Below are 57,671 nucleotides of genomic sequence, written 5' to 3' on the forward strand. Positions count from 1 at the left end.
CACGTTTACAGAACTATGATAAATTATTGAATGAAGACCAAAAGCAATTGGACGAAAATTTAGAAATTTATATTCCAAATGGTCCGCGTTTAGGAACAAATGTAATTGAAGCTAAAAATGTTGCTAAAGGTTTTGGTGATAAATTATTATATGATAATTTAAATTTCACTTTGCCACAAGCGGGAATTGTTGGGATTATTGGACCAAACGGTGCTGGTAAATCAACTATTTTCAAAATGATAATGGGTGAAGAAAAACCAGATTCTGGTGAATTTATGATTGGTGATACTGTTAAAATCGCTTATGTGGATCAAGCACACTCTAATATTAATCCTGACAAATCTATTTGGGAAAACTTTTCTGATGGTCAAGAATTAATTATGATGGGTGGAAAACAAGTGAATTCAAGAGCTTATTTATCTCGTTTTAACTTTGGAGGAGGAGAGCAAAATAAAAAGGTTTCTGCTCTTTCTGGTGGAGAACGCAACCGTTTACACCTTGCGATGACATTAAAAGAAGAAGGAAACGTTTTATTACTGGATGAGCCTACAAATGATTTAGATATTAATACACTTCGTGCACTAGAAGAAGGTTTAGAAAGTTTTGCTGGTTGTGCAGTAGTAATATCGCACGATAGATGGTTCCTAGATAGAATATGTACTCATATTTTAGCTTTTGAGGGAAACTCTGAAGTATATTGTTTTGAAGGTGGATTCTCTGAATATGAAGAGAACAAAAAAAAACGTCTAGGTGGTGATTTAACTCCGAAAAGATTGAAATACAGAAAGTTAATTAGAAGCTAAATCGCTTTCAAATTTTCTAACAGCAAGAGGATGTCCGAAAGGCCATCCTCTTTTTTTTGCTGTTATTTATTTCTTTTTATCTGAATTCATCATAATAAAAACGGCGGCAACTAGTCCTACTATTACCAAACCAAATACGACAACCATTATAAATGTCCCGTTATCCATTGTAAAAAGTGTTGTGTCTTTCATGTTTTATTAAATTTTAAGATTCGTCAAATATATACTTCTTGCAATATAAAAGGTATGATATTTATCATAATTATTTTTATTCCAAAAATTTCGCCTTTAAATGAGTTGAAGGGAGCATGCAGGCATCTTTTTTTCCATACCACTTATAACGATTTTTAGCGATGTAATCATATATAAAATTCGTAAAGGAAGAAGGCAAGATTGAAAAAATTTGAGATAACGAGAAAATTCCTCCGAGATCTTTTGCAATTTCAAAAACAGCTTGTGATTTATGGTAGTAAGCAAAACCAGGCTGATATAAAATTATACTATCCAATTTCTCACTGCTTACTCCAAGGTATGTCGTAATTTCTTTCCCTAAATCTGATTGTAGTGATGCAAATCTAAAAATATCTTTTTTATCGTGTTTGATTATAAACTGAACCGCAGAATCACAAAGATTACAAACGCCATCAAAGAGTATTATTTTTTTATCGTTAGGTAGTTTTTCCATTTTATAGTGATTGCAAGAGATGAAGTAATTTTAATAATTCAGCAAGTTTTATTGTCATTACGAGGAACGAAGTAATCCAATTAAGTTGATCACTTTCATTACTCAACTCGGTTAATTTTAGTGTGGTTGCGTCGTTCCTCGCAATGACTAGTGTTATTAGATAATATTATGTCCAGCATACTTTTATCCTGATGCTAATGCCTCGTTCCTCGCAATGACTTTATTCAGTCATTATGGATTTAATATCCTCAAATAAATCTTTCCATGTGGGATTCAATGAGCGAATCAAATTATTTTTACTTTCTCTCGAACCAGCTTTAATCTGTTTTTCTCTTGTAATTGCATCACCAATCCATTGAAATTGTTCATACTAAACTAATATATTAAGATTATAACGCGCCGAAAATGAATTGGAATATCTTTTTTCTTTGTGCTCCAAAATTCGTTGCGGAAGATTGGAAGTTACTCCAGTATAAACTACAGTTTGGTATTTATTAGTGATTATATAAATAAATCCTGGTTTCATAGTTTTTATTTTATTAATACTGTCATTACGAGGAACGAAGTAATCTTATTAAGTTGATCACTTTCATTACTCAACTCGGTTATTTTTAGTGTGGTTGCGTCGTTCCTCGCAATGACTTGCGTAACCAACTGTATTTAAATTTATTTAACTCTATTATTAAAAGTTTATTTAATTGTGATTGCGAAGTTTATCGTAATGACTGAATAAAAAGTAAAAAAGCCAATTCTGTCAAGAGCTTATATTACTTCTTCACAGCTTCAACTAATTCTAAGTCTTCTAAACTTACTTTAGACATAAAAACACCATAATTCACATTAGCTTTGTTTTTTTCAATGTTTTCTATAGTTCCTACAGCTTTTCCGTCAAGCATGCGAACTCTATCACCAACTTTCAAAATATGTTTAATTTTTTCAATTACAGGTTTTAGTTTCTTTTCTTTCTTCTCTTTTCTGATCTCTTCGACATGAACTGTTACTTCCTCAATAATTTCTTTTTTCTTAGCGACAATTGCTTTCGCTTCTTTAGGAGTTGCTTTTATACGCTTAGAATTTTCTATTTCGATAATTTTCAAAAATTCAGCTATTAGATCTTTTTTATTTTTATTGTTGAAATACTTCTGTGAAATATCTTCAATTTTTTGTCCAATATAAATTGTCTTCTGATTACTATCATATAGTTCTTGATAGCTTTCTAATTTCTGCTTTATCTTGACATTTATATTTTCCATTTTGCGTCCTTCTTCACGCGCTTTCGTTTCTTCCTCTTTTAGTGTTTGTGAAGTTTTTTCCATCTTCGAGCGCTCTTTTTGAAGCGTAGCGATAGTCTTATCAAACCGTACTTTTCCAACTTCAATCTTCTTTTTAGCTCTATTGATTAGTCCGTACGGTATTCCATTTTTGAGTGCTACTTCAAAAGTAAAGGAACTTCCTGCTTGTCCCAAAGCTAGTTTATACATTGGTTCTAATGATTTCTCATCAAAAAGCATATTGGCATTCGTCGCAAACGGCAATTCATTTGCAAGAATCTTTAAGTTGGAATAATGTGTTGTGATAATTCCGAAAGCTTCTCTATGATAAAATTCTTCTAAGAAAATCTCCGCTAATGCGCCACCTAATTCCGGATCTGAACCCGTACCGAATTCATCAATCAAAAACATAGTTTTTCTATTACATTTCTTGAGAAAGTAATTCATGTTTTTTAATCGGTAACTATAAGTACTCAAATGATTTTCAATAGATTGATTGTCTCCAATATCCGTTAATATACGATCAAATAAGAAAGTTTCACTTCTTTCGTGAACTGGAATTAGCATTCCAGATTGCAGCATTAATTGCAGTAGACCAACAGTTTTTAAGGATATTGTTTTTCCACCAGCGTTAGGTCCAGAAATAACTATTATTCTATTTTCTTGCGCTAACTCAATAGTTTGAGGATGCGTAATTTCATTTTTTTGTTTGTTATTCAAATACAAAATAGGATGGAAGGCATCTCTAAAATATAGCCTTCTATTTTCAGTAATGGCTGGCATGATACCGTTAATTCGATTAGCATACTTGGCTTTAGCAGCAATCACATCAATGTCACTTAAGAAATCTTGATATTGAATTAATAAAGGTAAAAAAGGTCTAATTTGATTGGTAAGCTGTTTTAAAATTCTATTAATTTCTTCCTTTTCTTCGTATTCTAAGTTGCTCAGTTCTCTCGAATAATTTAAAGTTGCTTCAGGCTCAATATAAGCTATACTTCCTGTTTTTGAACTTCCTAATATTGATCCTTTCACTTTGCGACGATACATAGACAATACCGCTAAAACTCTACGATTCTGAACGAAACTTTCTTTGATATCATCTAAATAACCTAAAGCATTGTATTGCGTTAAAGCAGTTCCAAAACTTTGATTCACTTTTCCTCTTACTGTATTCATATTTCTACGAGTATTTAGTAAGTCTGGAGAAGCATTATCTTTAATTTCTCCGTATTTATCTACAATTTCGTCTACCATTGCAATAATATCCTTTGTAAATTCGACTGCTAGAGCTCTCGAATTTAAATTAGGATAATAGTCATCAAACTTTTTAAAATAGGTAAGTAAAAAGTTTACAGAGGAGGATATAGTAGCAATTTTGCGAAAACTTCCAACCTCTAGTAAGCTATCTTCTATTGCAAGAAATCTAATTTCGTGCGTGATCGCGTCAAAACCATGGTTTGGAATTGCATTATTATTTTGGAAAGACGAGACATACTCTGATGTTTGCATTAATGCTTTCATCAACGTTTCCTTATCTTTAAAAGGAGTTATTTCTAATGCTTTTTGTTTTCCTATATCAGTATTACAAATTTCCGAAATCGTCTCTAAAACGGTTGGAAATTGTAAATCTTGTAATGTTTTTTCGGTGATGGATATCATTTATGGCTCTGGTTCTTTTCAGTACAAAAATAGTTAATAGTTAAGACTATTTAACAGTCATTCACAAAGAATTAAAGATTGTTTACTTTCGCTTTTATTACGTTTTTAATGAAGAATTTTATGCAACTACAATTACACTATGTATCTTTGAAAATTAAATATTAGAGATGAAAATTAATCTTAATGCGGATTGGCAAAATATTTTATCAGAGGAAATCCAAAAGCCCTATTTTGAAGAATTATTAGAAATAGTTGATCGAGAATACAATGAGCAAATTTGTCATCCTCCGAAAGATCTAATTTTTTCAGCTTTTAATTATTGCAGTCTCAACGATTTAAAAGTAGTAATAATTGGCCAAGATCCATATCATGGTCGTGGAGAAGCCAACGGTTTATCATTTTCAGTTAATGATGGCGTGAGAATTCCTCCTTCACTACGAAATATTTATCGGGAATTAAATGATGATATAGGAACTATTTTTTTACCAACTTCTGGAAATCTAGAAAAATGGGCTAAACAAGGAGTTTTACTTTTGAACGCTTCATTGACAGTAAGAGAAGACACACCAAATAGTCACAAACATTTAAAATGGAATCTTTTTACCGATGCTGTAATTCAAAAAATTTCAAACGACAGAGAAAATATTGTCTTTTTACTTTGGGGCGCTTTTGCACAAAAAAAAGGTCTCAAAATTGATCGTAGTAAACATTTAGTTTTAGAATCAGGACATCCTTCGCCAATGAGTGCGAATCAAGGAAAATGGTTTGGAAATAAACATTTTAGTAAAACTAATGATTACTTAAAAAGTAAAGGTATTGCACCTATAGAATGGATTACTGGTGAATAAATTTACTTTTAAAATCTAGGACTGTATTTCATTTTAGTTTGCGTGAGGGATTGAAGCTAGCTACCGAAGTAGCGCGGAAAGCCCGACAGCATAAAAGAAGAAGGGCTCATCACAGTAATGTAATGAGCCCTTCTTGTTTTATGGTGGCACGCTCAAATCAATGAACAAACCTATATTTTACTCTTTTTTTACTTTTATTATATCGTCTAAAACCGCTCTATTTTCGTAGTTAATTACTTGTAAAATGATTTCTTGATTTTTTAAAGTTTTACCTTCAATTACGTAAAGCTTTCCTTTTTTAACAACAACATTACTTTTATCAAAAACTACGTCTCCAAATTGTAAAGTGTTTTTAACATCTGAAGTATCAATCCATGATTCAGCTAATATTTGAGATGCTTTTTCAGAATAATGAAAAGGTTTGTTTCTTAAATCATTTAAAACTCTAGCATTAGGAAAATAATTACAACGGGTGTCTTTACCGCTAAAAACCAAAGAGACAAAAAACACTCCCATTACCAAACCCACTAAATAATAAGCGAAACGATGTATAAATTTCATGATTAATTTTTGTGCAAAGGTAGAAGAAAGTTTCCTTAAAAAACAATTAAATTGATGTCGTTGTTAGGCAAATTAAACCAATCTCCAATGGCACTGCTGGTGAGAATTCCGTGGTACATATATACTCCATTTTTTAATCCTGTATCAAAACGAATGGCCGTTTCAATACCGCCATCGTCCGCAATTTGTAACAGATATGGAGAAATAATATTACTTATGGAAAGTGAAGCCGTTTTTGAATATCTAGACGGAATATTAGGAACACAATAATGCAATACATTACTTTTAATAAATGTGGGTTTCTCATGCGTAGTAACTTCTGAAGTTTCAAAACAACCGCCAGTATCAATACTTACATCAACGATTACTGCACCTTTTTTCATGTGTTCGACCATTGTTTCTGTAACAATTACTGGACAGCGTTCAATTCCTCGCATCGCTCCAATGGCTACATCACATCGTCTTAATGCTTTTAGCAAAGCTTTTGGTTGAATGGTTGAAGTGAATATTCGCTGGTTCAAATTATTTTGTAATCGACGTAACTTAGTAATTGAATTATCAAAAACTTTTACCGTCGCACCTAATCCTATAGCTGTTTTTGCAGCAAATTCTCCCACAGTTCCTGCTCCTAGAATAACGACATCAGTAGGAGGTACGCCAGTAATATTCCCAAATAATAATCCTTTTCCAAACTCGTTTGTAATCATTAATTCGGCCGCGATAAGTACCGAAGCAGTTCCAGCAATTTCACTCAATGACTTCACCGCTGGATAGGAGCCATCTTCATCCTTAATATATTCAAAAGCGAGTGCGGTTATTTTCTTTTTGGACAATGCCTCAAAATAGCATTTTTTACGTGTTTTAATCTGGATCGCAGAAATTAGAATTGTTTTAGGATTCATCATTTCTATCTCTGCAGTGGTTGCAGGTTCGACCTTTAAAATCATTGGACAACCAAAAACTTTTTTAGTATCACAAGTTACTTCAGCACCAGCATCCGAATATTCTTTATCAGTATAACTTGAACTCTCGCCAGCACCAGTTTCAATCATCACTCGATGACCGTGAAATGTCAATGAATTCACAGCGTCAGGAGTAAGACAAATACGTCGCTCTTGATGACTATTTTCTTTTGGTATACCAATAAAAAGTTCGCTTTTCTGTCTTCCCACTTCAAGTTTTTCTTCTTGAGGTAAAAGCTGCTGCTTTGTGAAAGGTGTGTTGGTAATTGGCATTGGTTGTTATTTTAAAAGTCCGATTACTATCAAATTTTTAATAGAAAAAGTACAATAGTTTAGTGTTTAATGAGATAAAGATAAGCAGAAATTTTAAACAATAATTCGTTCCATTTTTATATCTGCTCTTTCATAATTTCCAGTTTCTAATTCGATTTCTTCAAATCCAAATTTACGATATAAATGTAAGGCTGTAAGCAGCTTTCTATTAGAGTACAAAATTAATTTTTCAATCTTATTTTCCTTAGCGAAAGATAAGCAATGATCAATTAATTTCTTTCCAATTCCCAATCCCTGAATTTTGCTGGTTACTGCCATTTTGCTTAATTCAAAAGTTGAATCATCTATTTTCAGAAGAGAAACGGTTCCAATAATTTCACCATTATATCTGGCATAAAATATAAATCCTCCTTTATCAATAATTTCCCCTTGTGGATTTGAAAGTACAAGTTGATCCTTTGGTTCCACTTTAAAATATTTTATAAGCCATTCGAAATTTAATATTTTGATATGATCTTTTAGATCTGTTGTAAAAGGGATTATTTCTAAAGTGTTTTCTAGACTCATTTTTTGTTCTAACTTAATATTAATTCTCGTTTTCCATCAGGAAGCAAAGAAATTGTAATGACTGAATGTGCCTCCGGAATTAAATTAGGGATCTTTTCAGCCCATTCAACAAAACACCAATTTCCAGAATATAAATAATCATCGATTCCCATATCTAGCGCTTCGGTTTCCTTGTTTAATCTATAAAAATCAAAATGGTAAACGATTTGATTGTCAGCTGCTTTATATTCATTAACTAAAGAAAAGGTTGGGCTGTTTGTAGCACCTTGAACTCCTAAATATTTACATAATTGCTTAATAAGTGTTGTTTTTCCAACGCCCATTTCTCCATGAAAAAGAATTACTTTATTTGGATTTTCTGCTATTATTTTTTGAGCAACTTGCTCTATTTGCTCTAATGAAAAGTTGATTTCCATGATCGTTTTAGTTGGCTTATTCAGATTGTAAAAATAAAGTAAATCTCGTAAAATAAGTACTATTGAGATAGTGCATTATTATTACGAGATTTATATTTAAAGGTTATTTCGGACTAAATATTAAACATGGAATTATCATTTCTTCTAGAGAAATTCCTCCGTGTTGATAGGTATTTTTGTAGTAACTGACATAGTGATTATAATTATTTACGTAAGCTAAAAACAAATCATTTTTCGCAAAAATATATGAACTACTCATGTTAATCGCTGGTAAACCAATGTTTTTTGGTTCCTTAACAGCATACACATCCTTATTTTCATAAGTTAAACTTCGTCCAGTTTTATAACGTAAATTTAAGCTGGTGTTTTTATCTCCTATTACTTTTGAAGGATTTTTTACATTAATCGTACCGTGGTCGGTTGTTAAAATTAATTTGAATCCCATTTTTTGAGCTTGTTGAATTATTTCTAACAGAGGGGAGTTTTTAAACCAACTCAAAGTTAGTGACCTGTACGCTTTATCATCTGAAGCAAGTTCTTTTACTACGTCCATTTCTGTTTTAGCGTGAGAAAGCATGTCTACAAAATTATAGACAACTGTAACTAAATCATTATTCTTTAAAGATTTGAATCCTTCAACTAATTTTTTTCCACCCGCAAGGTTGGTTATTTTGAAGTAGTCTTCCTTGATATTCAATCCTATTCTTTTTAATTGCGCTGTTAAAAATTCAGCTTCGTACAAATTTTTTCCACCTTCTTCAGGATCATTTTTCCAATACTGCGGAAACTGTTTCTCCATCTCAATTGGCATTAAGCCAGAAAATATTGCGTTTCTTGCATATTGTGTAGCGGTAGGTAAAATAGAATAATATGCAACTTCTTTCTCTAATTTATAGTAATTTCCCACAACGCTTTCAAATGCTTTCCACTGGTCGTAGCGAAGATTATCAATTACTACAAACAAGATTGGCTTATCTTTTTTCTTTAGTTCTGGTAGTACTAACTCTTTGAATAATGTATGTGATTGAACAGGTTTATCCGCTTTTGGTGCAAACCAATCTTCATAATTACGCTCAATAAATTTTCCAAATTGAGAATTAGCTTCTGCTTTTTGAGATTCCAGAATTTCAATCATTCCTTGGTCATCGATATTCTCCAACTCTAATTCCCAAAAGATAAGTTTTTTATACATTTCGACCCAATCTTCATAGGAGTTGACTTGTGCCATTTCCATAGTAATTTTTCGAAATTCTTTCTGATAATCTAAAGTTGTTTTTTGAGAAATCAATCGAGAGTGATCTAAATTTTTCTTTAAACTCAGTAAAATCTGATTTGGATTCACAGGTTTAATAAGATAATCAGCGATTTTAGAACCAATCGCTTCCTCCATTATATATTCTTCCTCACTCTTAGTGATCATAATCATAGGAACTGAAGATTTTTTTTCCTTCATTTCCATTAGTGTTTCAAGTCCGCTAATTCCGGGCATATTTTCATCCAGAAAAACAACATCAAAGTTATTTTCTTCGAAAATTGTAATAGCATCGAGACCGTTATTACAAGTAGTTACTTCGTAATTTTTTTTCTCAAGAAATAGTATATGTGGTTTCAAAAGGTCGATTTCATCATCTACCCAAAGTATTTTTATTTTATCCATAATTTGTATTGCAAGTATTGTATTGTACAAAATCAAAGTGCCAAATTACATTTTTTTGTAGCTTGTATCTGCTAATATTATTATAATTTTTTACCAAGTCAGTTGGTGGTTATCTTAAACTTTTCGACCTAAATTGGAGTTTAACCATTAAAACATAATTATAAAATGTTTAAGTTTTGGATTACAATAAGTGTTAAGATCGAAAATTGAGTAAAGCAAAAAACCACTACCTAATAAATAAGTAGTGGTTTTGAGAAATTAGAATTAATAATTAATGAACTAAGTTGTTCTATTGCCAACCACCGCCTAATGCGCGATATAATTGAATCACTGCTTTATACTGTTGATATTTGTTGTCAATTAAATTAAGTTCCGCATTCAAAGCATTGTCTTTAACAGTTAATACTTCTAAATAATTTGCTAAGCCATACGTTAACAATTCATCTGAATATTCGGTTGCTTTATTTAACGCATTAACTTGTTTCTCTCTCACCGTAAGTTTGTACGTCTCATTGTTGTAATTAGCTAGCGCATCCGAAACTTCTTTTCCTGCTGTTAGTAATGATTGCTCAAATTGGATATAAGCTTTTTCTTGATTTGCCTTTGCAATTTCAAACTTAGTTTTGATTTGCCTTTGATTGAAAATAGGTTGTGTCAAACCCGTTATTACATTTGCAAAAAGTGAATTAGCGCTAAACCATTCTTTTAAATCAATACTTTGCAGTCCACCTGAAGAAGTAACTTTGAATGTTGGATAAAAATTACTTTTAGCAACATTGGTTTGTTCGAAATTAGAAATCAAATTGTATTCTGCAGCAATCACATCTGGTCTATTTCTCAGTAAAGTAGCGGGAACTCCAACAGTAATTTCTGGTTGCATAGTTTGCTTTTCGAATGTGCTACGCTCCATTTTTGTAGAACTTTCGCCCATTAAAATACTCAATGAATTTTCAAGAATTATAATGCTATTTTTTAAATCAGCTATAATTATTTCAGTTGCATATTTTTGAGCTTCAGTTTGCTTAACACCAACTTCAGTAACATTACCAGCATCTTTCAAAGCTATGATTGTCTCAATACTTTTGTCACGATTTACTAACGTTTTTTCTGCTAACTTTATTTGTGCATCCACTGAAAGCAATTGATAATAAGTTGCCGCTATTGTAGCAATTACCTGAGTTTTAACTGCTTGTTGCACTGCTGTAGTTTGGAAATAGCTTGCGTTTGCAGCGCGTTTATTGCTTCTTATTTTTCCCCAGATATCGGCTTCCCAAGAAAGATTTCCTGTTAACTGATATTGATCCGTGCTTCTACTTTGTGATAGCGAACCAAATTGACTGTTTTTAGAAAGTTCTTGATGTGTCCAGTCTGCTCCAGCCGAAAGAGTAGGGATGTAACCTGCTTTTCCTTGCTTCATCATTGCTTCTGCTGCGACAATATTTTGCATCGCAATTTTAACATCTAAGTTGTTTTCTAGGCCTTTCTTAATATAACCTTGTAAAAGCGGGTCAGTAAAAACCTTATCCCAAGCCACATTGGCTAAGGATAAAGTATCATTTGAAACTACTTGATTTCTATATAAATTTTCTGTTTTTAAATCTGGTCGGCTGTACTCTTTAGCAACAAAACAAGATTGCATCACGGTAGCTGTAAGAACAAGCAGCCCTATTTTATGGAACTTATTTTTCATTTTCTTCATTTAAAAGTATAACATCAGATTCAGTAGTAATTACAGGTTTTCCTGAAATTTTTTCTTGCATGCTCTGGAATATGATGAATAGAATTGGAATTACAAAAACTCCTAAAATTGTTCCTACTAACATTCCTCCAACGGCTCCCATACCAATTGAACGGTTACCAACTGCACCAACACCTGAAGCAAAAGCTAGAGGCAACAATCCAAATATAAATGCTAACGAAGTCATTAAAATGGGACGTAAACGTGCTTTAGCACCTTCAATTGCGGCTTGTGTTAAATCCATACCTTGTCGGCGTCGTTGTATTGCAAATTCGACTATCAGAATCGCATTTTTCGCTAGTAATCCTATCAGCATTATCAAGGCGACTTGGAAATAAATATTGTTTTCTAATCCTGCTAATTTCACGAAACCAATGGCTCCAGCAATACCTACAGGTAATGATAGTAAAACAGATAGTGGCACTAAATAACTCTCATACTGTGCACTCAACAAGAAATACACAAAGATTAAACTCAATAAGAAAACCCAAATAGCTTGGCTTCCCGCTAAAATTTCTTCTCTAGTCATTCCAGAGAATTCATAGCTATATGTTTTAGGTAGATGTTGTTCCGCTACTTCTTGAATCGCTTTGATGGCATCACCAGAACTAAATCCAGGATTTGCTTTACCATTCACGTTAACTGCTTTTAACATATTAAAACGAGCAACTGCTTCTGGACCGTAGATTCTTTTTAAACTTATAAATTGACTAATTGCTACTTGTTGACCTGCAGCATTTTTCACATAAATGTTATTTATAGAAGCTTCTGTCGCTCTATCAGAAGGTTTTGCCTGAATCATTACACGATATTGTTTACCAAATTTATTAAAATCAGTAGTGTACAATCCGCCGTAATATCCTTGCATCGTATTAAAAATATCCGAAACTGATACTCCTGCATCTTTAGCTCTTTCTACATTAATGTCCATTTCAAACTGTGGAAACGACGCATTAAAGTTAGTTTGTGCATATTGAATTTCAGGTCTTTTCATTAATTCGCCTAGAAACTCATTACTGACTTTGCTGACTGTAGCCCAATCATCATCCCCTTTATCTTGAATTTTTAATTCGAAACCATCAGCTGAACCAAAACCTTGTACACTTGGAGGTGTAAAAAACAATGCTCGCGCATCTTTAAAATGTGCTGTTTTGCCAAACAACTCTTTTACAACTGCATCAACAGATTGATTGTCTCCTTTTCTATCTTTCCAATCTTTCAATTTAATAATTGTAAAGGCGTACGAACCACCATTTACACTATTCAACAAACTAAAACCGACCACACTCATTCGAGATTCAATAATATCCATTGAGCCTAAAATAGTGTCTAACTCCTTAACTACAATCTGTGTTTTCTCCAATGTTGTTCCTGGAGGAAGCGTCAAATCGGCCATGATTATACCACGATCTTCATTTGGAATAAATCCAGAAGGTGTAGTTTGAAACAATAAGAATGTAATTCCTGAAAATACAATTAATCCGACAACTGTAATCCATCTTTTTTTAGCTAAAAAGCCTAAAGACTTCACGTATTTATTGTTCATTCTATCAAAGCTAGAATTGAAAGCGATGAAAAAACGATCTTTAAAATTGGCATCGTGATGATCTGAATCTTTATGTGGTTTTAGAAATAAAGCACATAAGGCAGGACTCAAAGTCAATGCGTTTACTGCAGAAATTAAAATCGCAATTGCTAAAGTTATCGCAAACTGCTGATAAAATACGCCAGACGGACCATTCAAGAATGAAACTGGGATAAATACAGCGGCCATAACTAATGTGATGGAAATAATCGCACCAGTAATTTCGCTCATCGCTGAAATTGTAGCTTCTTTTCCTGACGTAGCACCTTCATCTAGCTTAGCGTGTACTGCTTCGACGACGACAATGGCATCATCGACGACAATTCCAATTGCAAGAATCATGGCAAATAAAGTTAACATATTTATTGAGAATCCAAACAATTGCAGGAAGAAAAATGTTCCAATAATTGCTACAGGAACCGCAATAGCCGGGATTAGTGTAGATCTAAAATCTTGTAAGAAGATATAAACTACAATAAAAACCAGTATAAATGCTTCTAGTAAAGTCGTTAATACTTTATCGATTGACGCATCAAGGAACGTTTTAGTATTTAGCGGAATTACATAATCAACTCCTTTAGGGAAATCTGGTTTTGTCTCATCTAAGATGGTCATTACTTCAGTAATAATATCTTGTGCATTAGAGCCTGAAGTTTGGAAAACACCAACAGCAACTCCCTGTTTACCCATTGCTATATTCTTAGTTCCATAATTGAAACCTCCTAATTCAACAGTGGCAACATCTTTCAAATGAAGAAAATTTCCATTTCCTGTCGAACGAATTACAATATTTTCGTAATCTGAAATTTCAGATAGTCGTCCCTTATATTTAATAACATATTCGTAAACTCCATCAGCATTTTCTCCAAATTTTCCTGGAGCTGCTTCTACGTTTTGCTCTTGTAGCGCTGCTTGGATTTCTTTTGGTGAAACATTATACGAAGCCATTTTTGCAGGATCGATCCAAATTCTCATCGAATAATCCTTAGCTCCAAAAACATTAACTTGTCCAACACCTTTTACACGTTGTAATTTTGGTACTAAATTTATTTTCGCATAATTCTGAATATACGTTTCATCAAAGTCATCGTTATTCGAATACAAAGCAAAAAACATCAAAGCACTCGTTTGACTTTTTACAGTTGTAACTCCAGTTTGAACAACCGCTTGAGGTAATTTGCTGGTGGCACGAGCAACTCTATTTTGAACGTTTACTGCAGCAATATCTGGATCTACACCTAATTCAAAGTAAACGGATATTTTAGCAGAACCATCATTAGCTGCAGAGGAAGTCATGTAAGTCATTCCTTCAACACCATTAATTTCTTCTTCTAGCGGAATAACAACACTATTAAGTACTGTTTCAGCATTTGCACCGGTATAACTTGCACTAACTTGAACCGTTGGTGGTGCTATTTCTGGATACTGTTCGACCGGTAGCGACATCAATCCTAAAACACCTAAAATGGTAATTAAGATGGAAATTACCGTCGATAGGACTGGTCTTTCTATAAAAGTTTTTAACATTTTGAGTATTATTTTTTAGCTGGAGTAGCGTTTATTTTTAGTGAGTCTTTAGCTATTGGAGCAGCAGTTTCTGTTGAATTAGTTTCTTTTTTTTGCTGCGGAACAATCTCAGTGTCATTTTTCAACTTGGAAGCACCTTCAACTACAACAACATCGCCTTCAGAAAGTCCTTCAGTAACAATAAAGTTTAAATCAGAACTTCCATTTGTAACAATAATTTTTGATTGTACTTTATTACCTTCGCCCACCACAAAAATCATCTGTTTTCCTTGTACTTCAAAAACTGCATTTTGAGGAACTAACATCACATCCTTTTGTAGAATAGGCATGCGAATAATTCCGCTGCTTCCGCTTCTTAAAATACCTTCTGGGTTTTTGAACTCAGCTCTAAATTGTGTTGTTCCTGTTGTAGGATTCACTAAGCCGTTCATTGTAACTACTTTTCCTTTTTGATCATATTCTGAATCATCAACTAATAATAGAGAAACTTCAGGAACTGATTTCAATTTTTCAGCAGTTGAACCTCCTTTAAAAGTCTTGTTGAAAAAAAGTAATTGTTTTTCATTCATAGAAAAATAAGCACGAACTATTTTAGTGTCTGAAACTGTTGTTAAAGGCATTTCACTTACAGAATTCACTAAGCTTCCTTCACGGAAAGGTAAACTTCCTATAACTCCATTCACAGGAGAAACGATTGTTCCAAAACCAATATTTGAAGCAATACTACCATAGGCACTTTTGGCTTGAGCCAACTTTGCTTTTGCAGTTTCCAGCTGAACATTACTTATAATTTTTCGATCTACTAAAGGTTTCAATCGATCTACTTCCACCTGAGCAGCTTGGATCATTGCTTTTGCGGCTGATGCATCTTGATTTAAAGTTTGCGTTTCAAGTTTGAATAGTATTTGTCCTTTGCGAACAACTTGACCTTCATCAACATAAATTTTTTGAATAAACCCATTTACTTTAGGACGAATTTCTACATTTTGCTGACCTTCTAGGTTTGCTGTGTACTCATGATAAACCACTGCATCTTGCAAGGTTACTGTTTGAACAGGAAAAGGAGCTGCAGTAGGAGCAGGCATTTGTTGTTCTTCTTTTTTACCACAAGAAGCTATGATTAGCAAGGCAAATAGAGCAAATATTGAATTTTTTTTCATTTCTATGATTGGGTTAAGTATTTATATTTAAGAATTATTCTTTTCGATTTCTTTAAAATGATCTATGGTTTTTATTAAAAGCTCCTCAACTTCACAAACGTGATTTTTATATGCTTTTACATTCTCCATATTATATTGCTCTTCCGAACAAGAAACTGTTTTTTCTCGATAATCAATTAATCGATCAATTATCTTCTTTTCAAATTCCAGTAATTTGATATAATTTGCTAATCTTTCACTAAAAGGTGAAGGTTTGAAATATTTTTTGCGATCACCAGCTACGGTGTAGTAAGTGATCTTATCCATTTTTAAAAGTAAATTCAAGTTTGTAGAAACAGAGCTTTTACTGGCTTTCATTTTTTCGACTATTGCTTCAAATGTTAACCCTGACTTGCAACCATCAATTATTAATAATCCAAGTATTCGAGAACCAAGTGGTGGCAAATTATATAGCAACTCAAAATGAAGTCCGAACATCTCAATAAGCTCTTCGCGTTCTTTTTGTATTTTTTGCATAATTTTTTTTTGCAAAATTACGTTTAGTTCATAGATTACCGAACTAAACGAACTTAAAATAATGTTAATCTTTTTAACATTTATCCTAGTGTATTAGCTTGCTGCAGATTATGATTATTAAAAAGTAAAAAAAGAAATTAAAAATTCTGCAGTCGTGGATTTAGTACTATTTGGGATTTTATTAATTTTTTTGGTAAAAGTCATTCTGATATTTTTAAAATAGTGCACTTATCGGACTAATCATTTTTTAGCCTTAGACTACGATTTCTGATTTAGAATGTTATTTCCTTATATTTGTTGACCTAAAAAAAACTTATAGTGAGTCAAATCAATAAGCTTAAAATATTTAATGATCCCATTTACGGGTTTATCACAATTCCAAACGCATTAATTTACGATTTAATTCAGCATCCTTATTTTCAAAGATTGCGACGCATCTCTCAAATGGGATTATCGTACTTAGTTTATCCAGGAGCAAATCACACTCGTTTTCATCACGCTTTAGGTTGCATGCATTTAATGCAAAAAGCAGTCGATGTGTTGCGTTTCAAAGGAATTCTTATTTCTCCAGAGGAAGAAAATGCTTTGTATATCGCAATCTTATTGCATGATATAGGACATGGACCTTTTTCGCACGCAATGGAAAAAAGTATAGTGGAAGAAGTGCATCATGAAGAAATTTCATTGCTTTTTATGAACCAACTTAATGTTGAATTTAAAGGCAAACTTGATTTGGCGATTAAAGTTTTTAAAGGGGAGTATCATCGAAAATTTATGCTTCAATTGATTTCGAGCCAGTTAGATATGGATCGAATGGATTATTTGAAACGAGATAGTTATTATTCTGGTGTGGCGGAAGGTAATGTAAATTCAGAACGGTTAATCCAAATGATGAATGTCGATAAGGATTATTTGGTTATTGAAGAAAAAGGAATTTATTCTGTCGAAAAGTTCTTAATGTCGAGACGATTAATGTATTGGCAAGCTTATTTACATAAAACCAGTTTAGTAGCAGAGTTGATTTTGATGCGAATTTTAAAACGAGCTAAGGAATTAACCTTAAAAGGAGTGAAGCTTTCTTGCAGTGAGCCATTACTGTTTTTCATGGAACATAAGGTAACAATGGAAACTTTTGATGCTGACACTTTAGATTTATTTGCTCAATTAGACGACTTCGATATTATTGGTGCTCTAAAAGCTTGGCAAAAAAATGATGACTTTATATTGTCAACTTTAAGTAAAATGATTGTCAACCGCGATTTACTTAAAATAAAGCTGACTAATGAAAAAGTAGATTTAGAGGAATTACAACCTTTGAAAGAGCGCTTCGCTGCAGAAAATAACATTTCTATAGCTGATACCAATTATTTCATTTTTAAGGGAAAAATAAAAAATCAGGCTTACAGTAAAGAAGCGGATCCAATACGAATTTTGAAAAAAGATAGTTCGGTGGAAGACGTAATTGAGTCATCAGACCAACTGAATTTAAAATCATTATCAAAATCGGTAACCAAGTATTACATCTGTTTTCCAAAACAACTGTTATAAAAACACCGTTTAAAATCTATTTTTTTATATTTTTGTCGCAATGAAATTTACAGCAGAACAAATAGCGGGGATTTTAGAAGGAGAAGTAATTGGTAACCCAGCAGCAGAAGTTTTTAGGTTATCAAAAATTGAAGAAGGTACTGAGGGTTCTCTTACTTTCTTATCAAATCCTAAATATCTTAATTTTATATATTCTACAAAAGCCTCTGTTACAATAGTTAATGATACTTTTGTTCCGGAATCAGGTTTGAACACTACACTTATAAAAGTGCCAGATGCATACGCAGCTTTTTCAAAACTACTAGCTTATTATAATGAAGTAAAACAGCATAAAAGTGGGATCGAACAACCTTCTTTTCTTTCGCCTAGTGTAATACATGGAGAAAACCTATATTTGGGCAGTTTTAGTTATGTAGGTGAAAATGTACTGATAGGAGATAATGTGAAAATTTATCCCAATTGCTTTCTTGGAGATAATGTTGTAGTTGGAAATAATGTCACTTTATTTGCAGGTGCAAAAATATATTCAGAGACGATAATTGGAAACAATTGCACGGTGCATTCGGGAGCTATAATTGGATCAGATGGTTTTGGCTTTGCGCCAAATCCAGACGGAACCTACACTAAAATACCTCAGATAGGTAATGTTATTATAGAGGATAATGTAGATATTGGTTCTTGTACAACGATTGATAGGGCTACAATGGGTTCGACAATTATTAGAAAAGGAGTCAAATTAGACAATCAAATTCAGATTGCACATAATGTTGAAATTGGTGAAAACACTGTCATTGCTGCTCAAACAGGAGTTGCAGGTTCTACTAAGATTGGTAGAAACGGAATGATTGGCGGTCAAGTTGGAATTTCTGGTCATTTACACATTGGCGACAATGTTCGAATTCAAGCTCAGGCTGGAATCGGTAAGAATATAAAAGATAATGAAATTTTGCAGGGTAGCCCAGCATTTGGATATAATAGTTTTAGCAAATCATTTGTTCATTTTAAGAACTTGCCTAAAATTGTTGATGAAATTAAAGAATTAAAGAAACAAATATTAAACCAAAAAAATGGAAACAATGGTTAAACAGAAGACCATCAAAACAGAAATCTCGCTAACTGGAGTTGGATTACATACCGGTAAAGAAGTAAAAATGACTTTTAAACCTGCTCCGGTGAATAATGGTTTTACTTTTGTTCGAGTAGATTTAGAAGGACACCCAATAATAGAGGCAGATGCAAATTACGTTGTAAATACACAACGCGGAACTAATTTGGAAAAACTTGGAGTTAAAATTCAAACTCCAGAACATGTTTTGGCTGCTTTAGTAGGATGTGATTTAGACAATGTTATAATTGAATTAAATGCTTCAGAACTGCCTATAATGGATGGTTCGTCTAAATATTTTGTTGAAGCCCTTGAGTCTGTTGGATTTGAAGAGCAAAATGCAAAGAGAAACGTATATGTTGTAAAAGAAGTTATTTCTTTTACTGATGAAGAATCAGGTAGTGAAATTTTAGTGATGCCAAGTGATCATTATTGTGTAACTGCTATGGTTGACTTTGGTACTAAAATTTTAGGCACTCAAAATGCAAACATGAAAAGTATTTCTGATTTTAAAACTGAAATTTCGCAATCTAGAACTTTCAGCTTTTTGCATGAATTGGAATCATTATTAGAAAATGGTTTAATAAAAGGTGGTGATTTAAACAACGCTATTGTTTATGTTGATAAAGAGATCTCTGCATCTACGATGGAGAATTTAAAGCTTGCTTTTGGTAAAGATGAAATTACGGTTAAACCAAACGGAATCTTAGACAATCTTACTTTGCATTATCCTAACGAGGCTGCAAGACATAAATTGTTAGACGTTGTGGGTGATTTAGCTTTAATTGGTACTAGAATACAAGGAAAAGTAATTGCTAATAAACCAGGTCACTTTGTGAATACGCAGTTCGCTAAGAAAATGGCGAAAATTATAAAAATTGAACAAAGAAATTATGTTCCTGTTTATGATTTAAACGCTGAACCTTTGATGGACATTCATAAAATTATGGCGGTTCTTCCTCATAGACCTCCATTTTTATTTATTGATAGAATTATTGAGATGTCTGCAAGTCATGTTGTGGGGATGAAAAATGTTACAATGAATGAAAATTTCTTCGTAGGACATTTTCCAGAAGCTCCAGTAATGCCAGGAGTTATAATTGTGGAAGCTATGGCTCAAACAGGAGGAATACTTGTTTTAAGCACCGTTCCAGATCCTGAAAATTACTTGACTTATTTCATGAAAATTGATAATGTGAAGTTCAAACAGAAAGTACTTCCTGGGGATACTTTAATTTTTAAATGTGATTTAATAACACCTATTAGAAGAGGTATTTGTCACATGCAAGCTAATGCTTACGCCAATGGTAAACTCGTTGCTGAAGCGGAATTAATGGCTCAAATTGCAAAGAAACAATAGATTTAGAAAAGAAAGCAATAAATACTTTAGTAATTACTTTTTGCGTTCTAATTCTAAGAAATTTAAAATATAAATAATAGCTGATGAATCAACCACTAGCGTATGTACATCCTGGCGCCAAAATAGCCAAAAATGTAGTCATTGAGCCATTCACTACTATTCACAACAATGTGATTATTGGAGATGGAACTTGGATTGGGTCGAATGTAACCATAATGGAGGGAGCAAGAATTGGGAAAAATTGTAATATATTCCCCGGTGCAGTAATCTCAGCGGTTCCACAGGATTTAAAATTTGGGGGAGAAGATTCTCTAGCGATAATTGGCGACAATTGTACTATAAGAGAATGTGTAACCATTAATAGAGGAACTATTGCATCAGGTCAAACTACGATTGGAGACAATTGCTTGATTATGGCAACGGCTCACATCGCACATGATTGTCACATTGGTCATAATGTAATTATTGTAAATGGAGTTTTACTTGGCGGACACGTTACAGTAGGAAATCATGCGATAATTGGCGGATTATCAGCAGTCCATCAGTTTATAAGTATTGGAGATCACGCAATGATTTCTGGTGGTTCTCTTTTAAGAAAAGATGTTCCTCCATACACTAAGGCTGCAAAAGAACCTTTGTCGTATGTTGGTATTAATTCAGTTGGATTGAGAAGACGCGGATTTACTTCTGAAAAAATCAGAGAAATTCAAGGTATCTATAGAATTCTTTATCAAAAAAATTACAACACAACTCAAGCTTTAGGAATTATTGAAGCTGAAATGGAAGCAACTCCCGAAAGAGATGAGATAATTGATTTCATTAGAAATTCCTCTCGTGGTGTAATGAAAGGATATTCTGGAAATTACTAATTCAATGCTTTCATTAGCGAGAGCGAATTTAAACTAGAATAAAAAAACACAAAAAGATAAAAATAATAAATAACAAATTTCCAGTTTCAGCTTTTCTTCTTATTGAGAAATGTTGCTGAAGGAATAAAAAAATACATAAATGGCATCTACATCAGATATTAAAAACGGGTTGTGCATTAAGTTTAATAATGACATCTATAAAATCATAGAATTTCTTCACGTTAAACCAGGTAAAGGTCCTGCTTTTGTTAGAACTAAATTAAGAAGTTTAACAACTGGAAGAGTTTTAGACAATACATTTTCTGCAGGTCACAAAATCGAGGAAGTACGAGTAGAAAATCATAAATTTCAATATTTATATCCCGAAGGTGATTTGTTTCACTTTATGAATGTAGAAACGTATGAGCAAATTTCTATGAATAAGAATATCTTAGATTCACCTGATTTATTAAAAGAAGGAGAAAATGTAATGGTAAGTATTAATACTGAAACTGATTTACCTCTTTCAGTAGATATGCCATCATCTGTAGTGCTAGAAGTAACGTATGCAGAGCCAGGAATTAAAGGAAATACTGCTACAAATGCTACAAAATCAGCAACAGTTGAGACTGGTGCAACAGTAAATGTACCGTTATTTATCAATGAAGGTGACAAAATCAAAATTGATACTACTTCTGGAAATTACATGGAACGTGTAAAAGAGTAATCCTAATTAAGATAATTTTTCAATGAGTCAATTAGTTGACTACCGTTTCAATTGACTCATTTTCTAATTGACAATTTTTCTAATTATACATATGAAATTCCCCAAGGTTTATTCTTTAGAAGTAATTGCAACTATTATTGGTTGCGAATTCGTTGGCGATAAGGATTTTTCAGTGATGGGAATGAATGAAATCCACGTTGTTGAATCAGGTGATATCGTATTTGTTGATCATCCAAAATATTACGATAAAGCATTAAATTCTGCGGCAACTATTATTTTAATAAATAAGAATGTTGAATGCCCAACTGGAAAAGCACTGCTAATTTCAGATGATCCTTTTAGAGATTTCAACAAATTGACGAATTACTTTAAGCCTTTTCAATTTTCGAATACCTCTGTCTCTACTTCAGCTAAAATAGGAGAAGGAACTGTAATTCAGCCAAATACATTTATTGGAAATCATGTTGTGATTGGAAAAAATTGCTTAATTCACTCTAATGTTTCGATTTACGATCATACGGTCATTGGTGATAATGTGATGATTCATGCAGGTTCAGTACTTGGTGCAGATGCTTTCTATTATAAAAAGCGAGACGCAGGATTTGACCAATTACTATCTGGAGGTAGAGTTGTAATAAAGGACAATGTTGGAATAGGTGCACTTTGTACAATTGATAAAGGAGTCACTGGTGACACAACAATTGGCGAAGGAACAAAAATTGATAACCAAGTGCATGTTGGTCATGATACAGTTATTGGAAAAAAATGTCTAATTGCTTCCCAAGCAGGAATTGCTGGTTGCGTTATCATCGAAGATGAAGTAACTATTTGGGGCCAAGTAGGAACCACAAGCGGAATTACAATTGGTGCTAAGGCTGTAATACTCGGGCAAACTGGAGTTACAAAATCAGTTGAAGGTGGTAAATCTTACTTTGGAACACCTATAGAAGAATCAAGAGAGAAATTGAAGCAGTTAGCCAATATCAAAAAAATTCCTGAAATTTTAAATAAAATAAAATAATATGTCTGCTAAAGAAATTGTTAAGAAATTTTATAAGTCTGATGCTTTAATTGATAGTGAAGTTTTAAAAGATTTTGTACATCCCGATATTATCGTGGAGTGGAATAGCAGCAAAGGATTTGTTGAATTAAACTACGATGCACTACTAAATCTTTCAGGCGAATTAAGTAAAGCTTATGTTCGTTCGAAAGTTAGAATTAGCCACATTATTGCAGAACAGGATATAGTTTCTGTACGATATTCTCATTTTGTGAAAACGATTGAAAACCCAAGAGAAGAAATGCTATTGGCGCATTTTATTGTTATTTGGGAAATAAAAGACAATAAATTGTATCGAGGATATCAAATGAGTCAATTATCATAATTAAGTACTAAAATACTGAATAGGCGATACCCATTTACTGCTTACAATTTTATACTTTTGCATAACAATTTTAAAAACTACATAAAATAATATATCATGAGTGTTTTAGTTAATAAAGATTCCAAAATAATTGTTCAAGGTTTTACAGGAAGTGAAGGAACTTTCCATGCTTCTCAAATGATTGAGTACGGAACTAACGTTGTCGGTGGTGTAACTCCTGGAAAAGGTGGAACAACTCACTTAGACAGACCTGTTTTCAATACTGTAAAAGATGCTGTTGAACAAGCAGGAGCTGACACAACTATCATTTTTGTACCGCCAGCATTTGCTGCTGATGCAATTATGGAAGCTGCAGATGCAGGTATTAAAGTAATTATTGCAATTACAGAAGGAATTCCTGTTGCTGACATGATTAAAGCAAACAGTTATGTTAAAGAAAGAAATGCAAGATTAATAGGTCCTAACTGTCCTGGAATTATTACTCCTGGTGAAGCTAAAGTTGGCATTATGCCAGGTTTCGTATTCAAAAAAGGAACTATAGGTATTGTTTCTAAATCAGGAACTTTAACGTACGAAGCTGCTGACCAAGTTGTAAAACAAGGTTTAGGAATTACAACTGCTATCGGAATTGGTGGAGATCCAATTATTGGAACTACTACAAAAGAAGCAGTAGAGTTGTTAATGAATGACCCAGAAACAGAATGTATCGTAATGATAGGTGAAATTGGTGGACAATTAGAAGCTGATGCTGCTCATTGGATTAAAGCTGATGGTAATCGTAAACCAGTTGTCGGTTTCATTGCAGGAGTTACTGCTCCAGCAGGACGTACAATGGGACACGCCGGTGCGATTGTTGGTGGATCTGACGATACTGCGGAAGCTAAAAAACAAATCATGAGAGAATGCGGTATTCACGTAGTGGATTCTCCAGCTGAGATTGGTAAAAAAGTAAAAGAAGTTTTAGGATAATCTTTTTCTAAATACAAATATTTTAAAAGCCTCGCATTTTGTGAGGCTTTTTTATTATAAAATGGAATTAAAGAATACCTTTGCACTTTATTAAAAATAGATGATTTATAGTTTTTTTAATAAATAACAAACGTAAACGAATGGTTTAGATACTGCTCAAGATTTTTAGAGCTCTATTTGAGGAAGCCAATTCAAATAAAAATATAATATATGTACAAGGAATTAAAAAAATTCAAAGTTACCAATCAGTTTTCATTTACAGCAGAAGATAGTTTAGCAGAAGTTTGCAATGCATCAGAAGGTTCAGGCGTATTTCTAGTTTATGCTGTTGGAGAAGAGAAAGAGTTAATTATGGTAGGTTCTACTGGAACCGTTCAAAATGACGGAACTTTGAAAATTAAAAATGGTGGTTTAAATGACAAAATTGTTGAAGGACACCAATTTGCAAAAACAGGAAGAAAATATTCTTGGCCAGCGCAAATGAAAAAAGAAGATATTACTACTTTAGAAGTAGTTTGGTACGAAACTTTTAATGATAAAAGTAAAGCAATACCAACTGCAGTGGAAGGTCAAGTATTACAAAATTTCTTAGATGAAAACGGAAGATTACCAAAATGGAATGTAGCTTTTTAAGTTATAACCAATAAATATACTATTATCTCTTAAAGACTTTACTTCGGTAAGGTCTTTTTTGTTTTATAATAATAATAATAAATGCTAATTTTTGTTTGTTTTTATAATGAAATATGAACTACTTTTGCAACCGTTATCACGAATCTCAATTATGAGATAGCAACCTGCAACAACGAGCAAGGTGCTAAAACGATAAGCCAAATCCTTTGGAAAAAATGTTGTTTTTATTCCCATTTAGCTTTTTAGTTTATCGTTGTAGCAATTTTAATTCAAAAATTGATTATGATCCAAAATGCAAAAAATAATGGTAACCCATTCGCACTAATTCCTTTATTTATTTTTATCACTACTTTTCTAGGAGTTGGAATTTTTCTGAATGATTTCTATGCTCTTCCTTCACCGGTTGCTGTATTAGTAGGTATAATAGCAGCATTCTTATTATTTAAAAATTCAACGCAAGAAAAAGTAAATACATTAATTGATGGTTGCGGAGAAAGCAAAATTATGACTATGTGTCTTATTTATCTTTTGGCTGGAGCTTTTGCTGTGGTAAGTAAAGCTACCGGCGGAGTTGACGCAGTTGTAAGTCTAGGTATTAATAATATTGATGTTGCTTATTTCCCACTAGGAATTTTTTTAATAGCAGCCTTTCTTTCTACAGCGACAGGTACTTCTGTAGGTGCTATAGTTGCTATTGGTCCCATTGCTGTTACTTTAGCGACGACAAGCGGTGCATCTTTACCGTTAATTTCTGGTGCATTGCTAGGTGGTTCTATGTTAGGAGACAATCTTTCAATGATTTCAGATACAACAATTGCCGCAACTCAATCATTAGGCTGTAAACTGAAAGATAAATTCAAAATCAATTTATTTATAGCTCTACCCGCAGCTATTGTAACGATTGCATTGTTTTTTTACTTAGGATTAAACTCTGAGATTGTTCCGGTTACCATTCCCGTAAATGACTTTAATTGGCTTACAATTTTACCTTACGTATTAGTCATTGTTCTTGCAGTCATTGGAGTAAACGTTTTTTCTACTTTGATTATAGGAACTTTATTTGCTGGACTGATCGGATATTTTAGTGGTGACTTAACGCTTATGGTTTTTGCTCAAAAGATATATGAAGGATTTACAAGTATGACGGAGATATTCTTGTTATCTATGCTTTCTGGCGGATTAGCTGCAATGGTGGAAAAAGCAGGCGGAATTGATTATGTTTTATTCCAAGTCAAAAAACGAATTAAAAGTAAAAAATCAGCGCAAATGGGAATTGGAACTTTAGTTGGTCTCACTAATCTTGCAATTGCTAACAACACGGTATCCATTGTAATCACAGGAACAATAGCGAAAGAAATTAACGATGAATATCAACTTGATGCGAGAAAAACTGCTACAATTTTAGATATATTCTCTTGCGTAATACAAGGAATTTTACCTTATGGTGCTCAAGTTTTATTAATATTAAGTTTTGCTAATGGTCAGTTAAATTTTTTCGATTTGATTTCTAATGCTTGGTATCATTTACTGTTACTTATTTTTACATTGCTTGCTATTTATATTAATTTCTGGGATAAATGGATTAATCGACTGATTTAAAATTAAAACAAGGCATTTACATTAATGTATATGGATTTCAATTTTTTTTAAAAAAGTAAATATTATATATTTGGCAGATATAAAATAGCCCTGATAGAAGTGAAAATCCTTTTATTTTTGTTGATTGCGCGGAACGAAGCAATGACATAAATAAAAGATTGTAGCGAATAGCAGGAAAAGCTCCAAATAAAAATTAAACTAAGTTTTAGAATATGAAATTACTAGAAGGAAAAGTAGCTATAATTACTGGCGCAAGTCGCGGAATAGGAAAAGGAATTGCTGAAGTTTTTGCTAAGCACGGAGCAAATGTAGCTTTTACATACAGTTCTTCGGTCGAATCAGCTTTAGCCTTAGAAAACGAACTAAATGCTCTTGGAATCAAGGCAAAAGGATATCAATCTGATGCAGCTGATTTCAATCAAGCACAAACTTTTGTAGAGGCTGTTTTAGCAGAATTTGGTACAGTTGATATTTTGATAAACAATGCTGGAATCACTAAAGATAACTTACTAATGCGAATGTCTGAAGAAGATTTTGACAAAGTGATTGATGTGAATTTAAAATCAGTATTTAATATGACAAAAGCCATTCAAAAGACCTTCTTGAAGAAACGTGCTGGTTCGATTATTAATATGAGTTCAGTAGTAGGAGTAAAAGGAAATGCAGGTCAAACGAATTATGCAGCTTCGAAGGCTGGAGTTATTGGATTCTCTAAGTCAGTCGCTTTAGAATTAGGTTCTCGTAATATCCGTTGTAATGTTATTGCTCCTGGGTTTATAGAAACCGAAATGACAGCAAAATTAAATGAGGACGTTGTAAAAGGATGGAGAGATGGCATACCATTGAAACGTGGCGGAACTACTGAAGATGTAGCTAACGCTTGTCTGTTCTTCGCTTCAGATATGAGCGGATATGTAACAGGACAAGTGATGAACGTATGTGGAGGAATGCTTACTTAATACTAAAGTAATCCGTTTTTAAATAAATATTTAAAAACTGAATTCTAATTACCGCTGGAATATGACAACAACGACGCTGCTATTACTACTTCTTTCATTATTAATAGCGGGGAGTTTGTCCTATTTTCAATATATTTTTAAAGTCAAAAACGAATCTAAAGTAAATTTGTTTTTGGCTTTTTTACGTTTTCTAACTATTTTTTCGATTTTAATATTACTTATAAATCCAATAATTACTAAGAATACATTTGAAATTGTTAAAACACCTTTGGCATTACTAGTCGATAATTCGAGCTCAATTTCATTTTTAAATAGTAATGAGAAAACTATTGAAGCGTACAAACAAATAAGTGCCAACAAAGAAATTAAAGATAAATTTGAAGTACAATCGTATGGTTTTTCAGATGAATTTGAACCTTCAGAATTATTTGATTTCGAAGGAACGCAAACTAATATTGCTAAGGCTGGAAAAGATTTAAAAAGTATTTATAAATACACGTTGTATCCTACTGTTTTAATTACTGATGGTAATCAAACATCAGGAAATGATTATCTATACAGTTTTGGAGATGCAAATAAGGTTTATCCAATAATCGTTGGTGACACAACTCGTTTTTTAGATCTGAAAATAAATCAATTAAATGTTAATAAGTACGCTTTTTTAAAGAACAAGTTTCCTGTAGAAGCTTTTTTACAGTACTCTGGTTCGAAAGATCTAACAGCAGACTTTACAGTTTCTCAAGGGAATTCGCTTTTAAGTAAGCAACGTATTTCGTTTTCCGCTAATTCAAAAACTGTCACAGTTAAGGTACTTTTACCTGCAGATAAAATTGGCACACAAATATATAAAGCTAGTATATCATCTGTAGAAAAAGAGAAAAATACTTATAACAACACTAAGAATTTTGTTGTGGAAGTCATTGATCAAAAAACTAATATAGCTATTGTTTCAAGTATTAATCATCCTGATTTAGGTTCATTTAAAAGAGCTATTGAAAGTAATGTTCAACGCAAAGTAACTATTCTTAAACCCAATGAAATCAAATCATTACAAGATTATAATGTTTTGATTTTGTACCAACCCACAACTGAATTTAAATCGCTATTCGAAAGCAATAAAATAGCTAGAATTAATACTTTTATAATTACTGGTAACAGTACCGACTTTACTTTTTTAAACCAACAACAGAATAATTTGAGTTTTAAAATGAGTGCTGGAAAAGAGGACTACTTGGCTGTTTTTAATGGGCAGTTTAATGCTTTTTCAACTGAAAATATTGGTTTTGAAAATTTACCTCCATTACAAAATCCATACGGAACAGTCAGTGTGAATGGATCGGTTTCTGTTTTGCTTTCATCTAAAATTCGAAACATAGATACAAATTTTCCTTTACTTGCCTTTACTGAAAATCAAGGCAGGCGCAGCGCCTATCTTCTTGGTGAAAATACATGGAAATGGAGATTGCAAACTCATGTTGCGAATCAATCTTTTGAAAAATATGATATTTTTATTGATAAAATAATTCAATTTTTATCCACAACTGCAGGAAAGAAATCTTTAGTTGTTGAGCACGAACGATTTTATAACTTTGGTGCGGGAATTGAAATATCAGCTCAGTATTTTAATAAAAATTACGAGTTTGATGAAAAAGCTCGTTTGACAATAGCTGTGACAAATAGCACAACGAAAGAAACTAAAAATTATGACTTGCTAAAAAGTAGTAATTATTACAAAGTTAATCTTGATGGACTTAAAGCTGGTGCATATAATTTCACTTTGAGAGAACTAAATACTAACAATGTATATTCTAGTAATTTTGAGATTCTTGATTTTGATATCGAAAAGCAATTTGTAAATCCAGATGTTGAGAAGTTGACTCAATTAGCAGCTCAAACTAATGCTAAAGCTTATTTTCCAAATCAAATCGACGCTTTAATCAAATCGCTTTTAGAAAATGAAGAATATAAAGCAATCCAGAAAAACATTGTTGTTAAAACTCCATTGGTTGACTTGATCTGGCTATTAGTTTTTATATCAATTTTATTAGCGACGGAATGGTTTGTTCGCAAATACAACGGTCTACTGTAAAAGAATGAAAATACAAAAATTATGGATTTTAGACTAAAAGTTTTTTATACCGTTGCAAAACGGTTAAGTTTTACAAAAGCTGCGACAGAATTGTTTATTACTCAGCCGGCAATTTCTAAACACGTAAGTGAACTAGAAGAACAATATAAAATTAAGCTTTTTGAAAGAAATGGCTCAACAATATCATTGACAACTGCTGGAGAAGTATTACTAAAACATAGTGCGGGTATTTTTGATATTTATCGAGAAATTGATTTTGATATGAGTGCTCTTATAAATGAACGATCAGGAGTATTACGAATAGGCGCAAGCACTACCATTTCGCAATATATCATACCACCAATTCTAGCACGTTTTCATCAGAAAATGGAAAACATTAAAATCAATTTACTAAATGGTAATACGGATCAAATTGAAAGTGCATTATTAAGTAAAGAAATTGAAATTGGAATTGTTGAAGGTGCATCTAAAAATAAGTCTATAAAATACGCACCGTTTCTAAAGGACGAATTAGTATTAGTGTGCAGGAGTTCTAATCCTTTTGCTAGCAAAGAAGAAGTAAATCAAGACGATTTAAAGCAAATGAATTTTCTAATTCGGGAGCAAGGCTCTGGAACACTTGAAGTTATTGAACATGCTTTAAATCCATTTCAACTCAAACTATCAGATTTGAACTTAGAGATGCAATTAGGCAGTACTGAAAGTATAAAATCCTATTTATTAAATTCTGATTGCGTTGCATTTATCTCAATTTACTCGATTGAAAAAGAACTTAAAAATAATGAATTCGCAATATTAGATGTAAAAAATTTAAGTATTGAACGCTATTTCTATATTATCAGTTTGCAAGGTAAAAAAGATTCTCTTTCAGATTTATTTATTAAAACACTAGCCACTTACTATAACTTACCGTTATACTAGAGTTCTTATTGTGATGATGGAATGTTATTTAATCGACTGATCTTTGTAGGGTAATAATTAAATAACTTTGTTTTGAAAAATCAAAATATAATACCTCAGAAAAACACTAGCGCATTCCTTGCTGTAAGTCCTAGTTTTCAAAAAATAATTTTTATTATTTTAACACTTTTGTGTTTAAGTGGTCTAATTTCTCCGCCAGTAGCTTTACTGCTAGGATTAATAGTAGCTAATCTTTCAGGTCATCCCTTCTTACATCTTAATCATAGAGCAACTAGTATTTTACTGCAGATATCTGTAGTTGGATTGGGATTTGGAATGAACGTTAACAGTGCACTGTCAGCGGGAAAAGAAGGATTTATTTTTACCGTAGCTTCGATTTTTTGTACTTTAATTTTAGGACTTTTAATTGGTAAATGGTTAAAAATTGATAAAAAAACATCTCATTTAATTTCTTGCGGTACTGCTATTTGTGGCGGAAGTGCTATTGCTGCCATTGCACCAGTTCTGAAATCAGATGAAAAGCAAACCTCAGTTGCTCTTGGAGTTATATTTATTTTAAATTCTGTTGCTCTATTTTTATTTCCAGCAATCGGACATTGGTTAGATCTTACCCAGCAAGAGTTTGGATTATGGTGTGCTATTGCAATTCACGATACAAGTTCGGTTGTAGGTGCTGCTAATAAATATGGACCTGAAGCACTACAAATCGCGACAACTGTGAAATTAGCTAGAGCATTATGGATAATTCCAGTTGCTTTATTAACATCTGTTATGTTTAAAAATAAATCAAGTAAAGTTAAAATTCCATACTTTATTGGATTGTTTATCATAGCAATGCTGTTAAATACTTATCTTCCTCAAACAGCAATTGTAGCACCTTATTTGGTAGATATTGCAAAAATAGGATTAACAATTACCCTATTTTTAATAGGAGCTGGATTGAATTTCAATGTCCTTAAATCTGTTGGTGTAAAACCGTTGTTTCAAGGAGTTTTACTTTGGATTTTTATAGCAACAGCTGCGCTACTTTCAATCATGTACTTCAACTAGATTTATGTTGCATAGTTTTGCGTTTGATGACATGAAACTGCATTCTGATATAATCATATAAAAGTGCAATTAATAAAAATAATACTGCGACGAAAAGTGTTTTTATCTTTAAAGTGCCAAATAAGAAACCTCCAGAAACGCAACCAATGAAAAAGAAACTTATGATAGAAAGTTTCAAATAAATGTTCGTCTTTAACTTTCTATTTTCTTCTATTTTTTTATAAAAAAACAATTGTGATAATTCGATACCAAGATCAGTAAATAGGCCTGTTAAATGCGTAGTTCTAACTGTTGATTGAGATATTTTAGTTACCAAAGCATTTTGAATTCCCATCGCGAAGAGCATTGCAAAGGCTAACCATTTTCCATCAATGATAATTACATTAGTTTGAGCGCCAAAAATAGCAATCATACATAAAATTAACATTTCTAGAGAGATAGGAATTACGTGTGATAAATTAGGGTACTTTTTAGAAATCAACTCCGCTAAAAAATTAGAGGTAAAAGCGCCCAATAGAAAGAAAATGGCAAATAGTAAAAAAGTAAGTGCTCCTACATAATCTTGTTTCATTACTTCTTCAGCAAAGAATGCAAAATGACCTGTAACATTTGTAGTTAAGGTTTGCAGTGACAAAACTCCAGTAATGTTAACAATTCCTGCAACAAATGACAAAAGGACTGCTAAACGAAGATTGTGAATAAAAGTTCTGTTTTTACCTTGATGACGAAACATAAATATGATTTTCTTTCTAATTAACAGAATCTTAAACGCCAATTATTTCTAATAACGATTTAAAGAAATACATTTGTACTTCTAAAAACTAAATTTAATGAAAAATTTTAAAATTAAGCCTACGCTTATCGCTTTATCTACTCTTGTGGTTGCTTTTTTAGTAATATCTTGGGGAGTTATTGGACATGAAAGAATTAATAGAGGAGCAGTTTTAGCATTGCCAGCTCCATTACAAACTTTCTTTTATAATCACATCGATTATATTACACAAGAATCTAGTGTTCCAGACTTACGACGAAATGTCTTGAATGATAAAGTTGAACCTGCTCGTCATTATTTTGACATGGAAAATTTTGGTGATGTAGCGACATTTCCAAAAACTATGGAAGAGGCAAAAAAGAAATATGATGACAAATTTTTAGATAAAAACGGTATTTTACCATGGCATATTCAAGATATGATGGTAAAATTAACGAAAGCTTTTAAAGACAAAAGAAAAAATGAAATTTTATTTATTGCAGGTGATTTAGGTCATTATATCGCCGATGCGCACATGCCTTTACACACTTCTGACAATCATGATGGTCAAAATACAAACCAAAAAGGAATTCACTCTTTATGGGAAAGTCGTTTGCCGGAATTATTTGTTAAGGATTATAAATTAAATGTTCCAGAAGGAAAGTACTTAGATAATGTTGACGCAGCAATCTGGGAATTAATGTTTGATACGCACAGTTTAGTAGAACCTTTATTAGCTGCGGACAAAAAACTGAGAACAGCAACTCCTGAAAACAAAATGTACGTTACTGATTCCAATGGAGCAGTTGTTAAAAATAAATACGGAGGAATGTTATATTCTGATGAGTATGCTAATAGATTCCACACAGAGTTGAACGGAATGGTTGAAAAGCAAATGAGAAAAGCGATAACGGTGACTTCTAGCTTCTGGTATACTGCTTGGGTTAATGCTGGAAAACCAGATTTGAGTAAATTAGATGCAAAGGAACTTACGAAGCGCAACCGTAAATACTTGAGAAAGGATTTGAAGACTTTTGAACACGGAAGACTTTTTGGTTTGCTAAACGAAAAAGAATAAGCTTTACAAACAATTAGAAAACGGGTGAGGATAATATCTCAGCCGTTTTTTTTTTCTTTTTTATAAAGATTTAGTTCTACTTTATCAGCTGAAAAAGTAATGGTAGAAAGAATTTTATTTTTGCTTGACAGGTAATTTAATTTCTTAACCACCAATTTATCACAAATTGATTTACATCTACTTATCTATTATTTCTAAGTAAAAATTGATTATATCTGAAGGACTCTCGTCTATTTAAGACAAATTAAAAAGGATGAGAATATTGATCTGACCAATTTTAATGATACTTAATTTTCTCGTATTTCTTATTTTTTAAGATATCAGATGCGGTTTGATAATAGGAAATCGTCTCATTGACTAAATCTGCTCTTTCTTTTTTTAATGGTACTTGATCATAGAAAATTTGAAACTCAGTTGCTACTTTTTGATCTGGTCGTAAGGTTAACTGAAACTGCTTCACTTTTTGTTTTGGAGATATTATTGTCAAAATATTATCTTTAATTAATCCTAAATCTTGGTACGTTGCAATTAGAGCTCGAGGCTTATAGTCTGGTTTTAAAACATCTTGACCATAAAACTTAGATTGATAATTAAAGTTTAATAAACCTAAAACTGTTGGCATAACATCTATCTGTGACATTAAATTTGTGTAGTGCTGCGGCTCAACAAAACCAGGGCTGTATATCATCGCTGGAATTCTATATTTATCAGCAGGAAGTTCTGTTTTACCTGCGCTTGAAGCACAGTGATCAGCTACAATAACAAATACCGTATTGTTGAACCAAGGTTGTTTCTTTGCCATTTCAAAGAATTTTTTCATTGCATAATCAGTGTATTTAACACCACCATCACGTGATTTTGCATCGCCGGGAATATCAATTTTCCCATTAGGATACGTGAACGGTCTATGATTACTCACCGTCATGATATGGTTAAAAAACGGCTTGCCTGTTTGCGCTTCTTCATTCATGATTTTGATAGATTTGTTATACATATCTTCATCACAAACTCCCCAAATATTGGCAAAAGTAATCTCACTTGATGAAAAAGTCTTTTTATCCACAATGTCATAACTGTTGCCAGCGAAAAAATCTTCCATATTGTCAAAGAAAGCATCGCCACCGTACATGTATTTTACATCATAACCTTTTGCTTTGAAGATAGATCCAGTTGAGAATTTATCTTTATTGTCTTTTCTTTTTACAACACTTTCACCAGCGGTAGGAGGGAAACAAAGCGTTACAGCTTCAAGACCTCGAACTGTTCTATTTCCCACGGCGTATAAATTAGTAAAAACTAAACTTTTAGTGGCTAAACTATCTAAGAAGGGTGTTATATTTTGCTCATTACCGAACATTTTCATAAATTCAGCACTGTAACTTTCTATTGTAATTAGAACTACATTTTTATGATTTTCTGATGCTTCACTTTTTATATGTCTTAAAGTATTTTCTCCTGTAATAGACGGGATTTGAACTTTTAGTTGGGCAAAAGCTTCAGTATTAGGAACTGTTTTGTAGAATTTATAATAATCTAATTCACTATTCATGAATGCCAAATAGAATTTGTAAATACCATTTGCTTGTAATTCATTGGCAAATATATTTTGGGCATTTTCCTTTTTTGCCAAGGCTGGAATTAAAAATAAAGAGAGGATAATTAGAATTACATAAATTCCAGAAATCTTCAATTTTTCTAGAAATGTTGGAACATTTTCAATATATACTTTTGACTTTTTTACTATAAAACAAGTAACTAGACCAGCAATTATGAATAGTGCAGAAAAAATTGGAATAACAGGATAGGATTCCATGATGTTACCAATAACTTCATTAGTGTAAATCAGATAGTTTACAGCTATAAAATTATATTTAACCCCGAATTCATTCCAAAAAAAGTATTCACTAATTCCATTTTGAAGAATTAATACCACATACAGAAAGATTACAAAAGAGAATAACCAAAAACGAATAGGATTACGATATTTAGGTAAGAAAAGAAGTAATCCAAATAATAAGGTTTTTAATCCTACGAAGATTAAACCTATTTTTGGTAATGCGCCACCGTACTCATTGAGCACTGATTTACCTGATAAAATGTACAAGAATAAAGCGATAAATAATCCAAAAATAATATAACCATACGGTTTGTGATATTTACTATTCGAAATAAAAATAAGATAGAGCCATAGAAATCCGCTCATCAATATAAAAATAAATAAGTCTGAAATAAATCCTAATAAAAACACGGATAATGTATCTACCGTCGAGAAAGTAGCTTGCGTAATAGGATGAAAAAAGAGAATTATTCGCACGATAAAGCTTACAGCTACATAAAACAGTAGTAAGTAATAAAACGGAGAAGCTTTTTTAGATAAATTCATATATTTATATTTTACGCAAAAATATAGTAATTTATGTTACTAAATTTTTAAGAATTGCTTAATGTTTTTTATAAGATTAATATTGGCTTAAGATAGAATCTATCGGCTATTAACTATGAAATTAAAAGAATAAGTTTGAAGGTTGTTTAAACAACACTTTAATAATAAATCCTAATTTTACAGAAAATGGATACTATGCATATTTTAATTGTAGAAGATGAAGCAGGAATTGTACAATTTCTAAAACAAGGATTACAAGAAGAGGGTTATCATGTGTCTAGCGTTTCAGATGGTTTACAAGGACTTGAAATCACACAAAAAGAGCATTTTGATTTAATTTTGTTAGATTGGATGTTGCCAAAAATGACTGGCTTAGAATTGTGTAAAGCAATTAGACTAAAAGATAGTATAACTCCAATTCTATTTTTGACAGCTAAAGATACCGTTCAAGAAACCATTGAAGGACTTAAAGCAGGTGCCAACGATTACATCAAGAAACCATTTAGTTTTGACGAACTTCTAGAACGTATAAAAATTCATTTTAGGAATATAGATAATCAAGAAATTTTGACACTTGGAACTATAGAGATTGACAGTGCTAAACATCTAGTGTCAGTTAATCAAAATGAAGTTGCATTGACACAAAGAGAATTTGAGTTACTTTCTTATTTGGTTAAAAATAAAGGAAAAGTGTGCACTAGAACTCAAATTATTGAAGATGTTTGGGATATTCATTTTGAATACGATACTGGCGTGATTGATGTTTTTATAAATGCAATACGTAAAAAATTAAATTTAAAAATAGAAGAAGACTATATCAAAACCGTCCGCGGTGTGGGTTATATAGCTAACGATTAAAAAAATGCAGAAACTTTCGTTTAAAAATAGAATTGCTTCTTATTACATTATTACTACAGCATTATTAATTTTTGTAGTTTTTTTTGTGATCTATTCGATCGTGAAATTAAGCGTCTACAATCATTTAAATACTGATATTTCTAAAGAAGTTAAAAATCATTTAAACGAAATTGAAATAAAAAACAATTCTTTCTCCCTGATTCATATGGAGGAATGGGAAGAGCGCGAACATAATACGGTTGATGTAAATCCCGTTTTTATTCAGTTTTTAAATAAAGAGGGAACTATTATTGAAAAGTCGCCTAACTTAAAAAATCAAGTTTTGCATTTTAACAAAAAAGTAGCTGACAACGAATTATTTGACACCAAAATATTAGGTAATAAAATTCGGCAGATTCAAGTACCTATTTTTGATGGTTCTACAGCTGTAGGATATATATTAATTGCAATGTCGCTAGAAGGTGCCTCTGTAGTTTTACTTAATTTATCAGAAATACTCAGTATCGCTTATCCATTAATATTGATTTTACTGTTCTTTATTGCTCGTTTTATTGCTGGAAGAAGTATCGCACCTATAAATTCGATAATTACGACTTCGAATATAATTACCAAAGACAACTTAACTTCTCGTATTCCTTTACCGCAAAATAGAGATGAATTATATGTTTTATCTCAAACTATTAACAGTTTATTAGACCGAGTAGAAACCGCAATTGAAAGAGAAAAGCAATTCACATCAGATGCATCGCATGAGTTAAGAACACCGCTAACTGTAATTAAAGGAACGCTTGAAGTTTTAATAAGAAAACCTAGAGATACGGCGGAATATCAAGAAAAAATAAATTTTTGTGTAAACGAAGTAGATCGATTAAATCATTTAGTTGATCAACTTTTATTATTGGCTAGATTCGAAAACCAAAAGCAGACTTTGAATATTGACAATGTATACTTAAATGCAGTATTCTTAGATGCTATTGCGCGCTATTCTTCGAAGATTCAGTCGAAAAACATTACTATCGTAACTGATTTCACAAGAGATTTTTATACTGATACTGATAATTATTTATTTTCAATTATAATTAATAATTTAATATCGAATGCGGTTAAATATTCAAATCAAGAAGATTCCATAACTATTAAAATAATTTCTAGCATTAATAAAATGGAATGCCATATTATAGATTCTGGCATAGGGATACCTACTGACGACTTACAGAAAGTATTTAATCCTTTTTATCGCTCAAAATCAACAGATCATCCTGCAATTAAGGGAACAGGATTAGGACTTTCAATTGTGAATAGATTGTGTGCGTTATTATCAATTGAAATAGGAATTACAAGTGAAGAGGATATTGGAACAAAAGTAATTTTAAGTTTACATGAAGCAGAACTTAAGTAGTTCTTAAGGTTATCCTTATCTTTAAGTATTACTTTTGATGTGTAAATAAAATAAAAATGCTTGAAAAAATAATTGCTTTCAGTTTAAAAAACAAACTCATTGTTTTGCTTTTCACTCTCGGTATTTTTTTATTTGGATTATTCTCTATTTTCCAAATCTCAATTGGCGCCGTTCCTGATGTAACGAACAATCAAGTTCAAGTTATTACTACATCTGGAAATCTTTCTACGCAAGATATTGAACAGTTTATCACGTATCCAGTTGAAATTGAAATGGCAAATTTGCCCGGAGTTGTAGAAATCCGCTCTATTTCTAAATTTGGTTTATCAGTTGTTACTATCGTTTTCGAAGATGGTCTAGGAACTTATCTACCTCGACAATTGATCGCTGAAAAAATAAAAGCAGCATCTGAGAAAATTCCACAAGGTTTTGGAACACCAGAAATGGGCCCAATAACCACAGGACTTGGAGAAATCTATCAATATACATTAGAGGTTAAGCCAGAATTTAAAGATAATTATACAGTTTCTGATTTGCGAACTATTCAAGATTGGGTAGTGAAGCGCCAGCTATCTGGTATAAAAGGCGTTGTAGAAATTAATACTTGGGGTGGTTTTTTGAAACAATATGAAATTGCAATTAATCCATCGAGTTTAAAAGCAATGAACATTACAACAACGGATGTTTTCACAGCATTAGAAAAAAATAATAGTATTGCTGGTGGTGCCTATATTGAAAAGGTAAATCAAAGCTTTTTTATTAGAGGTGAAGGAAAAGTAAATTCCTTGTCTGACATTGGCGATATAGTTATAAAAAATATAAATGGTTTACCAGTTTATGTCAAAAATGTAGCGCAAGTTCGTTTTGGTCATGCTAATCGTTTTGGAGCAATCACAGGAAATGGAGAAGGCGAGAAGGTATTAGGTCAAGTAATGATGCTGAAAGGCGGTAATTCAAAGCAAGTTATTGACGATGTTAAACACCGAGTTGCTGAAATTCAGAAAACACTACCTGATGGCGTTTATATTAATGGTTTCTTAGAGCGTAGTGAGTTAGTTGGAAAAACAACTTTTACTGTTGCTGAGAATTTGATTTTAGGATGCTTAATAGTAATTTTTGTTGTCATCCTTTTATTAGGAAATTGGCGTTCAGGGTTAGTTGTTGCATCTGTTATTCCATTGTGTTTATTGTTTGCTATTTCGTTGATGAATATTTTTGGAATAGATGCAAACTTAATGAGCCTTGGTGCGATTGATTTCGGAATTATAATAGATGGAGCCGTAATTATTGTGGAATTTATTGCGTTCCAAATTGCTAGTAAATCAGCGCATTTAGTAGGAATGCAAAGAGAAGAACGACAATTAGAAATTGACCAAATCACTTACAAGAGCGCTTCTAAAATGATGAATTCGGCTATTTTTGGCCAATTGATTATTTTGATTGTATTTATTCCTATTTTATCGCTTTCAGGAATTGAAGGTAAAATGTTTAGACCTATGGCAATGACTTTTAGTTTTGCTTTAGTTGGAGCCATGATTTTTTGTTTTACTTATGTTCCAGTCGCTTCTTCCTTATTTTTAAAACCAAAAGCAGAGAATCCGAATTCTATTTCGAGTAAATTAATTCGAAAATTAAATTCTTGGTATTTACCTGTAATTACATGGGCGATTGGTAATACTAAAAAAGTATTATACGGAGCATTAGGTTTATTGCTTTTAAGTGGAGCATTATTTACTACAATGGGTGGGGAATTTATTCCAACATTAGATGAAGGTGATTTTGTTATTCAGCCCGTTTTAAAAACAGGAACTTCGCTCACAAAAACTATCGGAATTACCACGAAAATTGAAAAAATTATATTGAAAAATTTTCCAGAAGTAGAGCAAGTCGTAAGCCGCATCGGTGCTGCAGAAGTTCCTACTGACCCAATGTCAATGGAAGAAAGTGATGTCATTGTAAAGTTAAAACCAAAATCGCAATGGACTTCCGCTTCAAATAAAGACGAACTAGCAGATAAAATTAAAGCAGCACTTGAAAATGAAATTCCCAACATGGAAATTGAGTTTACACAACCTATCGAAATGCGTTTTAACGAGTTAATTTCAGGAACTCGTTCTGATGTCGCTGTTAAGATATTTGGCGAGGATTTAAATATTTTAGCAAAAAAAGCACACGAAATTAAAAACGCTATTGCTAAAGTTGAAGGTGCATCAGATATTATTATCGAAAAAACAAAGGGTCTACCTCAAATGTCAGTAGTTTATGATCGTTCTAAAATCGCGCGATATGGCCTTAATATTTCAGATTTAAATGAAATGATTGCCCTTGGCTTTGCCGGAAAAACTGTTGGAAATGTATTTGAAGGTGAAAAAAGATTTGATATGGTTATCCGTCTAGATCAAGAAAACCGCCACGATATAGATGATTTACGTAATTTATATGTTGCAACCGCAACTGGAGACCAAATTCCATTAAGTGAATTAGCTTCAATTGAGTACACAGAAGGTCCAGCTAAAATTTCGAGAGAAAACACAAACAGACTAATTGCTATCGGAATTAATGTTAGAAATCGTGATTTACAAAGTGTAGTTCTAGACATTCAAAAAATTGTAGATAATGATATTAAATTGCCTGCTGGTTATTACATAAAGTATGGCGGACAATTTGAAAATTTACAAAGCGCTAAAACACGATTAATGCTTGCAGTACCTGTCGCTTTATTCTTAATATTTATTTTGTTGTATTTCGCTTTTGGGTCTGTAAAAGAAGCATTAATGGTTTATTCTGCTATTCCGCTTTCAGCTGTAGGTGGTATTTTATTTCTATGGATCCGAGATCTACCATTTAGTATATCAGCTGGAGTTGGATTTATAGCTCTTTTCGGAATCGCAGTATTAAACGGAATTGTTTTAATTGAACATTTTAAAGAACTAAAGCACCAAGGAATGAAAGATATAGACGAATTAATTTTAAAAGGAACTACAGATCGATTACGTCCTGTTTTATTAACTGCTGCTGCTGCTGCTCTAGGTTTTTTACCAATGGCAATTTCATCATCTGCAGGTGCCGAAGTTCAAAGACCTCTTGCAACGGTTGTTATAGGCGGACTTTTCACAGCTACTATTTTAACAATGATTGTACTTCCTATTCTATTTAAAGTTTTTGACAGCAAAGAATTTAAAAAAGCAAAATTTAAAAAGCACCAAAGCGGTATGTACATCATAGCATTCTTTTTATTCACTTCATTCGCTTTTTCTCAAAACTCTAATCCAGAATTAGAAAGCTTGATGGCAAAGGCTATTCAAAATAATAAAGGAATCAAAGCAGCTCAATTGCAAGTTGATAAAACAAAAGCTAATATCAGCAACGCCTACACATTTGAGAAAACTAATGTTTACTATAGTTACGATCAAAATAATTTGACTACGACTAATGAGCCATTAAAAGTGTTTGGAGTACAGCAACGCTTCTCTTTTCCCACTGTTTACGGTGCACAAAAGAAAGTATATACTTCTGAATTTGAAAAAGAAAAAGCAAGTTTTGAAATTGAAAAGAACAAGCTTTCATTAGCGGTTTCTAAATCCTATCAACATATTGTTTACTTACAAAATCAAGAAAAACTGTATCACTATTTGGACAGTCTGTATCAAAATTTTTCAAAAGCAAGTGACAGACGATTCGAATTAGGAGAGACCAATTATTTAGAAAAAATAACTGCTCTAGCTAAGTTCAGACAGATCAGAACAAAACTTTCTCAAATTGAAAATGATAAGAAAGCACAATATGAATTACTGTATTCGATAATACAAAGCGACGAAAAAATAGTAATCGAAAATAAAACTATGGAGCTTTTAAACGCTAATAGTGATGATAAAATTAGATATGCATATAATGTTTATCTAGAAAGTGTTTCTAAAACGTATAAGAATCAATTAGAATTACAAAAACAACACTGGTTACCAGATGTTAACTTAGATTATTTTCAAGGTCGAGACAAAGGTCTTTCGCAATCTTTATATGGATTTCAAGTAGGAGTGGCTATTCCATTATTATTTAATGGCAACGTTTCTAAAACTAAAGTGGCAAAGCTAGAAATGCAAAGCTGGGAACAACAAAAGCAAAATGAAGAGTTTAAAATTCAACAGTATATTAATCAAAAAACAAACGAGTTAGCCAAGTATCAAGAGGCGATAAATTACTACAACATGTACGGAAAAAAATTGTCGGATGAGATTATTAAGGTTGGAAATAATAGCTACAAGCATGGTGAAATAGATTTTTTTCAATACATACAAAGTTTAGAAAATGCTACAACCATACAAGTAGATTATTTAGACACCATTTTACAATACAATCAAACACAATTAGACTTACACTATTTAAATTTTTAAGAAAACTATAATGAAAAAAATACTATATATAACTGCTTTATCTCTTGTTTTGTTTTCTTGTAAGGAAGCTAAAACGGAAGAAGAAGCGCCACAAAATGAGGATTTGATATCAGTGACCAATAATCAATTTAAATCTTCTGGAATGCAAATTGAAAGTCCAGTCGAACAAGATTTTGATGTAACAGTGAAAACATCTGGAAAGATTGACGTTCCACCTCAGAATCGTGCTAAAGTAACTACATTTATGGGAGGTTACGTTAAATCAACTACACTGCTTGTAGGAGATAAAGTTAAAAAAGGTCAGGCTTTATTAGTGCTTCAAAATACTGAATTCTTGGATATTCAAAAAGATTACATGGAGGTTGCAGAACAGCTAAATTTTTTAAAATCAGAATATGACCGACAAAAAACTTTATTTGATGAAAAGATAACTTCTCAAAAAAATTATTTAAAAGCGGAAAGTGAATATAGAAGAGCCAAATCAATGCATCAAAGTTTGCGTGCTAAATTAGTCCTACTTAACATTAATCCTCGAAATGTGGAGAATGGAAACTTAACATCGACAGTTACCGTTTTTTCTCCTATATCTGGCGATATCGTTATTATGAATGCTAATGTGGGAATGTACGTCGCGCCTGCTGATGTGATTTTAGAAATTGTTGACACAGATCACCTTCATCTCGAACTGGCTGTTTTTGAAAAAGACATTTTAAAGGTCAAAATTGGTCAAAAAATAACATTTAAAGTTCCAGAAGCATCTAAAGATATATTTAATGCAGAAGTACATTTAGTTGGAAAATCAATTGAAGGGAACGAGCGGACTATAAATGTCCACGCGCATCTAGATGAAAATATAAAGCAAAAGCTAATTACAGGAATGTTTGTTGAAGCTAACATAGTCACAGATTCTAAAAAAGGTTTAGCAATTCCTGCTGAAGCTTTAATAACTGAAAATGAAAAGCACTATGTGCTCTTGTTAGATAATCAAAAAAACGGTTATTCATTTAAGAAAGTGAATGTTACAATAGGAGAGAAATCAGAAAAATTTGTAGAGATTATTCCAAATACAGCTATTAATTCCTCGTCTAAAATTTTGACAAAAGGTGTTTTTGATTTGGTAAATTAAATAAATACTAACCTTTAAATTACAATATCATGAACGATGCACATTTGCACTTAGTGGTAAATCATTTTCCAATCATTGGAACGATTTTAGCGCTTGGAATTCTAATCACAGGGATGTTTTTAAAAAATAATTCAGTAAAAAATACTGCGTACGTTTTATTTGTTGTGGCAGCAATTTTTGTAGCACTGAGCATGCAAACGGGAGAAGGAGCAGAGGAAATGGTTGAAGATATGCCTTCGATTGGTAAGCAAATTATTCATGAGCATGAGGAAATTGCTGAGAAGTTAGCGTTAGCACTTTATGTCTTAGCTGGAATTTCGATAGCGGGATTATTTTTAAATTTTAAAAATCATTCTAAAGCTAAGTTCGTTTCTATTATTGCGCTCACCGTAGCTGTCGCAACTGTTTACATTGCCCAATTAGTGGGAACATCAGGAGGTGAGATTCGTCATACTGAAATTAGAGCAAAAACGAATAGTTCTGATCTTTTACAAGACACTGAAAACACTATAAAGGTTGATAAAGAGCATAATGAAAAATAAGTTTAACAATTTTCAACTATAAAGTTTAAAAATTAATTGGAATTTAAATAATTTATCTCTTATATTTGCACAACAATTATTCAGAAAAATAAAAATGTTTACAAATCAACTACATCATCATCATTTTCATTATTGCTCTCAAGCGATGCGTTAATGGTATGTTTGTAAATCATCATATTCTAAAAACCCGTTTGAGTACATCAAACGGGTTTTTTATTGCCCATTATTTGTACTCAATCAAAATATTTTAAACAAAAAAAATAAAACAAAATGAGTACATTAAAAATTGCAATTCAAAAATCAGGACGTTTAAACGAAGAAAGCATACAAATCTTAAAGGATGCAGGTATTTCAATCGACAATGGGATTGATCAGTTAAAAGCAGAAGCATCAAATTTCCCTTTAGAAGTTTTATATCTAAGAAACTCAGATATTCCACAGTATCTAATGGACGGCGTAGTCGATATCGCAATTGTTGGAGACAATTTATTGGTTGAAAAAGGCGGAGATATTGAAGTTATTCAGAAATTAGGTTTTTCAAAATGTAAGGTTTCAGTTGCTGTACCAAAAGCATTCGAATACAATTCAGTTAAAGATCTGGACGGTATGCGAATTGCTACTTCTTACCCTAAAACCGTTCTTGATTTCTTTAATTCTAAAGGAGTTTCTGTAGATATTCACCAAATATCTGGCTCGGTTGAAATCGCTCCGAATATTGGATTAGCTGATGCAATTGTAGATATAGTTTCAAGTGGTAGTACATTATTTAAAAATAATTTAAAAGAGGTAGAAGTTATTTTTAAAAGTGAAGCTGTATTAGCGGTTTCACCAAAAGTAAGTCCGGAATCTCAAAAAATAATTAATACCCTAAAATTTAGAATTGAATCAGTTTTAAGAGCACGTAGATCAAAGTATATTTTAATGAATGTACCTAACGATAAAATTGATGAAATAGGTAAGATTTTACCAGTGCTACGAAGCCTTACCGTTCTTCCTTTAGCTCAAGAAGGTTGGAGTAGTGTACACTCTGTAATTGATAAAGATACTTTTTGGGATGTTATTGACCGCCTGAAAGAAGCTGGTGCTGAAGGAATTTTGATTTGTCCAATTGAAAAAATGGTATTGTAAATCATGAAATTCAGGGTACATTATACAAAATGAATTTTCAAAATACAAAAAAGCAATAATAGACTTTGCAAACTTTGCGAAACCATTGTAAATTTTGCGGTTAAACTTTAACAAATGAATAAAATATACAATCCAAAACCAGATACTTGGTCCTCAATATTAGAGCGTCCTACAAAAACTGTCGATGATATCGAGGCGACTGTAAAAGAAATTTTTAAAGAAGTTCAAAAAAAGGGTGATAGCGCTGTTGCAAAATATACATCGCTTTTTGACGGAGCAATTCTTCCAAATATCGAAGTGACCAAGCAAGAAATTGATGAGGCAGTTCTTTCTGTACCTTCTGACTTAAAAGAAGCGATCCAATTAGCAAAGTCGAATATTAAGAAATTCCACACTGCGCAAATAACAGCACAAGTAAATGTAGAAACTGTAGAAGGTGTTAATTGCTGGCAAGAAAAAAGACCAATTCAAAAAATAGGTTTATATATTCCTGGCGGAACTGCACCACTATTTTCGACTGTTCTAATGCTTGCTGTTCCAGCTAAAATCGCTGGATGTAATGAAATTGTTCTTTGTTCACCACCCGATAAAAATGGGAAAATAAATCCTGCCATATTATATGCAGCAAATTTATGTGGCGTAACTAAAGTATTGAAAGTAGGAGGAATTCAGGCGATTGCTGGACTAACTTTTGGTACAGAAACAATTCCGAAAGTCTATAAAATTTTCGGACCTGGAAATCAATATGTAACTGTAGCAAAACAACTAGCAACTCAATTTGGTGTCGCAATCGATATGCCTGCTGGACCATCTGAGCTATTAATTGTTGCTGATGATACTGCAATTCCAGCTTTTGTAGCTTCAGATTTATTGTCTCAAGCGGAACATGGGGCAGATAGCCAAGTAATTTTAGTATCGACTTCAAAAAAATTAATCGATGCTGTTGAATTAGAAATTCAAATCCAACTCGATGTTCTACCAAGAAAAGAAATCGCAGAAAAAGCTATAGCAAATTCAAAATTAATATTTGTTGAAAATGACAAAATTGCTTTAGAATTAATTAATGAGTACGGACCAGAACATTTTATTATCTGTTCAGAGTTTGACGACTTTTATTGCAATGGAATCTACAACGCAGGATCTGTATTTATAGGAAACTATACTCCGGAAAGTGCGGGAGATTATGCTTCAGGAACAAATCACACTTTGCCAACAAACGGTTATGCTAAGAATTACAGTGGCGTCAACTTAGATAGTTTTACTAAAGCGATGACTTTCCAAAAAATTTCGAAAAAGGGACTACAAAATATAGGAAAAGCAATTGAAATCATGGCTGAAGCTGAAGGATTACAAGCACACAAAAATGCAGTTACACTACGATTAAAAGCGATTGAAAATGAAAAATAATTTTAATATCAATGATTTAATTCGGGAAAATGTAAAAGTTTTAAAACCCTATTCTTCTGCACGTGATGAATTTGAAGACTTTGATACAGCCAATATGGTTTTTCTAGATGCAAATGAAAATCCATTTGAAAATGGTGTTAACCGCTATCCTGACCCACAGCAAATGAGTGTAAAGGGGATTTTGGCCAAACAGCGTAATGTAAAAACATCACAAATTTTATTAGGTAATGGAAGTGACGAAGTTTTAGATTTACTATTTAGAGCTTTCTGCGAACCAAAAGTAGACAACGTAATTACTTTGCCACCAACATACGGGATGTACGGAGTTTTAGCTAATATCAATGCCGTTGAAAATAAAGAAGTTCTATTGTCAAATGATTTTCAGCCACAAATTGAAAAAATTATGGCAGCTATAACGGATGCAACTAAAATGATATTTTTGTGTTCGCCAAATAATCCAACAGGAAACACTTTTTCTGATGAAAGTATTGTATATCTCCTTCAGAATTTTAAAGGATTAGTAGTAATTGACGAAGCTTATATTGACTTTTCACAAAAGGAAAGTTGGATCAATGAATTGGATGAATATCCTAATTTAGTTATTACACAAACCTTGTCAAAAGCCTATGGATTAGCAGGTATTAGATTAGGAATTTGTTATGGTTCAAGTGAGGTGATTTCAGTTTTAAATAAAATAAAACCACCGTACAATGTAAATGAATTGAGTCAGAAACGAGCATTATCTCGTTTAGATGATTCGAACCAAATAGGAAAGGAAATCGCCTCAATTATAACACAAAGAGAAGCATTACTTAAAGTTTTACTTGATATTAACTTTGTGGAAAAAATTTATCCAACAGAAGCGAATTTTATTTTAATTAAAGTTGATGATGCTAATAAAAGATATGCTGATTTGATTGCAAAAGGAATTGTTATTCGCAATAGGACTACACAGGCCTTATGTGAAAACACATTACGTTTAACGGTTGGAACTGAAGAAGAAAATAGAAAATTAATAGCTGCTTTAAAAGAAATTTAAATACTTTTCTCCCTTTTTGAATTATAAAAAAAGTGGGTTGGTTGTAAAAAAATATAAAATGAAAAAAATACTTTTTATAGATCGTGATGGAACGATGGTTTTAGAACCAAACGATTATCAATTAGACAGTTTTGAAAAACTAGAATTTTATCCATTTGCATTTCAATATTTGGGTAAAATAGCTCAAGAACTAGATTTTGAATTGGTGATGGTCACAAACCAAGATGGTTTAGGAACTGATTCGCATCCAGAAGCTAACTTTTGGCCCGTACATAATCTATTAATGAAAGCTTTTGAAAATGAAGGGGTTGTTTTTAGCGATGTGTTGATTGATAAAACATTTCCACATGAAAATGTTCCAACACGTAAGCCAGGACTTGGAATGTTGACTAAATACATTAACAATCCAGAATATGACTTAGAAAATTCATTTGTTATCGGTGACAGAATTACTGATGTTGAACTAGCAAAGAATTTAGGTTCGAAAGCAATCTTCATAAATACGGATGAAGCTCTAGGAAGCGGTGAGATTGCTTCTAAAAGAGAAGAATTAGATTCTGTAATTGCATTGCAAACTACGGATTGGAAAACAATCTATGAATTTCTGAAATTAGAAGAACGTTCAGCGTCAATTGAAAGAAAGACAAATGAAACCGATATTTTTATAAAATTAAACCTTGATGGAACTGGAAAAAGCAAAATCGAAACTGGAATAGCTTTTTTCGATCACATGTTGGACCAAATTGCACGTCACGGACAAATGGATTTAGAAATTCTTGTAAAAGGGGATTTGGAAGTTGACGAACACCATACTATTGAAGATACTGCAATTGCGTTGGGAGAAGTCTTTGCAAAAGCGTTAGGAAATAAGTTAGGGATTGAGCGTTATGGTTTTTGTTTGCCAATGGATGATTGTTTAGCCCAAGTAGCTATTGACTTTGGTGGAAGAAACTGGTTAGTTTGGGAAACGGAATTTAAACGTGAGATGGTGGGAAAAATGCCAACAGAAATGTTTTTACACTTTTTCAAATCATTCTCAGATGGGGCAAAAGCTAACATTAACATCAAAGCAGAAGGAATTAATGAGCATCACAAAATTGAAGCTATTTTTAAGGCTTTTGCCAAAGCGATAAAAGTAGCTGTAAAACGCGATACCGAAAAAATGATTTTGCCAAGTACAAAAGGCATGTTGTAAATACTTGTCCTGCAAGGTTTTTTTTAACCTTGTAGGTATTCATAACTAAACCTACAAGGTTTTAAAAACCTTGCAGGAGTAAAAGAAGAAGAATGAAAATAGTTATCATAGATTACGGAGCAGGAAATATACAAAGCATTATGTTTGCTATCGAAAGATTAGGATATAAAGCTGTTTTGAGCAGTAATTCAGAAGAAATAAAAGCGGCAGACAAAGTAATTTTTCCAGGAGTTGGCGAAGCAAGTTCCGCAATGAAAATGCTTGTAGAAAGCGGTTTAGACACTTTAATTCCGACACTAAAACAACCTGTTTTAGGAATATGTTTAGGAATGCAGCTAATGTGTAAATCATCAGAAGAAGGCGATACCAAAGGTTTAGGTATTTTTAATGTTGACGTTGTTAAATTTTCAAATAAAGTGAAAGTGCCACAAATGGGTTGGAACCAAATCTACAATTTGAGTTCACCTTTATTTAGTGGAATAACTGACAATGAGTATATGTATTTAGTTCATAGTTTTTATGCACCACTTTGCAACGAAGCCATTGCTACAACAAATTATGAAGTAGAATATGCTTCCGCTTTACAAAAAGACAATTTTTACGGAACGCAATTTCACCCCGAGAAAAGCGGTGATGTGGGAGAACAAATTTTATCTAATTTCTTAAAAATGTAACTTTAAGACTTTAGACTTTCAAACTTTAAGACTATTAATAAATGAGAATAATACCAGCAATAGATATTATAGACGGAAAATGTGTTCGTTTATCTAAAGGTGACTACAATACCAAAATTATATACAACGAAAATCCGCTAGAAGTAGCAAAAGAGTTTGAAGCGCACGGCATTGAATATCTACATTTAGTAGATTTAGATGGTGCTAAATCAAGCCAAATTGTCAATTATAAAATATTAGAGCAGATTGCAAGTAAAACAAAATTAAAAATTGATTTTGGTGGTGGATTGAAATCGGATGCCGATTTGAAAATTGCATTTGAAAGTGGCGCAAACCAGATTACTGGCGGAAGTATCGCTGTAAAAAACAGAGCTATTTTTGAAAAATGGATTGCTGAATACGGAGCTGACAAAATCATTTTAGGAGCGGACGCAAACAATGAAAAAGTTGCAGTTTCTGGCTGGTTAGAGGAATCTGATGAAGATTTAGTTCCTTTCATTCAAGGGTATCAAGAAAAAGGAATTCAGTACGTTATTTGCACTGATATTGCTAAAGACGGAATGCTCGAGGGACCAAGTTTTGATTTATACGCTAAAATTTTGGCGGAAGCCAAAGGAATAAAATTAATCGCCTCTGGAGGAATTTCTACTTTTGATGAATTACCCAAACTAGCTGAACTAGGGTGTGAAGGAACAATCATTGGAAAAGCAATCTACGAGGGTAGGATTTCAATGAAACAGTTAGAAAACTACATTTTAAATAAATAGATTATTTCGCAAAGCCACGCAAAGAAAACACAAAGATTCACTAAGAATTTTGTGTACTTCTGCGTTAACTTTGTGATTCTCTGTGAAACAAAACAAATATGTTAACAAAAAGAATAATCCCCTGCTTAGATATTAAAAACGGAAGAACCGTAAAAGGTGTAAATTTTGTAGATTTACGAGATGCTGGAGATCCTGTTGAATTAGCTAAAATTTATTCGGACGAAGGTGCAGATGAATTAGTGTTTTTAGATATCTCGGCGACTGAAGAGCGAAGAAAAACATTAGTTGATTTAGTTCGTAAAGTAGCTTCGACGATTAATATTCCTTTTACCGTTGGAGGTGGAATATCTTCTGTTGAAGATGTTGAAGTATTACTGCAAAATGGAGCTGACAAAGTTTCTATCAATTCCTCAGCAGTAAAAAATCCGCAATTAATCAACGATTTAGCACAAAAATTTGGAAGTCAATGTGTTGTTGTCGCCATTGATGCTAAACAAATTGATGGAGAATGGGTCGTGCATTTAGTTGGTGGAAAAGTGCCGACAGAGTGGAGCTTATTTGATTGGGCAAAAGAAGTGGAACAGCGTGGTGCAGGAGAAATCTTATTTACTTCGATGGATAACGACGGAACTAAAAATGGTTTTGCAAATGAGGCTTTAGCTAAATTATCTGAACTAGTAAATATTCCAATCATTGCCTCGGGCGGCGCTGGAACTATTCAACATTTTGTTGACGCCTTTAAAGATGGAAAAGCGGATGCAGCATTAGCAGCAAGTGTTTTTCACTTTAAAGAAATTGAAATAAAAACGCTGAAAAACGAACTTAAAAATAACAACATAGAGGTCAGAATTTAGTCTTTAACACTAAGAATCGTGACTTAACAACTTTAGACTTAAAAAATGAACATAGATTTTTCAAAAAATACAGACGGATTAATTCCTGCAATTATTCAGGATAGCGAAACTAAAAATGTTTTGATGTTGGGTTACATGAATGCAGAAGCTTATCAAAAAACTGTCGCAACAAATAAAGTAACATTTTACAGTAGGAGTAAACAGAGACTTTGGGCAAAAGGTGAAGAAAGTGGAAACTTTTTAAATTTGGTCGAAATTAAAAATGACTGCGATAACGACACCCTATTAATCCAAGTTAAACCAGAAGGACCAACTTGCCATAAAGGAACCGATACGTGTTGGGCTGAAGAAAATAAAACAGATTATGGATTTATCTCTACGCTAGAAAACACTATCACGACTCGTAGAGAAAATGCAGATTCTGAAAAAAGCTACGTTGCATCATTGTTTAAATTAGGAATGAACAAGATTGCTCAAAAAGTAGGTGAGGAAGCAATTGAAGTTGTTATTGAAGCAAAGGATGACAATGATGATTTGTTTTTAAGTGAAAGTGCCGACTTACTTTTTCATTACCTGATTTTACTGCAAGCTAAAGGATTTAAGCTAAATGATGTAGTCGACGTATTAAAAAGTCGTCAGAAGTAAAAAGATAATAAAATAGATTGATTGAAAGACCCAATAGTAAAATGATTTACTGTTGGGTCTTCTTTTTTCTTTTATTTCAATAAACAATCTATTATATTTACTATTTAGATAAAAGTGTAGAACAAAATGCAAGTGATGAATTCAGAAAATAATGCTGCTGTAGCAGAAGAGGAAAATAAAGACAGTAATACAAGTTTATATATCATTCTAAAAACTGATGAAGAGGACGCTCGACCAGTTTACATTTCCGGTAATTTTAATAGTTGGCGCACGCAGGATAAGGAATTTATGATGGAAAAAATAGGATCTAATTCCTATCACTACAAGTTTCCACATGAATTTAATTATCCAGTTGAGCTTTTATATAAATTTACAAAAGGAGATTGGAGTGAAGTAGAAATTGATAGCGAAGGTAATCGTACAGAAAACCGTTCCACAACAATGCATACTGGCGTTAAAGAAGAACATGTGGCACGATGGAGAAAAAACTGGCTTCCTTTTAAGCAATCTTTTTTACCACAAGTGCAATTGATTTCAGATGAGTTTGAAATCCCACAACTTAACAAAACAAGGAAAATATGGGCTTTATTGCCTCATGACTATGACAATTCTGGAGAAAGCTATCCTGTAATGTATTTACAAGATGCGCAAAATCTATTTAATGAAGCGGCAGAATTTGGAAATTGGGAAATTGATAAAAAATTGGCAGTAATGTCAGAGTACAAAATTGGAAAAATAATCGTTATTGCAGTTGAGCATGCCGAGGAAGATAGAATTAAAGAATATAATGTAGGTAAAACGGTCCTTGGAAAAGGACAAGGAAAAAAATATATTCGTTTTGTAACTGATACGTTAAAACCATTTGTTGACCAGCATTTTCGAACAAAACCTGAACGTGAGTTTACTGGAATTGGTGGAAGCTCTTTAGGAGGATTAATAAGCATCTTTAGTGGCTTGAGAAATCCTGAAGTGTACGGAAAATTAATGATTTTCTCACCTTCACTTTGGGTAGTTCCAGAGTTAAAAATCGATTCTAAAAGCGAAGATCTAGAGGATACTAAAATTTATCTCTACGCTGGTGGCGATGAAAGTAAAACTATGATCCAACATATTACAAAATTTCAAAACGATTTAGTATCAAATCATTTTGTTGCTGATAAATCAAATATTAATTTAAGTATAAATAGAGAAGGAAAACATACCGAAACGTTCTGGAGTGATGAGTTCCCCAAGGCGATTGAATGGCTATTTTTTCAAACAAAGTAGGAAGTTAAAACTTTTTAAGTTTTGATTTCCAAACAAAAATTAAACAAAAAACAATGACAATAAATACAGTTCAAAACCTAGATAATTTTTCAGGAATAGTTTTAATTCCAGTTTTCGAAACATACGATAAAAATATAATTCCAATTTCATTTAATGAAGTTGAAGTTTCGTCCAAGCTTTTCTTTGGCAAAAAAGACACACATTATCTAACCGAAAAAAATGATACTACTTATCTGTTTATTGGATTAGGAAAGTCAATTGATTACAAATCTTTCAAGAATATTTTTCGTCGTATTTCAGCTAAACAAAAAGAGCACTTTAGTACAAGTGTTGCATTAGTTATACCAGAGGGATTCGAGGATAATCAAGTTGAAGCCTCTATATCTGGTTTACTTTTAGGAACTTATAATTTAGGACATTTTAAATCAGATAAGAAAGAACATCCTTTTTTAGAGCAAGATTTCACGCTAAACTTGGTTACAACTAATAACCATTTGGCCGCAGCCGAAAAAGCTTTAAAAATTGCAAAAGCACAGCTGAACATTTTTGATTTAGTTGACTTACCACCTAACAAAGTCACTCCAAAATACTTAGCGACATGGTCAAAAGATGCCGGTGAAAAATATGGATTTGAAGTAACAGTTTTAGGATTTGAAGATTCAAAAATTGCTGGTTTAGGTGCATTTTTAGCAGTTGGGAAAGGAAGTGAAAACGAACCTCAGTTTATTATAATGGAGTATACTCCAAAGTTTCCTGCAGCTTCAATGAAACACATTGGATTAGTTGGAAAAGGAATCACATTTGATACAGGAGGCCTTAACATTAAAACCGCAGGAATGCTTCATATGAAGTGTGATATGGCAGGTGGTGGAGCTGTTCTAGGAGCAATGCAGCTAATAGCGGACTTACAATTACCAGTAAAAGTAACTGCAATCGTCCCGTGTGCTGAAAATTCAGTCGATGCGAAATCCTTTTTACCAAGCGACGTAATTACAAGTTACAGCGGGAATTCAATTGAAATTATTGATACAGACGCTGAAGGAAGACTTGTATTAGCTGATGGTTTATCCTATATGATAAAGAATTTTAAGCCAGATTATATGATTGATATTGCAACACTTACAGGAAGTAGTATTGGAACTTTTGGTACAGAATGTGGTGCATTATTTACTAATAACACGGAAATGTCAACTAAGTTGCAGGACACTGGAGATGCAATTGGTGAACGTTTATGGCCATTACCGCTATGGGATGTTTACAAACAAGATATCGAAAGTGATATTGCAGATGTTAAAAATTACAGTGGCAAACCAGTTGCTGGGGCGATTAGCGCGGCAAAATTTTTAGAATATTTTACACAAGAGCATACTGCTTGGGCACATTTGGATGTAGCAGGTGTGACTTTTGGCGATGACGAATTTGCTAAAAGTAAACATGCCACTGCGTTTGGTGTTCATTTATTAACTAAATTCATTGAAAATTTATAAACTATGGAAAACGCTAAAACCTTTCTTTGCATTTCAAATTATTTCAAGGGTGCCGATTTTTTGATTCAATTAAAAAAATTAGGTAACAAAGTTTATTTGGTAACTAGTGACAAACTTAAAGACGAAGCGTGGCCACATCAATATATTGATGAGATTTTTTACATGGAAGGTCGAGATGTAGATTGGAATTTGGAGCATCTATTGCTGGGAGTTGGTAATTTCATGAAATCAACCAACGTTGATGCTATTGTTGCACTCGATGATTATGACGTTGAGAAAGCGACTTATCTTAGAGAAAATCTCCGTATTGGAGGAATGGGACAAACAACAGGACGTTATTTTAGAGACAAACTTGCTATGCGTATGCGTGCTAAGAGCTGCGGAATTCCTATACCCGCATTTTGTTCGTTATTCAATGATCATGACATTGATACTTTTGCAGATACTGTAGCAGCGCCGTGGGTTTTTAAACCACGTTCTGAAGCTTCAGCAAATGGAATTATAAAAGTCTACGACAAAGAAAGCTTATGGATTAAGATTAATGAATTGGGAAATAATAGATTTAAATATTTATTAGAGCAATTTAAGCCAGGCGATGTGTATCACTGTGATAGTTTAATATCAGAAGGTAAAGTTATCTTTAGTCTGACTTCAAAATATTTATCGACACCTATGGACGTTTCTCATAATGGAGGTGTTTTTCGTTCGATGAACATAAAATATGGTTCAGAGGACGATAAAGCGATTAAAAAAATGAACGAGATGGTGATGAAAGGCTTTGGATTGAAACATGGAGCCGCACACACAGAGTTTATAAAAAGCAATGAAAATGGCCAAATCTATTTTCTAGAAACATCTTCTAGAGTAGGAGGAGCTCATATTGCAGAAATGGTAACGGAAGCGTCGAATATCAATTTGTGGAAAGAATGGGCAGCGATCGAAGACTCATTAGTTAAGGAAACAAAATATACTCTGCCTAAGGCGAAAAAAGGATATGCAGGAATTGCAATTACTTTATCAAAAATTCAGCATCCTGATTTATCATCGTTTTCTGATCCTGAAGTATGTTTCAAAGTTCCTTTAGCATACCACGCAGGATTAGTAGTAAAATCAGATAAGCAAGAGCGAGTTCAAACGCTATTAGATGATTATGGTGCGCGTTTAGAGTCTGAATTTACTGCTGTTATAGAGCAAGAAAAAGTAAATAATTTACATTAATTTATTTTAACAAATATAATTAGCGACTAATTTCATTGAATTAGTCGCTTTTTTATTTAGTGCTATTTCTTCTTACCTCATGTAATTTCCTATCTTCGTGTTTTAATAAAATTATCCTTCTTTTATATATCTATTTTCATGAAAAAACTGCTCTATCTCTTTATTCTAATTGCTTTTGTAAGTTGTAAAATTAACTACCAAAAGGAAGTTACTAAAATAAAAAACAAGGATTCCGTTTTCACCATCGCGTTTGGATCATGCGATAATCAAGTAATTAAAAATGAACTTTGGCCATATATCGATAAGAATAATCCTTCTGTTTGGATTTGGGGTGGTGATAATGTTTACTCTGATACGGAAGACATGACAGTGCTTGAAAATAACTACAAAATTCAAAAGCAAGATTCGGAATACCTTTCCTTTATCAAAAATAAAATTGTATTAGGGACTTGGGATGATCATGATTACGGAGCAAACGACGCGGGAGTAGAATATTCTTTTAAAAGACAAAGCCAACAATTACTTCTTAATTTCTTAGATACTCCAACTAATGCTGTAGAGCGCACTAGAGATGGTGTGTACAATTCAAAAACAATCCAATTTAATAAAAACAAAGTAAAAGTTATCGTTCTAGATTCTAGATTCTTTAGAACAGCTTTGACGAAAGCAAAAGGTGCTAAAAAACGTTTTCAACCTAACGTTTATGGCGAAGGTACGATGTTAGGAACAGAACAGTGGAAGTGGCTTGAAAATGAATTAAACACTTCAGATGCACAATTTAATGTCATTGTAAGCAGTGTTCAATTTTTATCAAATAAACATGGTTTTGAAGCATGGGCTAATTTTCCTCACGAAGTAGATAAGCTTGAAAAATTGATTATTTCTTCGAAAGCGAAAGGAACATTTATAATATCTGGTGATCGTCATATTGCTACTTTTTCTTCTAAAAATGTGGATGGATTAGCATATCCTTTAGTTGATTTTACTTCCAGTGGATTAACTCATACATATACTTCTTTTTCTGGTGAAGAAAATCCTTTTGTAAAAGGCGAAGTGGTGAAAGATATTAACTTTGGTTTACTGCAATTTGATTTTAAAAATAACTCAGTACTAATGCAGATTCGAGGAAAAGAAAATAAAATCTTAGGCGAGTTTACTCAAAAATATCCTTCGAATTAAAATCAAAGCAAGCTTACCTCGAGTATCAAAATGTACTTTCGAACAAAATAGATTAAATATGAAAAAACAGTTAGGAATTATTTTTTTCTCTTTACTTGCATTTAATGGAGTAAGTGCGCAAGGATTGTTAACCGCAAAAGAGAATACTTTTACAAGACAAGACACGTTAAGAGGAAGTATAACAAAGGAAAGGGAATGGTGGGATGTAAAAAAATATCACCTTGATATAAAAGTTAATCCTGTAGATAGCACTATTACAGGTTCAAATACTATTGGTTATAAAGTTCTTACAGAGTATAATTTAATGCAAATTGATTTACAAACTCCAATGGAGATTTATAAAGTAATTCAAGATGGAAAAGAATTAAAATATAAAAGAGAAGGGAATGCTTTTTTTATCGAATTAGTGGCAGCACAGAAAGTTGGTGCCATCAAAGAATTGATCGTTTTTTATGGTGGTAAACCAAAAGTAGCCATAAATCCGCCTTGGGATGGGGGAATTACATGGAGAAAAGATAGCAGTGGAAAATCATTTATTGGTTCTTCTTGCCAAGGATTAGGTGCTAGCGTGTGGTGGCCAAATAAAGATCATATGTATGATGAAGTGGATAATATGTTGATTAGTATTAATGCTCCCAAAGATTTAATGGCAGTTTCAAATGGTCGTTTACAAAGTGTAAAACAGATGAAAGACGGAACAAAAACGTACAATTGGTACGTTTCAAACCCAATCAACAATTATGGAGTAAATATTAATATTGGAGATTATGTATCTTTCTCTGAGAAGTTCAAAGGTGAAAAAGGAAATTTAGATTGCACGTATTATGTATTAAGAGAGAATTTGGCTAAAGCCAAAAAGC

50 protein-coding genes and 1 riboswitch (2 of these 51 cut by a window edge) are annotated in these 57,671 nt (G+C 32.6%); of the genes, 35 read left to right on the top strand and 15 right to left on the bottom strand.

What is annotated here, in order from left to right; translation table 11 throughout:
- Nucleotides 1–803 carry the end of an energy-dependent translational throttle protein EttA gene (gene ettA, locus BC961_RS07000; protein ID WP_121925163.1) on the top strand. It extends 892 nt beyond the left edge of the window, so only the last 803 of its 1,695 coding nucleotides appear in the window; the start codon falls outside the window, past its left edge; it ends in the stop codon at nt 801–803.
- Nucleotides 804–869: 66 nt separating this feature from the next.
- Here the strand turns inward: ettA and BC961_RS14905 are convergent, their stop codons facing one another.
- From BC961_RS14905 to BC961_RS07015, 4 genes are all read right to left on the bottom strand, one after another.
- Nucleotides 870–995 carry a hypothetical protein gene (locus BC961_RS14905; protein ID WP_262706557.1) on the bottom strand — a complete coding sequence of 42 codons (126 nt, stop codon included), beginning with the start codon at nt 993–995 and terminating at the stop codon, nt 870–872.
- Nucleotides 996–1,071: 76 nt separating this feature from the next.
- Nucleotides 1,072–1,488, bottom strand: a complete 417-nt coding sequence (locus tag BC961_RS07005) for a thiol-disulfide oxidoreductase DCC family protein (RefSeq protein ID WP_121925164.1) — start codon at nt 1,486–1,488, stop codon at nt 1,072–1,074.
- Between the two features lie 370 nt (nt 1,489–1,858).
- Entirely contained in the window at nt 1,859–2,014 is a 156-nt protein-coding gene (locus BC961_RS14935; protein ID WP_317126961.1) for a GIY-YIG nuclease family protein, read from the bottom strand.
- Between the two features lie 241 nt (nt 2,015–2,255).
- Nucleotides 2,256–4,421: an endonuclease MutS2 gene (locus BC961_RS07015; RefSeq protein ID WP_121925165.1), complete on the bottom strand. Its 2,166-nt coding sequence runs from the start codon at nt 4,419–4,421 to the stop codon at nt 2,256–2,258.
- A gap of 167 nt (nt 4,422–4,588) precedes the next feature.
- On the opposite strand from BC961_RS07015, the gene ung reads away from it, so the two are divergent.
- Nucleotides 4,589–5,269, top strand: a complete 681-nt coding sequence (ung, locus tag BC961_RS07020) for a uracil-DNA glycosylase (protein ID WP_121925166.1) — start codon at nt 4,589–4,591, stop codon at nt 5,267–5,269.
- 177 nt (nt 5,270–5,446) lie between these two features.
- On the opposite strand, the gene BC961_RS07025 is transcribed toward ung, so the two are convergent.
- The 9 genes from BC961_RS07025 to BC961_RS07065 all read right to left on the bottom strand — a co-directional run bounded on the left by BC961_RS07025 (nt 5,447) and on the right by BC961_RS07065 (nt 16,231).
- Nucleotides 5,447–5,830 (bottom strand): DUF4258 domain-containing protein, encoded by a 384-nt coding sequence (locus BC961_RS07025; RefSeq protein ID WP_121925167.1) that lies wholly within the window; start codon nt 5,828–5,830, stop codon nt 5,447–5,449.
- Between the two features lie 35 nt (nt 5,831–5,865).
- On the bottom strand, nt 5,866–7,065 hold the full coding sequence (locus tag BC961_RS07030) for an alanine dehydrogenase (RefSeq protein WP_170151296.1): 1,200 nt from the start codon (nt 7,063–7,065) through the stop codon (nt 5,866–5,868).
- A 93-nt stretch (nt 7,066–7,158) separates the two neighbouring features.
- The gene (locus BC961_RS07035) at nt 7,159–7,632 is read right to left on the bottom strand and encodes a GNAT family N-acetyltransferase (RefSeq protein WP_121925168.1); all 474 of its coding nucleotides are present in this window, start codon (nt 7,630–7,632) and stop codon (nt 7,159–7,161) included.
- An 8-nt stretch (nt 7,633–7,640) separates the two neighbouring features.
- Complete coding sequence (gene tsaE, locus BC961_RS07040) at nt 7,641–8,048, bottom strand: tRNA (adenosine(37)-N6)-threonylcarbamoyltransferase complex ATPase subunit type 1 TsaE (RefSeq protein WP_121925169.1); 408 nt, start codon at nt 8,046–8,048, stop codon at nt 7,641–7,643.
- A 103-nt stretch (nt 8,049–8,151) separates the two neighbouring features.
- Nucleotides 8,152–9,705, bottom strand: a complete 1,554-nt coding sequence (gene porX / locus BC961_RS07045; RefSeq protein ID WP_121925170.1) for a T9SS response regulator signal transducer PorX — start codon at nt 9,703–9,705, stop codon at nt 8,152–8,154.
- Between the two features lie 289 nt (nt 9,706–9,994).
- Nucleotides 9,995–11,395 carry an efflux transporter outer membrane subunit gene (locus BC961_RS07050; protein WP_121925665.1) on the bottom strand — a complete coding sequence of 467 codons (1,401 nt, stop codon included), beginning with the start codon at nt 11,393–11,395 and terminating at the stop codon, nt 9,995–9,997.
- Nucleotides 11,385–14,555: an efflux RND transporter permease subunit gene (locus BC961_RS07055; protein WP_121925171.1), complete on the bottom strand. Its 3,171-nt coding sequence runs from the start codon at nt 14,553–14,555 to the stop codon at nt 11,385–11,387. Before BC961_RS07055 ends, BC961_RS07050 begins: the two co-directional genes overlap by 11 nt.
- An 8-nt stretch (nt 14,556–14,563) precedes the next feature.
- Nucleotides 14,564–15,715: an efflux RND transporter periplasmic adaptor subunit gene (locus tag BC961_RS07060; protein WP_121925172.1), complete on the bottom strand. Its 1,152-nt coding sequence runs from the start codon at nt 15,713–15,715 to the stop codon at nt 14,564–14,566.
- A gap of 27 nt (nt 15,716–15,742) precedes the next feature.
- A complete protein-coding gene (locus BC961_RS07065; protein ID WP_121925173.1) occupies nt 15,743–16,231 on the bottom strand; it encodes a GbsR/MarR family transcriptional regulator in 489 nt (162 codons plus the stop codon).
- Nucleotides 16,232–16,549: 318 nt separating this feature from the next.
- On the opposite strand from BC961_RS07065, the gene BC961_RS07070 reads away from it, so the two are divergent.
- The 14 genes from BC961_RS07070 to BC961_RS07135 all read left to right on the top strand — a co-directional run bounded on the left by BC961_RS07070 (nt 16,550) and on the right by BC961_RS07135 (nt 31,424).
- Nucleotides 16,550–17,779 carry an HD domain-containing protein gene (locus BC961_RS07070; protein WP_121925174.1) on the top strand — a complete coding sequence of 410 codons (1,230 nt, stop codon included), beginning with the start codon at nt 16,550–16,552 and terminating at the stop codon, nt 17,777–17,779.
- A gap of 40 nt (nt 17,780–17,819) precedes the next feature.
- Nucleotides 17,820–18,863: a UDP-3-O-(3-hydroxymyristoyl)glucosamine N-acyltransferase gene (gene lpxD, locus BC961_RS07075; RefSeq protein WP_121925175.1), complete on the top strand. Its 1,044-nt coding sequence runs from the start codon at nt 17,820–17,822 to the stop codon at nt 18,861–18,863.
- Nucleotides 18,856–20,244: a bifunctional UDP-3-O-[3-hydroxymyristoyl] N-acetylglucosamine deacetylase/3-hydroxyacyl-ACP dehydratase gene (locus BC961_RS07080; protein ID WP_121925666.1), complete on the top strand. Its 1,389-nt coding sequence runs from the start codon at nt 18,856–18,858 to the stop codon at nt 20,242–20,244. Before lpxD ends, BC961_RS07080 begins: the two co-directional genes overlap by 8 nt.
- 83 nt (nt 20,245–20,327) lie before the next feature.
- Nucleotides 20,328–21,113 carry an acyl-ACP--UDP-N-acetylglucosamine O-acyltransferase gene (gene lpxA, locus BC961_RS07085; protein WP_121925176.1) on the top strand — a complete coding sequence of 262 codons (786 nt, stop codon included), beginning with the start codon at nt 20,328–20,330 and terminating at the stop codon, nt 21,111–21,113.
- A 139-nt stretch (nt 21,114–21,252) separates the two neighbouring features.
- The gene (gene efp, locus BC961_RS07090) at nt 21,253–21,819 is read left to right on the top strand and encodes an elongation factor P (RefSeq protein WP_121925177.1); all 567 of its coding nucleotides are present in this window, start codon (nt 21,253–21,255) and stop codon (nt 21,817–21,819) included.
- 91 nt (nt 21,820–21,910) lie between these two features.
- A complete protein-coding gene (locus BC961_RS07095) occupies nt 21,911–22,840 on the top strand; it encodes a UDP-3-O-(3-hydroxymyristoyl)glucosamine N-acyltransferase (RefSeq protein WP_121925178.1) in 930 nt (309 codons plus the stop codon).
- Nucleotide 22,841: 1 nt separating this feature from the next.
- Entirely contained in the window at nt 22,842–23,204 is a 363-nt protein-coding gene (locus BC961_RS07100; protein ID WP_121925179.1) for a nuclear transport factor 2 family protein, read from the top strand.
- A gap of 96 nt (nt 23,205–23,300) precedes the next feature.
- Nucleotides 23,301–24,173, top strand: a complete 873-nt coding sequence (gene sucD / locus BC961_RS07105; RefSeq protein ID WP_121925180.1) for a succinate--CoA ligase subunit alpha — start codon at nt 23,301–23,303, stop codon at nt 24,171–24,173.
- A gap of 210 nt (nt 24,174–24,383) precedes the next feature.
- Complete coding sequence (locus tag BC961_RS07110) at nt 24,384–24,806, top strand: hypothetical protein (protein WP_121925181.1); 423 nt, start codon at nt 24,384–24,386, stop codon at nt 24,804–24,806.
- Between the two features lie 128 nt (nt 24,807–24,934).
- Nucleotides 24,935–25,032, top strand: a riboswitch (SAM-I-IV-variant riboswitch).
- A 56-nt stretch (nt 25,033–25,088) separates the two neighbouring features.
- Nucleotides 25,089–26,405, top strand: coding sequence for a Na+/H+ antiporter NhaC family protein (locus BC961_RS07115; protein ID WP_121925182.1), 1,317 nt, complete (start codon nt 25,089–25,091; stop codon nt 26,403–26,405).
- Nucleotides 26,406–26,617: 212 nt separating this feature from the next.
- Nucleotides 26,618–27,364: a 3-oxoacyl-[acyl-carrier-protein] reductase gene (fabG, locus tag BC961_RS07120; protein WP_121925183.1), complete on the top strand. Its 747-nt coding sequence runs from the start codon at nt 26,618–26,620 to the stop codon at nt 27,362–27,364.
- A gap of 61 nt (nt 27,365–27,425) precedes the next feature.
- The gene (locus BC961_RS07125) at nt 27,426–29,453 is read left to right on the top strand and encodes a hypothetical protein (RefSeq protein ID WP_121925184.1); all 2,028 of its coding nucleotides are present in this window, start codon (nt 27,426–27,428) and stop codon (nt 29,451–29,453) included.
- A 21-nt stretch (nt 29,454–29,474) separates the two neighbouring features.
- On the top strand, nt 29,475–30,374 hold the full coding sequence (locus BC961_RS07130) for a LysR family transcriptional regulator (RefSeq protein WP_121925185.1): 900 nt from the start codon (nt 29,475–29,477) through the stop codon (nt 30,372–30,374).
- Between the two features lie 144 nt (nt 30,375–30,518).
- Nucleotides 30,519–31,424 (top strand): YeiH family protein, encoded by a 906-nt coding sequence (locus tag BC961_RS07135; RefSeq protein WP_394345443.1) that lies wholly within the window; start codon nt 30,519–30,521, stop codon nt 31,422–31,424.
- Here BC961_RS07135 and BC961_RS07140 read toward each other — a convergent pair.
- On the bottom strand, nt 31,417–32,157 hold the full coding sequence (locus BC961_RS07140; protein WP_121925186.1) for a YoaK family protein: 741 nt from the start codon (nt 32,155–32,157) through the stop codon (nt 31,417–31,419). The two genes, BC961_RS07135 and BC961_RS07140, sit on opposite strands and share 8 nt — an antisense overlap.
- Before the next feature lie 97 nt (nt 32,158–32,254).
- Between BC961_RS07140 and BC961_RS07145 the strand changes: the two genes are divergently transcribed.
- Nucleotides 32,255–33,253 (top strand): zinc dependent phospholipase C family protein, encoded by a 999-nt coding sequence (locus BC961_RS07145; protein WP_121925187.1) that lies wholly within the window; start codon nt 32,255–32,257, stop codon nt 33,251–33,253.
- 277 nt (nt 33,254–33,530) lie between these two features.
- Here the strand turns inward: BC961_RS07145 and BC961_RS07150 are convergent, their stop codons facing one another.
- On the bottom strand, nt 33,531–35,636 hold the full coding sequence (locus BC961_RS07150) for an LTA synthase family protein (RefSeq protein ID WP_121925188.1): 2,106 nt from the start codon (nt 35,634–35,636) through the stop codon (nt 33,531–33,533).
- Between the two features lie 195 nt (nt 35,637–35,831).
- On the opposite strand from BC961_RS07150, the gene BC961_RS07155 reads away from it, so the two are divergent.
- The 18 genes from BC961_RS07155 to BC961_RS07240 form a co-directional block, all read left to right on the top strand.
- Nucleotides 35,832–36,494: a response regulator transcription factor gene (locus BC961_RS07155; RefSeq protein WP_121925668.1), complete on the top strand. Its 663-nt coding sequence runs from the start codon at nt 35,832–35,834 to the stop codon at nt 36,492–36,494.
- A gap of 4 nt (nt 36,495–36,498) precedes the next feature.
- Nucleotides 36,499–37,893: a sensor histidine kinase gene (locus BC961_RS07160; RefSeq protein WP_121925189.1), complete on the top strand. Its 1,395-nt coding sequence runs from the start codon at nt 36,499–36,501 to the stop codon at nt 37,891–37,893.
- Between the two features lie 56 nt (nt 37,894–37,949).
- The gene (locus BC961_RS07165) at nt 37,950–42,284 is read left to right on the top strand and encodes a CusA/CzcA family heavy metal efflux RND transporter (RefSeq protein ID WP_121925190.1); all 4,335 of its coding nucleotides are present in this window, start codon (nt 37,950–37,952) and stop codon (nt 42,282–42,284) included.
- A gap of 10 nt (nt 42,285–42,294) precedes the next feature.
- Nucleotides 42,295–43,410 (top strand): efflux RND transporter periplasmic adaptor subunit, encoded by a 1,116-nt coding sequence (locus BC961_RS07170; protein ID WP_121925191.1) that lies wholly within the window; start codon nt 42,295–42,297, stop codon nt 43,408–43,410.
- A 29-nt stretch (nt 43,411–43,439) separates the two neighbouring features.
- A complete protein-coding gene (locus tag BC961_RS07175; protein WP_121925192.1) occupies nt 43,440–43,952 on the top strand; it encodes a hypothetical protein in 513 nt (170 codons plus the stop codon).
- Nucleotides 43,953–44,222: 270 nt separating this feature from the next.
- A complete protein-coding gene (gene hisG, locus BC961_RS07180) occupies nt 44,223–45,080 on the top strand; it encodes an ATP phosphoribosyltransferase (protein WP_121925193.1) in 858 nt (285 codons plus the stop codon).
- Between the two features lie 114 nt (nt 45,081–45,194).
- Nucleotides 45,195–46,487, top strand: a complete 1,293-nt coding sequence (hisD, locus tag BC961_RS07185) for a histidinol dehydrogenase (RefSeq protein ID WP_121925194.1) — start codon at nt 45,195–45,197, stop codon at nt 46,485–46,487.
- Nucleotides 46,477–47,526 carry a histidinol-phosphate transaminase gene (gene hisC, locus BC961_RS07190; RefSeq protein ID WP_121925195.1) on the top strand — a complete coding sequence of 350 codons (1,050 nt, stop codon included), beginning with the start codon at nt 46,477–46,479 and terminating at the stop codon, nt 47,524–47,526. The genes hisD and hisC overlap by 11 nt, the downstream gene beginning before the upstream one ends.
- Before the next feature lie 58 nt (nt 47,527–47,584).
- Nucleotides 47,585–48,721, top strand: coding sequence for a bifunctional histidinol-phosphatase/imidazoleglycerol-phosphate dehydratase HisB (gene hisB, locus BC961_RS07195; RefSeq protein ID WP_121925669.1), 1,137 nt, complete (start codon nt 47,585–47,587; stop codon nt 48,719–48,721).
- 92 nt (nt 48,722–48,813) lie between these two features.
- A complete protein-coding gene (hisH, locus tag BC961_RS07200) occupies nt 48,814–49,395 on the top strand; it encodes an imidazole glycerol phosphate synthase subunit HisH (RefSeq protein WP_121925196.1) in 582 nt (193 codons plus the stop codon).
- A 41-nt stretch (nt 49,396–49,436) separates the two neighbouring features.
- Nucleotides 49,437–50,162: a 1-(5-phosphoribosyl)-5-[(5-phosphoribosylamino)methylideneamino]imidazole-4-carboxamide isomerase gene (gene hisA, locus BC961_RS07205; protein ID WP_121925197.1), complete on the top strand. Its 726-nt coding sequence runs from the start codon at nt 49,437–49,439 to the stop codon at nt 50,160–50,162.
- Between the two features lie 98 nt (nt 50,163–50,260).
- Nucleotides 50,261–51,016 carry an imidazole glycerol phosphate synthase subunit HisF gene (gene hisF, locus BC961_RS07210; protein ID WP_121925198.1) on the top strand — a complete coding sequence of 252 codons (756 nt, stop codon included), beginning with the start codon at nt 50,261–50,263 and terminating at the stop codon, nt 51,014–51,016.
- Between the two features lie 45 nt (nt 51,017–51,061).
- Nucleotides 51,062–51,661, top strand: a complete 600-nt coding sequence (hisIE, locus tag BC961_RS07215; protein WP_121925199.1) for a bifunctional phosphoribosyl-AMP cyclohydrolase/phosphoribosyl-ATP diphosphatase HisIE — start codon at nt 51,062–51,064, stop codon at nt 51,659–51,661.
- Between the two features lie 135 nt (nt 51,662–51,796).
- A complete protein-coding gene (locus BC961_RS07220; RefSeq protein WP_121925670.1) occupies nt 51,797–52,927 on the top strand; it encodes an alpha/beta hydrolase in 1,131 nt (376 codons plus the stop codon).
- A 53-nt stretch (nt 52,928–52,980) separates the two neighbouring features.
- Nucleotides 52,981–54,414: a leucyl aminopeptidase family protein gene (locus BC961_RS07225; RefSeq protein ID WP_121925200.1), complete on the top strand. Its 1,434-nt coding sequence runs from the start codon at nt 52,981–52,983 to the stop codon at nt 54,412–54,414.
- Nucleotides 54,415–54,417: 3 nt separating this feature from the next.
- A complete protein-coding gene (locus tag BC961_RS07230) occupies nt 54,418–55,632 on the top strand; it encodes an ATP-grasp domain-containing protein (protein WP_121925201.1) in 1,215 nt (404 codons plus the stop codon).
- Nucleotides 55,633–55,770: 138 nt separating this feature from the next.
- Nucleotides 55,771–56,811, top strand: coding sequence for an alkaline phosphatase D family protein (locus BC961_RS07235; RefSeq protein WP_121925202.1), 1,041 nt, complete (start codon nt 55,771–55,773; stop codon nt 56,809–56,811).
- A gap of 58 nt (nt 56,812–56,869) precedes the next feature.
- A protein-coding gene (locus BC961_RS07240) for a M1 family metallopeptidase (protein WP_121925203.1) crosses the window boundary here: on the top strand, nt 56,870–57,671 show its start. It continues 854 nt past the right edge of the window; the window shows 802 of its 1,656 coding nt (coding positions 1–802); it begins with the start codon at nt 56,870–56,872; its stop codon lies off the right edge, out of view.

Source organism: Flavobacterium weaverense (genome assembly GCF_003688495.1).
GTDB classification, from domain to species: domain Bacteria; phylum Bacteroidota; class Bacteroidia; order Flavobacteriales; family Flavobacteriaceae; genus Flavobacterium; species Flavobacterium weaverense.

Coding starts and splice junctions, on each gene's coding strand:
- hisG (WP_121925193.1), top strand. CDS start 44,223: ATGAGTACATTAAAAATTGCAATTCAAAAATCAGGACGTTTAAACGAA.
- BC961_RS07095 (WP_121925178.1), top strand. CDS start 21,911: ATGAAATTCCCCAAGGTTTATTCTTTAGAAGTAATTGCAACTATTATT.
- hisD (WP_121925194.1), top strand. CDS start 45,195: ATGAATAAAATATACAATCCAAAACCAGATACTTGGTCCTCAATATTA.
- BC961_RS07055 (WP_121925171.1), bottom strand. CDS start 14,555: ATGTTAAAAACTTTTATAGAAAGACCAGTCCTATCGACGGTAATTTCC.
- BC961_RS07065 (WP_121925173.1), bottom strand. CDS start 16,231: ATGCAAAAAATACAAAAAGAACGCGAAGAGCTTATTGAGATGTTCGGA.
- BC961_RS07060 (WP_121925172.1), bottom strand. CDS start 15,715: ATGAAAAAAAATTCAATATTTGCTCTATTTGCCTTGCTAATCATAGCT.
- hisH (WP_121925196.1), top strand. CDS start 48,814: ATGAAAATAGTTATCATAGATTACGGAGCAGGAAATATACAAAGCATT.
- BC961_RS07115 (WP_121925182.1), top strand. CDS start 25,089: ATGATCCAAAATGCAAAAAATAATGGTAACCCATTCGCACTAATTCCT.
- BC961_RS07130 (WP_121925185.1), top strand. CDS start 29,475: ATGGATTTTAGACTAAAAGTTTTTTATACCGTTGCAAAACGGTTAAGT.
- lpxD (WP_121925175.1), top strand. CDS start 17,820: ATGAAATTTACAGCAGAACAAATAGCGGGGATTTTAGAAGGAGAAGTA.
- hisA (WP_121925197.1), top strand. CDS start 49,437: ATGAGAATAATACCAGCAATAGATATTATAGACGGAAAATGTGTTCGT.
- hisF (WP_121925198.1), top strand. CDS start 50,261: ATGTTAACAAAAAGAATAATCCCCTGCTTAGATATTAAAAACGGAAGA.
- BC961_RS07015 (WP_121925165.1), bottom strand. CDS start 4,421: ATGATATCCATCACCGAAAAAACATTACAAGATTTACAATTTCCAACC.
- hisIE (WP_121925199.1), top strand. CDS start 51,062: ATGAACATAGATTTTTCAAAAAATACAGACGGATTAATTCCTGCAATT.
- BC961_RS07080 (WP_121925666.1), top strand. CDS start 18,856: ATGGTTAAACAGAAGACCATCAAAACAGAAATCTCGCTAACTGGAGTT.
- BC961_RS07030 (WP_170151296.1), bottom strand. CDS start 7,065: ATGCCAATTACCAACACACCTTTCACAAAGCAGCAGCTTTTACCTCAA.
- BC961_RS07155 (WP_121925668.1), top strand. CDS start 35,832: ATGCATATTTTAATTGTAGAAGATGAAGCAGGAATTGTACAATTTCTA.
- tsaE (WP_121925169.1), bottom strand. CDS start 8,048: ATGGAAATCAACTTTTCATTAGAGCAAATAGAGCAAGTTGCTCAAAAA.
- sucD (WP_121925180.1), top strand. CDS start 23,301: ATGAGTGTTTTAGTTAATAAAGATTCCAAAATAATTGTTCAAGGTTTT.
- BC961_RS07165 (WP_121925190.1), top strand. CDS start 37,950: ATGCTTGAAAAAATAATTGCTTTCAGTTTAAAAAACAAACTCATTGTT.
- BC961_RS07220 (WP_121925670.1), top strand. CDS start 51,797: ATGAATTCAGAAAATAATGCTGCTGTAGCAGAAGAGGAAAATAAAGAC.
- BC961_RS07100 (WP_121925179.1), top strand. CDS start 22,842: ATGTCTGCTAAAGAAATTGTTAAGAAATTTTATAAGTCTGATGCTTTA.
- BC961_RS07230 (WP_121925201.1), top strand. CDS start 54,418: ATGGAAAACGCTAAAACCTTTCTTTGCATTTCAAATTATTTCAAGGGT.
- lpxA (WP_121925176.1), top strand. CDS start 20,328: ATGAATCAACCACTAGCGTATGTACATCCTGGCGCCAAAATAGCCAAA.
- BC961_RS07170 (WP_121925191.1), top strand. CDS start 42,295: ATGAAAAAAATACTATATATAACTGCTTTATCTCTTGTTTTGTTTTCT.
- BC961_RS14935 (WP_317126961.1), bottom strand. CDS start 2,014: ATGAAACCAGGATTTATTTATATAATCACTAATAAATACCAAACTGTA.
- BC961_RS07140 (WP_121925186.1), bottom strand. CDS start 32,157: ATGTTTCGTCATCAAGGTAAAAACAGAACTTTTATTCACAATCTTCGT.
- BC961_RS07025 (WP_121925167.1), bottom strand. CDS start 5,830: ATGAAATTTATACATCGTTTCGCTTATTATTTAGTGGGTTTGGTAATG.
- hisB (WP_121925669.1), top strand. CDS start 47,585: ATGAAAAAAATACTTTTTATAGATCGTGATGGAACGATGGTTTTAGAA.
- BC961_RS07005 (WP_121925164.1), bottom strand. CDS start 1,488: ATGGAAAAACTACCTAACGATAAAAAAATAATACTCTTTGATGGCGTT.
- porX (WP_121925170.1), bottom strand. CDS start 9,705: ATGGATAAAATAAAAATACTTTGGGTAGATGATGAAATCGACCTTTTG.
- hisC (WP_121925195.1), top strand. CDS start 46,477: ATGAAAAATAATTTTAATATCAATGATTTAATTCGGGAAAATGTAAAA.
- BC961_RS07050 (WP_121925665.1), bottom strand. CDS start 11,395: ATGAAAAATAAGTTCCATAAAATAGGGCTGCTTGTTCTTACAGCTACC.
- BC961_RS07145 (WP_121925187.1), top strand. CDS start 32,255: ATGAAAAATTTTAAAATTAAGCCTACGCTTATCGCTTTATCTACTCTT.
- efp (WP_121925177.1), top strand. CDS start 21,253: ATGGCATCTACATCAGATATTAAAAACGGGTTGTGCATTAAGTTTAAT.
- BC961_RS07035 (WP_121925168.1), bottom strand. CDS start 7,632: ATGAGTCTAGAAAACACTTTAGAAATAATCCCTTTTACAACAGATCTA.
- BC961_RS07110 (WP_121925181.1), top strand. CDS start 24,384: ATGTACAAGGAATTAAAAAAATTCAAAGTTACCAATCAGTTTTCATTT.
- BC961_RS07235 (WP_121925202.1), top strand. CDS start 55,771: ATGAAAAAACTGCTCTATCTCTTTATTCTAATTGCTTTTGTAAGTTGT.
- BC961_RS14905 (WP_262706557.1), bottom strand. CDS start 995: ATGAAAGACACAACACTTTTTACAATGGATAACGGGACATTTATAATG.
- ung (WP_121925166.1), top strand. CDS start 4,589: ATGAAAATTAATCTTAATGCGGATTGGCAAAATATTTTATCAGAGGAA.
- BC961_RS07150 (WP_121925188.1), bottom strand. CDS start 35,636: ATGAATTTATCTAAAAAAGCTTCTCCGTTTTATTACTTACTACTGTTT.
- BC961_RS07160 (WP_121925189.1), top strand. CDS start 36,499: ATGCAGAAACTTTCGTTTAAAAATAGAATTGCTTCTTATTACATTATT.
- BC961_RS07125 (WP_121925184.1), top strand. CDS start 27,426: ATGACAACAACGACGCTGCTATTACTACTTCTTTCATTATTAATAGCG.
- BC961_RS07225 (WP_121925200.1), top strand. CDS start 52,981: ATGACAATAAATACAGTTCAAAACCTAGATAATTTTTCAGGAATAGTT.
- BC961_RS07175 (WP_121925192.1), top strand. CDS start 43,440: ATGAACGATGCACATTTGCACTTAGTGGTAAATCATTTTCCAATCATT.
- fabG (WP_121925183.1), top strand. CDS start 26,618: ATGAAATTACTAGAAGGAAAAGTAGCTATAATTACTGGCGCAAGTCGC.